Origin of the sequence: Massilia eburnea (assembly GCF_050709955.1) — a bacterium.
GTDB classification, from domain to species: Bacteria; Pseudomonadota; Gammaproteobacteria; order Burkholderiales; family Burkholderiaceae_D; genus Rugamonas; species Rugamonas eburnea_A.
The window spans coordinates 222982-274183 of the sequence record NZ_JBNZFX010000001.1; the positions used below are offsets into that span (position 1 = coordinate 222982).

53 protein-coding genes (1 of these 53 cut by a window edge) are annotated in these 51202 nt (G+C 63.3%); 36 read left to right on the forward strand and 17 right to left on the reverse strand.

All coding sequences use genetic code 11. The features are described 5' to 3' along the window. On the reverse strand, nt 1-1569 hold the 5' portion of the coding sequence (locus ACQ4MM_RS01100; protein ID WP_431475620.1) for a S9 family peptidase. The gene continues 543 nt to the left of window position 1, outside the view; the window shows 1569 of its 2112 coding nt (coding positions 1-1569); the start codon lies at nt 1567-1569; its stop codon lies beyond the left edge, outside the window. Between the two features lie 66 nt (nt 1570-1635). Here ACQ4MM_RS01100 and ACQ4MM_RS01105 point away from each other — a divergent pair, with 66 nt between their 5' ends. After that, nucleotides 1636-2907, forward strand: coding sequence for an MFS transporter (locus ACQ4MM_RS01105; RefSeq protein WP_431475621.1), 1272 nt, complete (start codon nt 1636-1638; stop codon nt 2905-2907). Beyond that, a complete protein-coding gene (locus tag ACQ4MM_RS01110; RefSeq protein ID WP_431475622.1) occupies nt 2904-4163 on the forward strand; it encodes a glycerate kinase type-2 family protein in 1260 nt (419 codons plus the stop codon). Before ACQ4MM_RS01105 ends, ACQ4MM_RS01110 begins: the two co-directional genes overlap by 4 nt. On the opposite strand, the gene ACQ4MM_RS01115 is transcribed toward ACQ4MM_RS01110, so the two are convergent. Continuing rightward, the gene (locus tag ACQ4MM_RS01115) at nt 4156-4785 is read right to left on the reverse strand and encodes a hypothetical protein (RefSeq protein WP_431475623.1); all 630 of its coding nucleotides are present in this window, start codon (nt 4783-4785) and stop codon (nt 4156-4158) included. The genes ACQ4MM_RS01110 and ACQ4MM_RS01115 overlap by 8 nt on opposite strands. Nucleotides 4786-4902: 117 nt before the next feature. Here ACQ4MM_RS01115 and ACQ4MM_RS01120 point away from each other — a divergent pair, with 117 nt between their 5' ends. The 4 genes from ACQ4MM_RS01120 to ACQ4MM_RS01135 are packed head-to-tail and all read left to right on the forward strand — an operon-like array spanning nt 4903 to nt 7014. Next, a complete protein-coding gene (locus tag ACQ4MM_RS01120) occupies nt 4903-5049 on the forward strand; it encodes a hypothetical protein (RefSeq protein ID WP_431475624.1) in 147 nt (48 codons plus the stop codon). A gap of 38 nt (nt 5050-5087) precedes the next feature. Further along, on the forward strand, nt 5088-5330 hold the full coding sequence (locus tag ACQ4MM_RS01125) for a hypothetical protein (RefSeq protein WP_431475625.1): 243 nt from the start codon (nt 5088-5090) through the stop codon (nt 5328-5330). A 15-nt stretch (nt 5331-5345) separates the two neighbouring features. Further along, nucleotides 5346-6194 carry an alpha/beta fold hydrolase gene (locus ACQ4MM_RS01130; protein ID WP_431475626.1) on the forward strand — a complete coding sequence of 283 codons (849 nt, stop codon included), beginning with the start codon at nt 5346-5348 and terminating at the stop codon, nt 6192-6194. A 10-nt stretch (nt 6195-6204) separates the two neighbouring features. Further along, entirely contained in the window at nt 6205-7014 is an 810-nt protein-coding gene (locus tag ACQ4MM_RS01135; RefSeq protein WP_431475627.1) for a helix-turn-helix domain-containing protein, read from the forward strand. On the opposite strand, the gene ACQ4MM_RS01140 is transcribed toward ACQ4MM_RS01135, so the two are convergent. Together ACQ4MM_RS01140 and ACQ4MM_RS01145 are read right to left on the reverse strand one after the other, a co-directional pair. Next, nucleotides 7011-8909, reverse strand: coding sequence for a methyl-accepting chemotaxis protein (locus ACQ4MM_RS01140; RefSeq protein WP_431475628.1), 1899 nt, complete (start codon nt 8907-8909; stop codon nt 7011-7013). The two genes, ACQ4MM_RS01135 and ACQ4MM_RS01140, sit on opposite strands and share 4 nt — an antisense overlap. An 84-nt stretch (nt 8910-8993) precedes the next feature. Then, the gene (locus tag ACQ4MM_RS01145; RefSeq protein ID WP_431475629.1) at nt 8994-9836 is read right to left on the reverse strand and encodes a substrate-binding periplasmic protein; all 843 of its coding nucleotides are present in this window, start codon (nt 9834-9836) and stop codon (nt 8994-8996) included. A 63-nt stretch (nt 9837-9899) separates the two neighbouring features. Here ACQ4MM_RS01145 and dinB point away from each other — a divergent pair, with 63 nt between their 5' ends. The 3 genes from dinB to ACQ4MM_RS01160 are packed head-to-tail and all read left to right on the forward strand — an operon-like array spanning nt 9900 to nt 12729. Continuing rightward, nucleotides 9900-11051, forward strand: coding sequence for a DNA polymerase IV (gene dinB, locus ACQ4MM_RS01150; RefSeq protein WP_431475630.1), 1152 nt, complete (start codon nt 9900-9902; stop codon nt 11049-11051). 54 nt (nt 11052-11105) lie between these two features. Then, complete coding sequence (locus ACQ4MM_RS01155; RefSeq protein ID WP_431475631.1) at nt 11106-11777, forward strand: hypothetical protein; 672 nt, start codon at nt 11106-11108, stop codon at nt 11775-11777. Nucleotides 11778-11832: 55 nt separating this feature from the next. Beyond that, nucleotides 11833-12729, forward strand: a complete 897-nt coding sequence (locus ACQ4MM_RS01160; protein WP_431475632.1) for a recombination-associated protein RdgC — start codon at nt 11833-11835, stop codon at nt 12727-12729. Between the two features lie 52 nt (nt 12730-12781). On the opposite strand, the gene ACQ4MM_RS01165 is transcribed toward ACQ4MM_RS01160, so the two are convergent. Further along, on the reverse strand, nt 12782-13267 hold the full coding sequence (locus ACQ4MM_RS01165; protein WP_431475633.1) for an asparaginase domain-containing protein: 486 nt from the start codon (nt 13265-13267) through the stop codon (nt 12782-12784). Between the two features lie 115 nt (nt 13268-13382). Between ACQ4MM_RS01165 and ACQ4MM_RS01170 the strand changes: the two genes are divergently transcribed. Further along, nucleotides 13383-14162, forward strand: coding sequence for an L-asparaginase (locus tag ACQ4MM_RS01170; protein ID WP_431475634.1), 780 nt, complete (start codon nt 13383-13385; stop codon nt 14160-14162). A 51-nt stretch (nt 14163-14213) separates the two neighbouring features. On the opposite strand, the gene ACQ4MM_RS01175 is transcribed toward ACQ4MM_RS01170, so the two are convergent. Then, nucleotides 14214-15164 (reverse strand): D-2-hydroxyacid dehydrogenase family protein, encoded by a 951-nt coding sequence (locus tag ACQ4MM_RS01175; RefSeq protein ID WP_431475635.1) that lies wholly within the window; start codon nt 15162-15164, stop codon nt 14214-14216. A gap of 346 nt (nt 15165-15510) precedes the next feature. On the opposite strand from ACQ4MM_RS01175, the gene ACQ4MM_RS01180 reads away from it, so the two are divergent. Continuing rightward, nucleotides 15511-17373 (forward strand): phosphoenolpyruvate carboxykinase (GTP), encoded by a 1863-nt coding sequence (locus tag ACQ4MM_RS01180; protein ID WP_431475636.1) that lies wholly within the window; start codon nt 15511-15513, stop codon nt 17371-17373. A gap of 44 nt (nt 17374-17417) precedes the next feature. On the opposite strand, the gene ACQ4MM_RS01185 is transcribed toward ACQ4MM_RS01180, so the two are convergent. Further along, a complete protein-coding gene (locus tag ACQ4MM_RS01185) occupies nt 17418-17897 on the reverse strand; it encodes a hypothetical protein (protein ID WP_431475637.1) in 480 nt (159 codons plus the stop codon). A 97-nt stretch (nt 17898-17994) separates the two neighbouring features. Between ACQ4MM_RS01185 and ACQ4MM_RS01190 the strand changes: the two genes are divergently transcribed. The 7 genes from ACQ4MM_RS01190 to ACQ4MM_RS01220 all read left to right on the forward strand — a co-directional run bounded on the left by ACQ4MM_RS01190 (nt 17995) and on the right by ACQ4MM_RS01220 (nt 24252). Then, nucleotides 17995-18642, forward strand: a complete 648-nt coding sequence (locus tag ACQ4MM_RS01190) for a PAAR domain-containing protein (protein WP_431475638.1) — start codon at nt 17995-17997, stop codon at nt 18640-18642. Further along, nucleotides 18590-19213, forward strand: coding sequence for a hypothetical protein (locus ACQ4MM_RS01195; protein ID WP_431475639.1), 624 nt, complete (start codon nt 18590-18592; stop codon nt 19211-19213). Before ACQ4MM_RS01190 ends, ACQ4MM_RS01195 begins: the two co-directional genes overlap by 53 nt. Next, nucleotides 19149-19745 (forward strand): hypothetical protein, encoded by a 597-nt coding sequence (locus ACQ4MM_RS01200; protein WP_431475640.1) that lies wholly within the window; start codon nt 19149-19151, stop codon nt 19743-19745. Before ACQ4MM_RS01195 ends, ACQ4MM_RS01200 begins: the two co-directional genes overlap by 65 nt. 268 nt (nt 19746-20013) lie before the next feature. After that, the gene (locus tag ACQ4MM_RS01205) at nt 20014-21222 is read left to right on the forward strand and encodes an RtcB family protein (RefSeq protein ID WP_431475641.1); all 1209 of its coding nucleotides are present in this window, start codon (nt 20014-20016) and stop codon (nt 21220-21222) included. 3 nt (nt 21223-21225) lie between these two features. Further along, nucleotides 21226-21372 (forward strand): hypothetical protein, encoded by a 147-nt coding sequence (locus tag ACQ4MM_RS01210; protein ID WP_431475642.1) that lies wholly within the window; start codon nt 21226-21228, stop codon nt 21370-21372. Between the two features lie 4 nt (nt 21373-21376). Beyond that, entirely contained in the window at nt 21377-22450 is a 1074-nt protein-coding gene (locus ACQ4MM_RS01215; RefSeq protein WP_431475643.1) for an AAA family ATPase, read from the forward strand. After that, nucleotides 22447-24252: a vWA domain-containing protein gene (locus ACQ4MM_RS01220; protein ID WP_431475644.1), complete on the forward strand. Its 1806-nt coding sequence runs from the start codon at nt 22447-22449 to the stop codon at nt 24250-24252. Before ACQ4MM_RS01215 ends, ACQ4MM_RS01220 begins: the two co-directional genes overlap by 4 nt. On the opposite strand, the gene ACQ4MM_RS01225 is transcribed toward ACQ4MM_RS01220, so the two are convergent. After that, nucleotides 24253-24978: a DUF6624 domain-containing protein gene (locus tag ACQ4MM_RS01225; protein ID WP_431475645.1), complete on the reverse strand. Its 726-nt coding sequence runs from the start codon at nt 24976-24978 to the stop codon at nt 24253-24255. A gap of 40 nt (nt 24979-25018) precedes the next feature. Between ACQ4MM_RS01225 and ACQ4MM_RS01230 the strand changes: the two genes are divergently transcribed. From ACQ4MM_RS01230 to ACQ4MM_RS01240, 3 genes are all read left to right on the forward strand, one after another. Then, a complete protein-coding gene (locus ACQ4MM_RS01230) occupies nt 25019-25174 on the forward strand; it encodes a hypothetical protein (protein WP_431475646.1) in 156 nt (51 codons plus the stop codon). 266 nt (nt 25175-25440) lie between these two features. Next, nucleotides 25441-25887 (forward strand): GNAT family N-acetyltransferase, encoded by a 447-nt coding sequence (locus ACQ4MM_RS01235; RefSeq protein ID WP_431475647.1) that lies wholly within the window; start codon nt 25441-25443, stop codon nt 25885-25887. 20 nt (nt 25888-25907) lie between these two features. Further along, nucleotides 25908-26396, forward strand: coding sequence for a GNAT family N-acetyltransferase (locus ACQ4MM_RS01240; protein ID WP_431475648.1), 489 nt, complete (start codon nt 25908-25910; stop codon nt 26394-26396). Here ACQ4MM_RS01240 and ACQ4MM_RS01245 read toward each other — a convergent pair. The 4 genes from ACQ4MM_RS01245 to ACQ4MM_RS01260 all read right to left on the reverse strand — a co-directional run bounded on the left by ACQ4MM_RS01245 (nt 26390) and on the right by ACQ4MM_RS01260 (nt 31591). Continuing rightward, nucleotides 26390-26605 (reverse strand): PPC domain-containing protein, encoded by a 216-nt coding sequence (locus ACQ4MM_RS01245; RefSeq protein ID WP_431475649.1) that lies wholly within the window; start codon nt 26603-26605, stop codon nt 26390-26392. The genes ACQ4MM_RS01240 and ACQ4MM_RS01245 overlap by 7 nt on opposite strands. Next, nucleotides 26574-28910 (reverse strand): kelch repeat-containing protein, encoded by a 2337-nt coding sequence (locus tag ACQ4MM_RS01250; protein ID WP_431475650.1) that lies wholly within the window; start codon nt 28908-28910, stop codon nt 26574-26576. Before ACQ4MM_RS01250 ends, ACQ4MM_RS01245 begins: the two co-directional genes overlap by 32 nt. A 166-nt stretch (nt 28911-29076) precedes the next feature. Beyond that, nucleotides 29077-29220 (reverse strand): hypothetical protein, encoded by a 144-nt coding sequence (locus ACQ4MM_RS01255; protein ID WP_431475651.1) that lies wholly within the window; start codon nt 29218-29220, stop codon nt 29077-29079. 1 nt (nt 29221) lies between these two features. Continuing rightward, nucleotides 29222-31591: a kelch repeat-containing protein gene (locus tag ACQ4MM_RS01260; protein WP_431475652.1), complete on the reverse strand. Its 2370-nt coding sequence runs from the start codon at nt 31589-31591 to the stop codon at nt 29222-29224. Nucleotides 31592-31711: 120 nt separating this feature from the next. On the opposite strand from ACQ4MM_RS01260, the gene ACQ4MM_RS01265 reads away from it, so the two are divergent. From ACQ4MM_RS01265 to ACQ4MM_RS01275, 3 genes are all read left to right on the forward strand, one after another. After that, on the forward strand, nt 31712-32329 hold the full coding sequence (locus ACQ4MM_RS01265) for a TetR/AcrR family transcriptional regulator (protein ID WP_431475653.1): 618 nt from the start codon (nt 31712-31714) through the stop codon (nt 32327-32329). Nucleotides 32330-32531: 202 nt separating this feature from the next. Beyond that, nucleotides 32532-33137: a 2-hydroxychromene-2-carboxylate isomerase gene (locus ACQ4MM_RS01270; RefSeq protein ID WP_431475654.1), complete on the forward strand. Its 606-nt coding sequence runs from the start codon at nt 32532-32534 to the stop codon at nt 33135-33137. Nucleotides 33138-33193: 56 nt separating this feature from the next. Beyond that, nucleotides 33194-33934: a hypothetical protein gene (locus ACQ4MM_RS01275; RefSeq protein WP_431475655.1), complete on the forward strand. Its 741-nt coding sequence runs from the start codon at nt 33194-33196 to the stop codon at nt 33932-33934. Here ACQ4MM_RS01275 and ACQ4MM_RS01280 read toward each other — a convergent pair. The 3 genes from ACQ4MM_RS01280 to ACQ4MM_RS01290 form a co-directional block, all read right to left on the reverse strand. Next, nucleotides 33882-34412: a YbaK/EbsC family protein gene (locus ACQ4MM_RS01280; protein ID WP_431475656.1), complete on the reverse strand. Its 531-nt coding sequence runs from the start codon at nt 34410-34412 to the stop codon at nt 33882-33884. The genes ACQ4MM_RS01275 and ACQ4MM_RS01280 overlap by 53 nt on opposite strands. Next, nucleotides 34412-37264, reverse strand: coding sequence for an excinuclease ABC subunit UvrA (uvrA, locus tag ACQ4MM_RS01285; RefSeq protein ID WP_431475657.1), 2853 nt, complete (start codon nt 37262-37264; stop codon nt 34412-34414). Before uvrA ends, ACQ4MM_RS01280 begins: the two co-directional genes overlap by 1 nt. 83 nt (nt 37265-37347) lie before the next feature. After that, the gene (locus tag ACQ4MM_RS01290; RefSeq protein WP_431475658.1) at nt 37348-37986 is read right to left on the reverse strand and encodes a TetR/AcrR family transcriptional regulator; all 639 of its coding nucleotides are present in this window, start codon (nt 37984-37986) and stop codon (nt 37348-37350) included. 112 nt (nt 37987-38098) lie between these two features. Here ACQ4MM_RS01290 and ACQ4MM_RS01295 point away from each other — a divergent pair, with 112 nt between their 5' ends. The 7 genes from ACQ4MM_RS01295 (at nt 38099) to ACQ4MM_RS01325 (ending at nt 44745) form a co-directional block, all read left to right on the forward strand. After that, on the forward strand, nt 38099-39322 hold the full coding sequence (locus ACQ4MM_RS01295) for an arabinose transporter (protein WP_431475659.1): 1224 nt from the start codon (nt 38099-38101) through the stop codon (nt 39320-39322). 105 nt (nt 39323-39427) lie between these two features. Next, nucleotides 39428-39931, forward strand: coding sequence for a single-stranded DNA-binding protein (gene ssb / locus ACQ4MM_RS01300; RefSeq protein WP_431475660.1), 504 nt, complete (start codon nt 39428-39430; stop codon nt 39929-39931). Between the two features lie 310 nt (nt 39932-40241). Further along, entirely contained in the window at nt 40242-40781 is a 540-nt protein-coding gene (locus ACQ4MM_RS01305) for a hypothetical protein (protein WP_431475661.1), read from the forward strand. Between the two features lie 51 nt (nt 40782-40832). Further along, nucleotides 40833-41909 (forward strand): hypothetical protein, encoded by a 1077-nt coding sequence (locus tag ACQ4MM_RS01310; RefSeq protein ID WP_431475662.1) that lies wholly within the window; start codon nt 40833-40835, stop codon nt 41907-41909. A gap of 42 nt (nt 41910-41951) precedes the next feature. Beyond that, nucleotides 41952-42764: an NAD(+) diphosphatase gene (gene nudC, locus ACQ4MM_RS01315; RefSeq protein WP_431475663.1), complete on the forward strand. Its 813-nt coding sequence runs from the start codon at nt 41952-41954 to the stop codon at nt 42762-42764. A gap of 49 nt (nt 42765-42813) precedes the next feature. Continuing rightward, nucleotides 42814-43380, forward strand: a complete 567-nt coding sequence (gene folE / locus ACQ4MM_RS01320) for a GTP cyclohydrolase I FolE (protein WP_028102807.1) — start codon at nt 42814-42816, stop codon at nt 43378-43380. Between the two features lie 3 nt (nt 43381-43383). Further along, nucleotides 43384-44745 (forward strand): thioredoxin family protein, encoded by a 1362-nt coding sequence (locus tag ACQ4MM_RS01325; protein ID WP_431475664.1) that lies wholly within the window; start codon nt 43384-43386, stop codon nt 44743-44745. 97 nt (nt 44746-44842) lie between these two features. Here ACQ4MM_RS01325 and ACQ4MM_RS01330 read toward each other — a convergent pair whose 3' ends face one another. Continuing rightward, complete coding sequence (locus tag ACQ4MM_RS01330) at nt 44843-45736, reverse strand: LysR family transcriptional regulator (protein ID WP_431475665.1); 894 nt, start codon at nt 45734-45736, stop codon at nt 44843-44845. Between the two features lie 101 nt (nt 45737-45837). On the opposite strand from ACQ4MM_RS01330, the gene ACQ4MM_RS01335 reads away from it, so the two are divergent. After that, nucleotides 45838-46839 carry an aldo/keto reductase gene (locus ACQ4MM_RS01335; RefSeq protein ID WP_431475666.1) on the forward strand — a complete coding sequence of 334 codons (1002 nt, stop codon included), beginning with the start codon at nt 45838-45840 and terminating at the stop codon, nt 46837-46839. Here ACQ4MM_RS01335 and ACQ4MM_RS01340 read toward each other — a convergent pair. After that, the gene (locus ACQ4MM_RS01340; RefSeq protein ID WP_431475667.1) at nt 46836-47714 is read right to left on the reverse strand and encodes a LysR family transcriptional regulator; all 879 of its coding nucleotides are present in this window, start codon (nt 47712-47714) and stop codon (nt 46836-46838) included. The genes ACQ4MM_RS01335 and ACQ4MM_RS01340 overlap by 4 nt on opposite strands. Before the next feature lie 108 nt (nt 47715-47822). Between ACQ4MM_RS01340 and ACQ4MM_RS01345 the strand changes: the two genes are divergently transcribed. The 4 genes from ACQ4MM_RS01345 to ACQ4MM_RS01360 form a co-directional block, all read left to right on the forward strand. Continuing rightward, nucleotides 47823-48758: a zinc-dependent alcohol dehydrogenase family protein gene (locus ACQ4MM_RS01345; RefSeq protein WP_431475668.1), complete on the forward strand. Its 936-nt coding sequence runs from the start codon at nt 47823-47825 to the stop codon at nt 48756-48758. 13 nt (nt 48759-48771) lie between these two features. Then, the gene (locus tag ACQ4MM_RS01350) at nt 48772-49209 is read left to right on the forward strand and encodes a hypothetical protein (protein WP_431475669.1); all 438 of its coding nucleotides are present in this window, start codon (nt 48772-48774) and stop codon (nt 49207-49209) included. A gap of 105 nt (nt 49210-49314) precedes the next feature. Beyond that, the gene (locus ACQ4MM_RS01355) at nt 49315-50202 is read left to right on the forward strand and encodes a CHASE3 domain-containing protein (RefSeq protein WP_431475670.1); all 888 of its coding nucleotides are present in this window, start codon (nt 49315-49317) and stop codon (nt 50200-50202) included. After that, nucleotides 50132-51202: sensor histidine kinase (locus ACQ4MM_RS01360; RefSeq protein ID WP_431475671.1), on the forward strand; the 1071-nt coding region annotated here is incomplete at its 3' end. The genes ACQ4MM_RS01355 and ACQ4MM_RS01360, both read left to right, overlap by 71 nt.

Sequence of the window (51202 nt, forward strand, 5' to 3'; positions counted from 1 at the left end):
CTTCATCAGCATGCCGTCGTCATGCCACTTCTCGCCCATGTCATTGCCACCGCGGATATGCGCCGCCGCGTAGATCACGCCGCGTTCCAGCATGCTGAGCCGGGTCAGCGAGAAGTTCGCTTCCTGCGGAATGCCGTACGAGCCGTAGGAGTACAGCACCAGCGGCGCCGAGCCATCGAGCTTCACGCCCTTCTTGTAGGCCACCCACAACGGAACTTTCACGCCATCGCGCGCGGTTGCCCACAGGCGCCTGGTTTCGTACTGGCTGAAGTCGAAGCCGCCCGCCACTTCCTGCTTTTTCAGCACGGTGCGTTCGCCGGTCTTCATGTCGACGTCGATGGTGGCAGGTGGGGCAAGCGGTGACTGGTAGCTGATGCGGAACTTGGTCAGGCCGTATTCCAGGTTGGTGGACGGCATGGACACATACACCTCGTCGTCGAACTTCACGGTCAGCCACTTCTTGCTGCCGAAGTCGTAGATGCGGGTGCGGCCCAGGGCGCGCGATTTCTCGTTCACCGCCAGGAAGCCTTTGAACAAGCTGACGCCTTGCAGCAGGGTGTCCTTGTCATGCGGGATGACCTCGGTCCACTTCTTCGGGTTGGAAAGCGGTGCGCGTACCAGGCGGAAGTTCTTGGCATCCTTGTTGGTGCGGATGTACAGCTGGCCGTCGCGGTGGCTGACGAAGTAGCGGTGCCCCTTGGTGCGGCCCAGCACGGACTTGAAGCTGCCCTTCGGCTGGTCGGCCTGCAGCATGAACACTTCGGTGGTGTCGGTCGCACCGGACGTCAGGTAGATATGCTTGCGATCCAGGCTGCCCGTCACGTCCAGCGAGAACTGCTCCACCGCCTCGTGGTAGAGCTGCTCCGGCTGGCCGTCCAGCGTAAGGCGGAACAGGCGGTCGGCGCGCTTGGTGGTGGCATCTTCCTGCACGACGAACAGGGTCTTGTTGTCGGCAGCCCAGGCTACGCTGGTCACGCGCGGCATGCTGATCGACAGCACCTTGCCGCTGGCCAGCTCCTTCACGTGCAGCGCATATTGACGGAAGCCATTGTCATCAGTGGTGTAGGCCAGCAGCCTGGCGTCCGGGCTAGCGACCATCATCCCCACATGGAAGAATTTCAGGCCTTCGGCCATCGCGTTCTGGTCCAGCATGATTTCTTCCGCAGCCGAGGCATCGTAGCTGCCGTCCTTGGCCGCCAGGCGGCGGCAGTTCAGCGGATACTGCTTGCCCGCTTCCACCCGGCTGTAATAGTAGTAATCACCGCGCCGCGCGGGCACCGACAGGTCGGCCGGCATGGTGCGGTCCTTGAATTCCTTGTACAAGGTATCGGCGAAGGGCTTGATGCCCTCGGTCATGGCGGCGGTATAGCTATTTTCCGCGTTCAGGTATTCAATGACGGCAGGGTTGGACTTTTCCTGCAGCCAGCGGTAATCGTCGGTCACCGCTTCGCCGTGGCGGGTTTCCATCCACTGCGTTTTTTCGGCAATCGGCGGCTGCGGCAGGTCCGCAGCAAAGGCCGGCGCGGCCAACAGGGGCAGCAGCAGGCTGGTAATAAGGCGTTTGCGCACTTCTTCGGCTCCAAGAGGGAAAATGTGCAATGATTCTAGGGTGCCATAGTTGGAAATACAACAAGAATGATCACTACCGAAAAGCTGTATGCACGCGTCAGCAAGCGACTGCTGCCCTTCCTGTTCCTGTGCTACGTGGTGGCATACCTGGACCGGGTGAACGTCGGCTTTGCCAAGCTGCAGATGCAGGCGGACCTGCAGTTTTCCGACACGGTGTACGGCCTGGGCGCCGGTATCTTCTTTGTCGGCTACTTCCTGTGCGAGGTTCCTTCCAACCTGCTGATGCTGCGCGTTGGCGCGCGGCGCTGGATCGCGCGCATCATGGCCAGCTGGGGCCTGCTGTCGGCGGCCATGCTGTTCACCACCAGCCCGACCAGTTTCTACGTGATGCGGTTCCTGCTTGGCGTGGCGGAAGCAGGCTTTTTCCCCGGCGTGATCATGTACCTGACCTACTGGTACCCTGCGCAGCGGCGCGCCCGCATCGTTGCCATCTTCATGAGCGGCGTCGCGGTGGCTGGCGTGGTGGGCGGTCCACTGTCGGGCTGGATCATGTCGCATTTCGGGGGACACGGCGGGTTGGCCGGGTGGCAGTGGCTGTTCCTGCTGGAGGGCTTGCCTGCCGTGGCGCTGGGCGTGCTGACACTGGCCCTGCTGGACGACGGCATCGACGATGCCAACTGGCTGAGCGACGAGGAAAAGGCGCTGCTGAAACACGAGCTGGCGCGCGACGGTGCGCCGCGCGCGCAATGGGGCCTGCGCCACGTCTTCGGCAGCAGCCGGGTGTGGATCCTGGCCCTGGTGTACTTCCTGCTCGTGATGGGCTTGTACGGCGTCGGCTTCTGGCTGCCGCAGCTGATCCGCAATAGCGGCGTGCAGGACGTGTTCGATATCGGCCTGCTGACGGCCATCCCGTATGGCGTCGCCGCGCTGGCAATGATCCTGGTTGCGCGCCACTCGGACCGCACGGGTGAACGACGCTGGCACGTTGCGCTGGCGGCCTTCGCCGGCGCAGCAGCGCTGCTGGCATCGACCCACTATGCCAACAATCCGGTCCTGGCCCTGGCTGCCTTGAGCGTGGCGACCGCGGGCATCCTCAGCACCTTCCCGGTATTCTGGAGCATCCCGACCGCCATGCTGGGCGGCTCCGCAGCGGCGGCGGGTATTGCCATGATCAATTCGCTGGGCAACCTGGCCGGCTTTGTCAGTCCTTACCTGGTGGGCGCGATCAAGGATGCCACGCACAGCACGGCCAACGGCATGCTGCTGGTGGCGGCCAGCCTGGCAGCCGGCGGCGCGCTGGTGCTGCTGTGCGTGGGCAGCAAAGGAGAAATGCTGTGAAGACCGGCCGCGAGCTGCTGTCCGAACTGTTCAACGCCGCCCTGCACGCGGCCGATCCGCTGGAAACCATCGCGGCCCACCTGCCGCCGCCTCCAAAAGGCCGTACCGTGATCATTGGCGCGGGCAAGGCTGCCGCGCGCATGGCGCAGGGTGTGGAGCGGCGCTGGCAAGGTCCTCTCAGTGGCGTGGTGGTGACGCGCTACGGCCATGGCGCACCGACCAGGCAGGTGGAAGTGATCGAGGCCGGCCATCCGGTCCCGGACGACGCCAGCCAGGCTGCCGCGCGCCGCATGCTCTCCGCCGTGCGCGGGCTGGGGCCGGACGATATGGTGCTGTGCCTGATGTCGGGTGGCGGCTCGGCCCTGATGTCGCTGCCGGCTCCCGGCATTACGCTGGAACAGAAGCGCGACATCAACAAGGCCCTGTTGCGCAGCGGTGCGCCGATCGGCGACATCAATATCGTGCGCAAGCACCTGTCGGCCATCAAGGGCGGCCGGCTGGCGCTGGCTTGCGGTGCGGCGCGTGTGGTGACGCTGGTGCTGTCGGACGTCCCGGGCGACGATCCGGCGGTGGTGGCCAGCGGCCCTACGTTGGCCGATGCGTCGACCGCGCAGGATGCGCTGCGCATCCTGCAGCAATACGGCATCGGGATTCCGCCTTCCGTGCGCGCCGTGCTGGAAGACCCGGCGCAGGAAACGCCCAAGCCCGGCGACCCGCGCCTGGCGCCCAACAGCGTGGCCGTGATCGCCTCCGCCAGGCACGCCTTGCAGGCAGCGGCAGATGTCGCCCGCGCCGAGGGCCTGCGCCCGCTCATATTGAGCGACCGGCTGGAAGGAGAGTCGCGCGCCGTGGCCGTATCGCATGCGGCGCTGGCGCAAGGCGTGATCGATCATGGCAGCCCATTGCGGCCGCCATGCGTCATCCTGTCAGGCGGGGAAACCAGCGTCACCGTGCGCGGCACGGGCCGTGGTGGACGCAATGCGGAATACCTGCTGGCGCTGGCGATCGCGCTGCAAGGCGCGCCGGGTGTGCACGCCATCGCCTGCGATACCGACGGCATCGACGGCACCGAGGACAATGCCGGCGCCGTGCTGGGACCGGAAACGCTGCAGCGCGCCGCCGAACTGGGTCTCGACGCCCGGGCCCTGCTCGACAACAACGACGGCTACAGCTTCTTCTCGGCGTTGGGCGACCTGGTGGTCACCGGTCCCACGCGCACCAACGTGAACGACTTCCGGGCGATCCTGCTTATTTGATGGCGGCGGCCATCTTGGCCCACACCGCATCGCCAATGTCCTTGCGGCCGTCCGGTGCGCGGTAGGACAGGAAGAACGTCTCTTTCTTTTTGCCGGTTGCCATGTACATGAAGTAGGCCGGCTGTCCCGTGGTGCCGCTGATCATGGAAATCATCACCGCCGGGTTCTTCGCTTCCTTGAACTCCTGCACCTGGATATTGGTGGCCGCGCCACGCAGTTTGTTCAGCGAGCCCGGATCGTTAATGCCATAGAACACATGATGGGCGGCGTCGTACGTGACGTTGGTGGCGGTGGAGCCGTACAGGTAGCCGTTGCGGGTCGGCAGGTTGGCTGCCGTGGCTGTCGCCGCATCCTCAGGGCGCATCCAGTATGAGTAGCCGATTTTCTTGACCTTGGACTGCTGGAATTCCGCCGGTACCGGCACGTTCAGGGCGATCTGGAACGGCAAGCGTCCCTGCATGAAGTCATTGACCGGCACATCGCGCGTCGGCACCTGCACGGCGGCTGGGGCCGGGGCGGCGGCAGGCTTGGCCGCCTTCGCCGATGCCGATGGCGCTGCGGCCGCAGCGGAAGCGGTGGCAGTCGTGATGGCCAGGCTGGCCGCAAACAAAATCGATTTCAACTGGAACTCCTGTTTTTCATTTTTACTTCCGGGACGGTAATCCTCTCACGGCTTCCCGTTGCGGTGCAATGCTGTTTGTTCAAGCAGGCTGCGACGCAACCTCATAGGGATTCCTGTTTGATTACCTGGGAAGTAATCGTCGCACGGCGCGCATTTGCTGACAATGGCTTCACCAATCAACCAAAGGAGAACACCATGCAGATCGTCGAACAATACCTGGCCGCCTGGAACGAACGCAACGCCGAACAACGTCTTCCCGGGTAGCCGCCGCATTCGCCCCGGACGCCAGCTACAAGGATCCCATGATGCAGGGCACCGGCCATGGCGCGATCGATGCGATGATCGCCGGCGCGCAAGGCCATTTCCCCCGCCATCGCTTCGAACTGGCCGGCACCCCGGACAGTCATAACGAGGTGCTGCGTTTCTCGTGGACGCTGGCCGCGCCGGGCAGCGAACCGGTAGCCAAAGGCACGGACTTCGCCATCGTCGCAGCGGACGGCCGCCTTGGCAGCGTCACCGGGTTCATCGACTACTTCGCGCAGTAAGGAAGGGAGGCAGCCATGACCGCATACAAAATCTCCGGCGCGCGCGTGATCGAACCGAACATCGTGCGCACTGCGGACGGCGTGAACCTGTTCTATCGCGACTGGGGCGACGGCGAGCCGGTGCTGTTTGTCGCAGGCTGGTCAATGGGTGCCGATTCCTGGTGCTACCAGATGCTGGCTCTGGCGCAGCAGGGCATGCGGGTCATTGCATTCGACCGGCGCGGCCATGGCCGCTCCAGCGATCCTGGCCGAGGCTACGACTTCAATACCCTGGCCGGCGACCTGGCTGCCGTGCTGGAAGCGCTCGACCTGGACGAAGTCACCCTGGTGGCGCACTCCATGGGCTGCAACGAGGTGGTGCGCTACCTTTCCCGCCACGGCCAGCGCCGCATCAAGCGCGTCGCCTTGCTGGGCAGCATGACGCCCTGTATCGCCAGGACCGCGGACAACCCGAACGGCATCGATCGCGCGCTGCTTGAATACTTCCGCAACGAGCAGCTGATGAAGGACCTGCCGAAGTGGGTCGACGAAAACCTGCCGCCGTTCGTTACCGAAGATACCTCGCCAGGGATGCGCAACTGGTTGCGCGCCATGCCGCTGCAAGCCTCGCTGCTGGCGCTGTACGAATGCAACCGATCCTTGCAGAGCGAAGACTTTCGTGCGGAGTTGCCAGGCATTGCGCTACCGGTGTTGCTGATTGCAGGGACCAACGACGCCAGCGCTCCGTTTGAGCTGACCGCTGTCGCCACCGCCGCCCTGCTGCCGAATGCGAAGCTTCAAGTGTATGAGGGCGCACCTCATGGTATGTTCCTCACCCACATGGCAAGAGTGAACAGCGATCTGCTGGACTTCGTCCAGTCTTGAGAGGAGCGGTATGGGAGCGTCAGCACCAGGGCAGTATTTCAGCGATTTCGCGGCGGCGATGCGCTATTGGCGCGGTAAGCGCGGTTTCAGCCAGTTGCGGCTGTCGACCGAGAGCGGCATCTCGCAGCGGCATATCAGCTTCCTGGAAAGCGGGCGCTCGCAGCCCAGCCGCGACATGATCCTGAAACTGGGCATCGTGCTCGACATTCCGCTGCGCGAGCGCAACGTGATGCTGCTGGCAGCCGGCTATGCACCGGCCTACCAGGAACGCAAGCTGTCGGATCCCGAGATGAAGGCGGTGAAGCAGGCGCTGGACTTCATGCTGCGCCAGCAGGCGCCGTATCCTGCGCTGGTGGTGGACCGCTTATGGAACCTGGTCATGAGCAATGGCCCGGCCGGCAAGATGATCGAGTGGCTGCTCGATGGTCCGCCGGCCACCGGCAATGTCATCAAGCTGACGCTGGATCCGGATGGCCTGCGCAAATACATCGTCAACTGGGAGGATGTCAGCGTTGACCTGCTGCAGTGGATCCAGCGCGAGGCGATGGGCGATGGTCCGGGCAGCGAGGCCACGATGCTGCTGGAGGAATTGCTGGCGATTCCCGGCATCCGGGCCGCCTCGAAGACGGCCAACCTGGATCGCCGCGCGCTGCCCTTCCTGCCGTTCACGGTGCGAAAAGATGGCGTGGAGCTCAACCTGTTCACCACCATCACCACGCTCGGCACGCCGCATGACGTGACGGTTCATGAGCTGCGCATGGAGGCGTTCTTCCCCGCCGACGAGGCGACGGCGGAGTGGTTCCGCAGGCAGCCGGTTTAAAACTCTTCCCAGTCGTCGCCAGGCGGCGTTGCGCGCGTGGTGGCCGCCGGCTTTGCCGCGCCGGTGCGTGCCCGCGCCGCCGTGGCGGGAGCGGCAGGCGCCTCCACGACTTCCGCCTCCACCACGTCCTGCGCCACCGCGTCCCGTGCCAGCGCCGCATTGCTGGCCGCCGGCGCTGCTCGCCGCGTTGCGGAAGAGGCGCCCCGCCCGGCACTGGCGCTCGCCGTGCCGCGTGCCGCCCGCAATGGCGGCACTGTCGCCCGTACCGGCAGTCTGACCGCAGTGGCGGTACTGGCCGCCGGCGCCGGCGCCCGCGCGGCCGCCCTCTCAGCCAAGTACGCCCCTGCCGAACCTTCCATCCTGAATACCGCCACCGCCTCCACCAGCAGCTCCGACTGCTCCTGCATGCTGCGCGCCGCCGCCGCCGCCTGTTCCACCAGCGCTGCGTTCTGCTGTGTCGCATTATCCATCTCGACGATGGCCGTATTCACCTGCTCGATGCCGGACGACTGCTCCTGGCTGGCCGAGGTAATCTCGTTCATGATGTCCGCCACCTGCTGCACGGAAGCCACGATCTGCCGCATGGTCGCCCCGGCGCGATCCACCAGCGCGCCACCCGCATCGACCTTGGCGATCGAATCGTCGATCAGCTCCTTGATTTCCTTGGCCGCCGCCGCGCTGCGCTGCGCCAGGTTGCGCACCTCCGATGCCACCACCGCGAAACCGCGCCCCTGCTCGCCGGCGCGTGCCGCTTCGACAGCGGCATTCAGCGCCAGGATGTTGGTCTGGAACGCGATGCCGTCGATCACGCTGATGATATCGGCCATGCGCGCCGAACTGGCCTTGATTCCGCCCATGGTATCGACCACTTCGCCCACCACCTGCCCGCCCTCGCCGGCGTGGCTGGCCGCCGACACCACCAGCTGGTTCGCCTGGCGCGCATTGTCGGCATTCTGCCGGACCGTCGACGTCAATTGCTCCATCGACGAAGCGGTTTCCTCCAGGCTGGCGGCCTGCTGTTCGGTGCGGCGCGACAGGTCCAGGTTGCCGGCGGCGATTTCAGCTGCGGCAGTGTTGATGGTGTCGGTGGAAGAGCGCACCGAGCCGACCGTGGTTTTGAGCGAAGCCACCATGTCCTTCAGCGCATGCAGCAAGCGCCCGGTCTCATCTTTGCGGCTGGTGTCGATGTCGGCGGTCAGGTCGCCCTGGGCCACGGTTTCCGCCACCTCCACCGCCTGCAGCAAGGGCCCCGTCACCGAACGGGTGATCAGGTAGCCCGCTGCAATCGACAGCACTGTTGCCAATACCAGCAGGCCTAGCATCAGCATGGTCGCATTGGAGGCGGACTTGCTTGCCTCCTCCCCGTCCTGGGTCATCAGCTTGTTCTGTAGTTCGAGGATGGCATCAAGCTTGCCGAAGTAAGCGTTCTGCAAAGGAATCGCTTGCTTGAACAGGGTTTGAACGGCGCTGTCCTGGTCGCCATCCTTGAACAGTTTAAGCACTTCATCGCGTTTGACGCGGAAGGCTTCGAAGGCCTGCGTTTCATCGGCAAACAGTTTCTTGGCATCTTCCAGCACCAGGATCTTCTGCAGCTTCTCGGCCGCGGCCGCGCCGGCCTTGTCCGCCTCCGCCATGCTGGCCAGGAAGCCATCGCTGCTGATCTTGTCCGGTGCCAGCATGGCATTGCGTAACGCCTGCGCAGAACGGTTGGAGTAGCTGCGCATTTCGTTGGTCAGCTGCACCTTCAGGTAGCGGTCGCTGATCAGGCGGTCGGTCAGGCTCGCGTTGTGGCTCAAACGGCTGATCCCCGTCAGCGACATTGCAAGCTGGATTGCAATTGCCAGCGCAAAACCGATCGCCAGCTTCACACCGATATTCATGTTCGAAAAGCTCATGCCAGCCTCGCCAGAAGTTGTGGTTTTTGTTCGATGATCGCACAGGCATGGTAACGCGGCGCAGCGATCAACGCCACAGCAACGTCAGGGCAGTAGCTGGTAGGCTGAAATGATGGCGCGTCCGTGGTCCGGCACCAGGGCGCGGCCATTCGCCTCACCGACATACTTGCCGTAAATGCGAGCCACGCTGCCGTCGGCCACCATGCCGAGCAAGGCATCGGCGAACACCTTGCGTGCCGCCGGCGCCAGGCCGTCGCGCGACAGATAGGCGCCCGCCAGGACCGGTGCCGATTCCGTCACCGGCATTACGCTGACCAGATCTTGCAGGCCGGTATTTTGCAGGTGGCGCGAGTAAATGGTCATCGGCGCCAGTGTCGCCTCGGCACGCTTGGAGGCCATTTTCCTGAAGGCGATATCAAAGTCGTTCACCACCTCCACCCGGCCCTGCTGGCGCAGGCGTTCGACCTGGCCCAGTACCTCGGAGGTATACAGGATGCCGCGCACCAGGTTCAGGCGCGCACTGCCATGTTCAACGAATTCGGCCAGCGATGTGAAGTTGCCGGGCACGCGGCGCGACAGCACCAGGTCGAAACGTGTCGTGACAAAAGGCACGAACTGGCCAAAGCGGTCGCGCTCGGCGCTGCGGGCAGAGCTGGCGGTCAGGTTAATGCGGCCAGTCGCATACTCGGCCCACAGGCGCGCCCGCGGGTACCAGCTGATGTTGAGAGGACAATTGGTACGGCGCGCCAGCTCCCGCAATACGTCGATGGCGGCGCCGCTGACCCTGTCGTCTTCGCGGAAGGACGCCAAGCCCAGATCGCTGGCGCCGGCATGTAATGGCGCTGGACAAATGGGGGTACCGATTGCCGGGGCGGCGGCCAGGACGAACAGCAGGGGAAGGATGCGCATGCCCAGCAGTATATCCACGCGGCACCTTGCTTAAAATGCTGTATATAATTACAGTATCACAAGCGAACTCGACTATTTGTTATGGACTGGCCCCGCCGCATTGCCCACCTCGACATGGACGCCTTCTACGCGTCCGTGGAGCTGTTGCGCTATCCGGAATTGCGCGGGCTGCCCGTCGTGATCGGCGGCGGCGGGCGGCACCAGCCGCGCGAGCTGCCGGACGGCAGCCGCGAGTTCTCCCGCCTGCGCGATTACGTGGGACGCGGCGTGATCACCACCTCCACCTATGAAGCCCGGGCGCTGGGCGTGTTTTCCGCCATGGGCACCATGAAGGCGGCCGCCCTGGCGCCGGACGCCATCCTGCTGCCGGTGGATTTCGATTCCTACCGCAAGTATTCGCGCCTGTTCAAGGCGGCCGTGGCCAGTATCGCGCCGCAGATCGAAGACCGCGGCATCGACGAAATCTATCTCGACCTGACCGAGGTGGAAGGCGAAACGCGCGAACTGGCCCAGCGCATCAAAGATGCGGTGCGCGCCGCCACCGGGCTGTCGTGTTCGATCGGCGTGGCCCCCAACAAGCTGCTGGCCAAGATCTGTTCCGACCTGGAAAAGCCCAACGGCCTGACCGTGGTGGGCTATGACGATGTGCCGGCACGCATCTGGCCGCTGCAAGTGCGCAAGGTGAACGGCATCGGCCCGAAAGCGGAGAAAAAGCTGGTCGCGCTAGGCATCGATACCGTGGGCCAACTGGCCTCCGCCGACCCTTCCCTGTTACAAGAGCATTTCGGCCTGAACTACGCGGAATGGCTGCAACGCATTTCCCATGGCCGCGACGAGCGCGCCGTTGCCACCCGCAGCGAACCGAAAGGCGTAAGCCGGGAGACCACGTTCTCGCGCGACTTGCACGTCAAGCGCGACCGCGCCGAGCTGTCCGAAATCTTCACCCGCCTGTGCCAGAAAGTGGCGGACGACCTGGCGCGCAAACGCTATGCCGGCCGCACCGTGGGCATCAAGCTGCGCTATGCCGATTTCCGGACGGTGACGCGTGACCTGACCCTGCCTGCGCCCACCGCCGATGCCGCCGCGATCCGCCGCGCCGCCGGCGAGTGCCTGCGCCGGGTGCCCCTGGACGACCGCTTGCGCTTGCTGGGCGTGCGCATGTCGGCCCTGTGCACACTTGATGAGGCTGCCAAAGCCGGGCCGGCGCAGGGTGATCTTTTTACTAATTTGTGATAACTTTCCCGCGCGAGCTGGCAACCTGAGTCCGGCTGCAAACCCGGAATACCTATGCAAGCCAATGCTGATCTCCGCCCGGCGCGGTGCGCCTGGCTGGTGCTGATCGCGCTCGGCCATCTGGCCGTGCTGATGGCCTGGCGTCCCCACGCCCGGCATGCCAGCGAACCCGCCGCTCGCCCCGACGGCGAACTGGTCTTCCTGACGCTGCCGCCTGCCGCTCGTCCTAAGCCAGCCGAACTGCCTCCCCGCCTGCCGCAGCCGCAGCCGCAGCCTGCCCGCCGCGCGCCAGCGCCCATCGCGAATGCGCTCGCCCGTCCCGATGCGCCAGCCGCCGCAAGCGACAGCGCGCCGCAAAGCATCACCCTGCCGGCACCCGCCGCGGGCGAGCCGGCCGATCCGTTTGCACAGCCAGCGCCGTTGGCGGAGACCTTGTTGGAAAAAAACCGCAAGCTGGCCGTTGGTGTCGACCGCCAGCTACGCAAGGAAAGCCTGAACAAATTTGCAACGATCATCCTGCCCGATACCAAGCTGGGGATGGCAATCGCCAAATCGCAAACCAAGGATTGGGCGCTGGAACAGACTTCCAACCTGGGCGATGGCGTGACGATGAAGCGCTACCGCAAGGGCAACCAGGAGTATTGCGAATACACCAACCTGGTCGGCGCACGGGGGCAGGATCCGTTCGGCGACAACAACAAAACAAAGGTCATGACTTGCCCATGAGTAGCCATGTAAAATGTCGTTCCCGTGGCAAAGCTGATCAAGGTCGATAACGTTTATGTGGTTCAAGAATCTCCAGGTTTACCGCCTGCCTGCCCCTTGGGCATTTACTCCAGAACAACTCGAAGAAGCCCTCCAGTCGCAAGCGTTCTCTCCTGCCAGCAGCAATGAGCTGATGCGCCAGGGCTGGGACAAACCGCGTCCAAACGGCGGCCTGGTGCACGTCGTCAACAAGCAGATGCTGATGGTGCTGGGCACCGAGAAAAAGCTGCTGCCATCGACCGTGGTCAACCAGGTTGCCAAGGCGCGCGCCGCCGAACTGGAAGAGCAACAAGGCTTTGCTCCTGGCAAAAAAGCCATGAAAGAACTCAAGGAACGCGTGCACGACGAACTGCTGCCGCGCGCCTTTACCATCCGCAGCAACACCTGGTGCTGGATCGACCCGGTCAATGGCTGGCTGGTGGTTGATGCCGCCAGCCCGGCCAAGGCCGACGACATCATCAAGATGCTGCTGAAAGCCGTCGACCGCATGCCGATCGAAAGCCTGCGCGTGCAGCGTTCCCCGGTCGGCGTGATGACCGCCTGGCTGCAGGACGACGAAGCGCCAGCAGGCTTCACCGTCGACATGGACACCGAACTGCGCGCCACCGGCGAGAGCAAGGCGGCCGTGCGCTACGTGCGCCACACCCTGGAGCCGGAAGACGTACGCCGCCACATCGCGGCCGGCAAGCAGTGCACCCGCCTGGCCATGACCTGGGACAGCAAGATCAGCTTCGTGCTGACCGAAGCGCTGGCCATCAAGAGCGTCAAGCCGCTGGACGTGATGAAGGAAAACGACGCCGTTACCCGTAACGACGACGAACGCTTCGACGGCGACTTCATGCTGATGACCGGCGAGCTGTCCAAGCTGTTGCAGGACGTGGTCGACGCCCTGGGCGGCGAAGCGAAAGCTTAAGTTCCGCTACGCACGCGTGAGCGCCAGCAGGCGCTGGCGCACCTCACATCAATCAAAGCGGCTGGAACACTCCGGCCGCTTTGTTTTTCTGCACGTTATCCCACGCGAAGATCTGGCCGTTCATCGCCACGTACACGCCAGGCGGCAGCACTTGCGCCACACCGCAGGCAAAGCCCATGTTGAAGAACGCATCGGAATTATCGATCTCGTAAGGGATCATGGCGCCGGTGAATACGATGGTCTTGTCCTTGATCGCCGGGCCCAGGACGGCTGCGGTTTGCGGCATGGTATCGGTGCCGTGCACGATCACGATCGCTTTTTCGGAAGCAGCTGCGCAAGCGGCCAGCACGCGCTGGCGGTCGGCGTCGACCATGTCCAGCGAATCGAGCAGCGAAACGACTTCCAGCTCGCAAGGCGTGGTGATGCGGGCACGCTTGATTGCGGCAGGCAGGTGGCTTTCGGCGAAAGCCAGGGTGCCATTCAGCTCGTTATAGTGCTTGTCGAAAGTGCCGCCGGTGGCGATGATGCGCAGGGTCATGATGAATTAAAATGAAATCGATGAATGGCGAGCATGATAGCCGAAAAAGTTTGCCACTTCCGGCTGGAAATCCGCCGAACAGTTGACTACACTGGGTTTTTTGCCCGGCCAGACCATGAAAGCGCTCGCACCAGGAACCGTGATTTTCCACCGCTACCGCGGGTATGGCGTCATCACGGCTGTCAATCTGCTGACCGGCTGGATTTCCGCCCGGTTTGGCAATGAATCGCGCACGCTCGACCTGAATCTCTCCACTGACGAAGTACAGTTTGCCGACGGCGAAGCCATCCTGTTCCGCCGTGCCCCGCCGGACCGCATGCCGCACGCGCGGCTGATGGCGGTGGTGCGCGAGTTGCACAAGGCTGGCTACCAGAAGTTATACCTGTACTCCTGGCCCAAGGCATCCGGACTGCACTGGCGCTGGCACCTGTTCACCGGACCGCGCGACTGGATGCAGCGCTCCTGGCGCGAAGGCTGGTACGGCTCCGGCGCCGACTACATTTTCAATCCCGTGATGGGTTGGGGCGACCAGCCCGGCGCCACGACCGAAGAACTGGTGCACGCGCTGGCCAGGTTCGACCCGCACGGACTGGCGCAAGCGCTCGGCCGCGACGAAGACCACACGAATTGGTTCGCCCAAGTTTGCGACGCCCTGCTCCCCGGCTACATGTACAGCCTCGACATGCAACGACCGCACGGCGTCCCGCTAACGGACATGCCCGCAGTCCCCGTCATCCCGGTGCGCGCCAACCTCCCACCGTACAACGGCCAGCCGATCACCTGGCCCCCCGGCTGGGCCGGCCTCTGGAGCAAAGTCCACGCCATGCCGCCACAGCCCAGCCCGTGTCACACCATGGGGTCACACCCGAACTGTGACACGGACACAGCCGTGTAATGCCCGAGTTCGTGTCACACCCGGGGTGTGACCCCACGGTGTGACACGGGCTCAGCCGTTGATGTGGTTGACCAGGTTCTGGAAGGCGTGGCGGAAGTAGAGCTCGTAGCTGGCTTTTTCGACGTAGCCGAGGTGCGGGGTGCACAGCACGTTCGGCATGCGCAGCAGCGGCGAATTTTCCGGCAGCGGTTCGGTTTCGAAGACGTCCAGCGCTGCATAGCCGGGATGACCGGCTGTTAACGCTTCTTCCAACGCGCCAGCTGCCACCAGCTCGGCGCGGCTGACGTTGACGAACAACGCGTCGCGCTTCATGCGCGCCAGGTCGTCGGCGCTGACGATGCCGCGTGTCGCGTCCGCCAGGCGCAGGTGCAGCGAGAGCACATCCGCTTCGGCGAAGAAGGCTTCGCGCGAAGCGGCTACCTCGTGCCCATCGGCCACCGCCGCAGCGCGGCTGGCCTCGCTACCCCAGACGATCACGCGCATGCCAAACGCCTTCGCATATCCGGCCACCAGCTTGCCGATCTTGCCGTAGCCCCAGATCGCCATCGTGCTGCCCGCCAGCACCAGGCCCAGCGTGTTGTGCTGGTGGCTGATCGAGACCTGCTGCCATTGCCCATCGCGCAGTTTGCCGGCGTACTGGAACAGCTTGCGCCGCGCGGCCATCACCAGTGCCCAGGTCAGCTCGGCCGGCGCGGTCGGCGAACCCACGCCTTCCAGCACCGTAATGCCCAGCTCGCGGCACGCTTCCATATCGACATGGCCGCTCACCTTGCCGGTCTGCGAAATCACTTTCAAGTTAGGGAGCTTGGCCAGCAAGGCGCGGTTGAATGCAGTGCGTTCGCGGATCAAAACCAGGGCTTCGAATGGGGCCAGGCGGGCCACCAGTTGCCCCATGCCGCGCACGGAATTATTGAAGATTTTGACCTCATGGCCATCCAGAAGCTTGAAGCATTCCAGGCCACGAGTTGCATCCTGGTAATCATCGAGAATCGCAATTTTCATGTCAGTTAGCAGATTTTGTGATGAAAATGGTAGGGAAATAACAGGTTTGTGAATATCTTTAATAGCCTACTACTTTAGTCGGGCAATATTCCTACATTTTTGTCGGAAGCGCGGGAACGCAGGTGTACAATCGGCCCAATTCAAGGAGCCCGACCAGGCTCCAGCAGCATATGTTCCAGCGCCTGAGCACACCCCCGCCAGACGCTCGCGCCCTCGAGTAATCGGGCGCATCGACAGAACCGCCGTATTTCGCCGAAGCATTAGATCTTCCGCGCAAGCTAAAAGCTGACGACGATTCCTGCCGTGCCGGGACAAGACAGAATTCTTTATTGGCATTGGAGGTACTATGAATCAGCCCGTTATGGGAGGCGTTGCAACTATGAGCGCACCAGCTTACATCAAACAGCAAAAACTGATCAATTGGGTGGCGGAAGTCGCTGCCTTGACCAAGCCTGCCCGCATCTACTGGTGCGACGGCTCGGCGGAAGAGTACGACCGCCTGTGCGCTGAAATGGTTGCCGCCGGCACCATGAAAAAGCTGAACGCCGAAAAGCGTCCAAACTCCTACCTGGCTTGCTCCGACCCGACCGACGTCGCCCGCGTTGAAGATCGCACCTTCATCTGCTCGCAGACCAAGGAAGCGGCCGGCCCGACCAACAACTGGATGGACCCGCAAGAAATGCGCGGCACCCTGAACGGCCTGTTCGACGGCTGCATGGCTGGCCGTACCATGTACGTGGTGCCGTTCTCGATGGGCCCACTGGGTTCGCCGATCGCCCACATCGGCGTGGAACTGTCCGACTCCCCGTACGTCGCCGTCAATATGCGCACCATGACCCGCATGGGCAAGGCCGTGTACGACGTGCTGGGTACCGATGGCGAGTTCGTGCCTGCCATCCACACCGTCGGCAAGCCGCTGGCTGCCGGCGAAAAAGATGTGCCGTGGCCATGCAACGCCACCAAGTACATCGTGCACTTCCCTGAGACCCGCGAAATCTGGTCCTACGGTTCCGGCTACGGCGGCAACGCGCTGCTGGGCAAGAAGTGCTTCGCGCTGCGTATCGCTTCCACCATGGGCTACAACGACGCCAAGAACGGTGGCGAGGGCTGGCTGGCAGAACACATGCTGATCCTGGGCGTTGAATCGCCGGAAGGCAAGAAGCACTACGTGGCTGCCGCCTTCCCATCGGCTTGCGGTAAGACCAACTTCGCCATGCTGATCCCGCCGAAGACCTTCGACGGCTGGAAAGTCACCACCATCGGCGACGACATCGCCTGGATCAAGCCGGGCAAGGATGGCCGCCTGTACGCGATCAACCCTGAAGCCGGCTACTTCGGCGTGGCTCCTGGCACCAACACCAAGACCAACTCGAACTGCATGTCCTGCCTGAACGAGAACACCATCTTCACCAACGTCGCGCTGACCGACGACGGCGACGTATGGTGGGAAGGCCTGACCAAGGAAGCGCCTGCGCACCTGGTCGACTGGCAAGGCAAGGACTGGACCCCGGCGTCCGGCACCAAGGCTTCGCACCCGAACGCACGCTTCACCGTGTCGGCAGAGCAGAACCCGGTGATCGATCCGGCCTGGAACGATCCAGCGGGCGTGCCTATCTCCGCCTTCATCTTCGGCGGCCGCCGCTCCACCACCGTGCCGCTGGTGACCGAAGCGCGCAACTGGATCGAAGGCGTCTACATGGCTGCGACCATGGGCTCCGAGACCACCGCTGCAGCCGCCGGCCAGCAGGGCGTGGTGCGCCGCGACCCGTTCGCCATGCTGCCGTTCATGGGCTACAACATGAGCGACTACTTCCAGCACTGGCTGGACATGGGCAAGCGCCTGGAAGGCAAGGGCGCCACCCTGCCTAAGATCTTCTGCGTCAACTGGTTCCGCACCGACGAAAACGGCCACTTCGTATGGCCAGGCTTCGGCGACAATATGCGCGTGCTGAAGTGGATGCTGGAACGCGTTGAAGGCAATGGCGGCGGCGTCGAAAACATCTTCGGCACCACTCCACGTTATGGCGACATCTCCTGGGACGGCCTGCCATTCACCGCCGAAGAGTTCGAGACCATCACCTCGATCGACAAGGATGCCTGGCGCGCGGAACTGAAACTGCACGCAGAACTGTTCGAGAAGCTGGCATATCACCTTCCGCAAGAGCTGAAGGACAATATGGCCAAGCTGGAGCAGCGCCTGAACGGCTAAGCTGTTCTCGCTTCGACAAAAAACGCGCCCACGGGCGCGTTTTTCTATTCCCTGGCCGCCGTCGACCATTCCGGACGATTCTCGACCGGAACCTCCGCCTGGTCGAAGCTGTCGACCTCTTTCATGGTCCGCACCTCATACAGCGTTTCGATTCCGGAGAAATGCAGGCCTCCGCAATCGGTGGCGACGTGCGAGCCGTCCTTCCAGAACCAGTATTCCCGGATAATCATCCCGCACTTGCTGGAGCGTGTACGGCCGGCGTGATAGACATGCAGCTCGGTCGGCCACTTCCTGCCATCCGCAGCGAAATACGAAAGTACCAGCCAGGATGCGGACTCGCCATCGGGCGATAGCCGCACGTCATCGGCCCGCCGGTCCGTCGTCAACCTGATGTCCTTGCCGGACGCGGTCACGACATGGACGTTGTTCGATTTGTCGGCATAAGCCTTGGCCAGGCTTCCCGCGCTGGCCGGGGAACTCCCGACGACAAGCGCAATGGCGAACGCAAAGCGGTGATACGGCATCTCCTGCCTCCCAAATATCCAGCCACGTATTGTGCGCGGGCAATTTTCTTGATCAGTTATTATTATCGCAATAATGATGAATATTCGGTGAAATCAAATGGCAGGAGAAATAATCCGTCAGGGCGATACCACAAGCCATAACGGCACGGTGCTGGAAGGTTCGATGCAGGATATCTGCCACGGCAAGCCGATCGCCTATATCGGGCACAAGGTGCATTGCCCGAAGTGCAAAGGGGATTACCCGATTGTCGAAGGGGCGATGACCACCACGTTCTACGGCAAGGGCGTCGCGCTTGCCGGAATGAAGACTTCCTGCGGTGCCACCCTGATCCCGAGCCAGTTTACCGACACCGTTGAATACGGCCAGGGGAAAAGTTCCGCCGCCGCTGCCGGCGCCAGTCCCAAGCCAGCAGCCGTACCGCCGCCGGCCGCAGCTCCCGCTGCGAGCAAGGCGCTTGCGAGCGGTGGAACTGCCCAGGCACAGGCCCCAGTTGAGGACGCGGCCGAGGCCGAGCAGAAGTTCGACATGTTCTTCCATGCCAAGGACGCCAACCAGGCCAGCCTCGCCAATGTCCGCTACCGCATCGTGCTCGACGATGGCCGGGAGTTCATCGGAAAGACCGACAAGAACGGATACACGGAAAAGGTAGTTTCCGATTACGCCCAAAACGCAAAGATAGAGATTCCATACTATGACCACAGCCACACTGACTCCGCAATCGGATCAGACACCTGCAGTTGTTAATGTCGTAAATGAGCTGAGCGGAGCGGTCTGGGTACCGCGCTTTCCGGCCCAGAACACGACGGACCACCTGACTACGGACTTCCAGGCCGCCGTTGACGGCTTCATCGCTGCCCTGGAAGCTGGGGGCGCGGATGTGCGCATTGCGAATACTTTCCGGCCAAAAGAGCGCGCCTACATGATGCATTGGGCGCACAAGATAGCCAGGAATGGCGTTGATCCAGCAACTGTGCCTGCGATGGACGGAGTTCATATCAACTGGGTTCATCCCACGCTGGAGCAGTCGGTGGCTGGTGCAACTGCGATGGTGAACGGCTTCGGCATCCAGGGCCTGGGCATCAACACTCCGCCGGCCCTGAACACGCTTCACGGCACGGGCGAGGCGATCGACATGTCGATTACCTGGACCGGCAACATCACAGTGGCCAATAAGGATGGTTCGACAGTCGAAGTGAATACGGCTCCTCGAACGGGCATGAATACGCAACTTAAAGAGATTGGGGCAACTTATGGCGTTACGAAATTTGTCGGCGGTAATTCAGATAAGCCGCACTGGTCGACAACTGGCCATTGATTCCCTGGTCGCAGGGGCGCTGCTGCTCGGGACTCTTGCGCCGGCATATGCGGAAGCAGCAGCGCCGTCGCTGATTGGCCATTATTCGAACCAGGTATGGGACGACAGCGAGGATCCACATGCGCTATCCGGCTATTCCCTGGATTTGTACCGGCAAGGCAAGGTGGTCTTTGGCAGGATAGCCGTTGCGGTAGGTTCGCCTGAACCGGTCAGCGCGAAGCTGTACGATGTGTCGTTGAACGAAAAGACGAAAGTAATTTCATTCAAGGCGAAGTACTCGGAAGGCAGCCATGCTGGCAAGAACATCCTTCCCGAAAAGCGCGATGCGAAAGTGATCCTGACATTTTCCGGAAAGCTGGATCCGCGCGGCGTGCGCGGGGAATTCGTCCACCGGGACGGCTATCCGCCATTCGCAATAAGCGGCAAAGAAAAATCGTTGCTGCCGAAGCAGGACGACAAGTACGTGCCGTCCAGTTTCGAAGAATGGAACCAGATGTTTGGCGAACCGGATCAGACGCGCCAGGAAAATTGAATATCCCGCAGCGACAAAAAATCTGCTTGACATCGCGTTCAATGCGGGTGCAGAATCGCGTCCACTGATTTTTTATTAACCCGAATTTTCGAAAGGACGACCATGCCACGTACGGCTATCCACAATCTGCAAATGAGATAGCCCCGCAGCGCGAGCGCTCGGGGCAGGCAATCTAGCCACCCGAGCCGGTCGTTCTTCCAACACGAACCCCGGCCAGGAAACTCGCCGGGGTTTTTGTTTCTACAGCCCCGGCATAACGAAAGACGTTATGCCAATCAAGCAAAGCCTGCACAAAGGCCTGGTGCCTGTGCACATCTATACGGATGACATTGATCATTCGGCCATCCAGCAACTGCTGAATATTGCGCACCTGCCCATCGTGCATCCGCACGTGGCAGCCATGCCCGACGTTCACGCCGGCATCGGCGCAACTGTCGGCAGCGTGATCCCGACGCGCGGCGCCATCATCCCTGCCGCTGTCGGCGTTGACATCGGCTGCGGCATGAACGCCGTGCGCACCACGCTGACCGCGAGCCAGTTGCCGGATAACCTGGCGCGCGTGCGCAGCGCGATCGAAACGCTGGTGCCGGTCGGTTTCGAACAGCATGCCTTCGACAAGGTGCGCGGCTCCGCCCACGCCCGCGTCGGGCGTCCGCTGAACGACCGCCTGGACCGCATCGTGGCGCGCCACAAGGGCATCATGAAGATGCAGCACAAGTTCGCGCAGACCTGGATCTGCCAGATTGGCACCCTGGGCGGCGGCAATCACTTCATCGAACTGTGTATCGATGAAGAGCAACGCGTGTGGATCATGCTGCACTCGGGCTCGCGCGGCATCGGTAATGTCATCGGTCGCTACTTCATCTCCGCTGCGCGCAAGGAGATGATGCTGCACAAGGTGAACCTGCCGGACCGCGACCTGTCCTACTTCAGCGAAGGTTCGGAACTGTTCGACGACTATGTGGAAGCAGTGGACTGGGCCCAGGACTACGCCATGTTGAACCGGCGCGAAATGATGCGTCGTGTGGTGGCGGCACTGGAGCCGCATGTCCCGCCGTTCAAGCTCGATGGCGAGGCGATCAACTGTCACCACAACTACGTGGCGCAGGAATCGCACTTCGGCCACAAGCTGTACGTCACCCGCAAGGGCGCCATCTCGGCGCGCGAAGGCGAGCTGGGGATCATCCCCGGCAGCATGGGGGCCCGCAGCTACATCGTGCGCGGCAAGGGCAACGAGGAATCGTTCTGCTCCTGCTCGCACGGCGCCGGACGACGCATGAGCCGCAGCGAGGCGAAACGCAAATTCAACCGTTTCGACCTGGCAGAACAGACGCAAGGCATTGAATGCCGCAAGGATGGCGGTGTGGTGGATGAAATCCCCGCCGCCTACAAAGACATTGACCAGGTCATGGCGCATCAGTCCGACCTGGTCGAAATCGTGCACACGCTGAAGCAAGTCGTGTGCGTGAAAGGATAAGCAATGAAGGTAACCATCAAACTGCCAAAGCCGCGCAACCCGCTGGCCGTGCTGGCACGCCAGCGCAAGGCCGGCGGCCACCAGCGCATCGAACAATCGCGGCGCGCGCTGAAGCAGCAACTGCGCCGCCAGTTGAGCCGGGAGGAGTGAGCCGATGCAATCAGCAATCATGTTGAACCAGCAGCAGGCGATCGACTTCCTGCTGCACGTCGCGGTGACGCGCCCGGTATTCATGTGGGGCCCGCCGGGCATCGGCAAGAGCGCCCTGGTGCGCCGCTTTGCCGAGGCGGTGGGCATGGAGTGCGTCTCTCTGCTTGGCAGCCAGCTTGCACCGGAAGACCTGCTGGGCATCCCGCAGATCGACGGCAAGTGCTCGCGCTTTTTCCCGCCTGCGAACATCGTGCGCGATGCGCCGTTCGTGCTGTTCCTGGACGAGCTGAATGCGTCGTCACATGAAATCCAGAAGGCGTTTTACTCGCTGATCCTGGACCAGCGCATCGGCGAATACAGCCTGCCGAAAGGAACCATCGTGATCGGCGCGGGCAACCGCGCCAAGGATGCCGCCATCGTCAAGCCGATGCCTTCCGCGTTGGTGAACCGCATGGCGCACATCCACCTGCGCTCCGACCATCGCCAATGGCTGGAGTGGGCCAAGGGCGAGGGCGGCATCCACCCATGGGTGCTGGAATATATCCAGTTGCGCCCCGACCACTTGTGGAGCGAGCCGCCAAAGCACGAGGAGCCGTTCTCGACGCCGCGCAGCTGGCATATGCTGTCCGATGCGCTGCATTCTTTCGGCGAAGATACGGGCGAGGATATGCTGGATGCACTGGCCTACGGTTTGCTGTCGCCCAACCATGCCGGCAACTTCAAGGGCTTCCTCAAGCAGCTGCGGCACAAGCACGGCCTGCATGCCATCATCAAGGGCGAGCAGCATTGGCCCGATGCACCGGGGGACCGTGACGTGCTGTACTTCCTCGCGCAGTCCTTCCGCGCCCACTTGATGAAGGAATTGCCGGAGGAAGAATCGGCCGTGCGCAGTGCGCATCATGCCTTGTCGATCCGCGCCAAGGATATGCTGCGCGACCTGGCGCGCATCAGCGTCGAAATCGCGCAATCGCTTCTGGGGGAGGATTCGCAAGGACGCCGCCTGCCTGCGTGGTTCCTGGTCGAAGTGGCGCGCGACCTGCCACGCCTGGCCGGCCGCAGCCAGAAGGAAACCGCATGAGCAAGGACAGGAAGCCCGACCCAGCGGCGACGGCGCGGCAAGCCGGCATTGCCCAGGTGCTGGCGCACCCCGTGCTGGGCGCTGTCGCAGGGCAGGTCGACTTCCGCGCCGATCCGACGCATCAGGTGGTTCCTGCCAAGGGTTGGCTCGCCCTGTCGCCGGGCGGCACGGTGTGGCTGCATCCGAAACGGCGCGCGCGGCCGGAGGAATGGGCGCGCGTCGTCGGCATCGTCCTGTCCTGCCTCGGGCTTGGACTGGTGCGGCGCCGCGAGCCGGCGGGCCTGTGGGAAGTGGCGGCGCTGGTGACGGCATCGCGCTTCTGCGCTGAGCTCAAGCTTGGTGAATTGCCGGAAGAATGGCGTCTGCCGGAATGCCTGGACGCCAGCGTGGAAACCTTGCTGCAGCGCTTTTGCAGCGACGGCTGTCCCGCACCGCTGCTGGCATGGCACGCCGATATCACCGGCGGCGCATTGCTGTTCGTGGCGCTCGATGAGAAGCCGGTGGCATGGCGGCGCCAGACGCCCAGGCCTTGGCACGAAATGCTGGCGGACGGTATCGCACGCGGCGTTGGCCGGGCGCTGGCCATTGCCGGTGGCGCGCCTGTGGAGCAGGCAGCCAAGCCGCAAAGCCGCGAGCACCGCGCGCGGCGGCGCATGATGGATCGCTACCCCTTGCTGGGCGCGTTGGCGGCCAGCTTCGACCTGGAAAACGACATCCGCATCTGCCAGCAGTACGATATCCGTGTCGCCGCTATCGATGTCGGCGCGCGCCGCATCTGGATCAATCCGGCGGCAGGCCTGAACGACGATGAAACGCTGTTCGTGCTGGCCCATGAATTGCTGCATGCCGGACTGAATCACGCTTCGCGCCGGCGCGGGCGCGATCCCGTGCTGTGGAACGTTGCCTGCGATTTCGCCATTAATAGCTGGCTGCTCGAAATGCAGGTCGGCTCGCCGCCCGCCATCGGCATGCTGTACGACGCCGACCTTGCCGGGCAATCAGCCGATGAAATCTACGACGGCCTGGCGCGCGATATGCGCCGTGCACGCAAGCTGGCGACGCTGCGCGGCGCCGGCCAGCCTGACTTGGTGGGCGAGGATAGCGGCGCGCAGTTCACCGACGCGGAGGAGTATTGCCGCCGCGCGCTGGCACAAGGCATGGACCGCTGGGAACACGATGGCTGCCGGGGTACCGTGCCGGCCGGCCTGCTGGAAGAAATCCGCAGCCTGGCGCAGCCGCCCATTCCCTGGGATGCGCGGCTGGCGCACTGGTTCGATGAACGCTTCCCACCGCTGGAAATGCTGCGCAGCTATGCGCGGCCTTCGCGCCGGCAGGGCGCGACGCCGGACATCCCGCGGCCCTTGCTGTGCAAGCCTCCGGAGGAGGAGCGCAAGAGCCGCGTCTTCGGTGTGCTGCTCGACACTTCGGGGTCGATGGAGCCCGCCATGCTGGGCAAGGCGCTGGGCGCCATCGCCAGTTATGCGATGGCGCGCGACGTTATCGCCGTGCGCCTGGTGTGCTGCGACGCCGCAGCGTATGACTGCGGCTGGGTCGAACCGGAGAACCTGCTGGACCGTTTCACCCTGCGCGGCCGTGGTGGAACCGTCCTGCAGCCGGGCTTCGACCACTTGCGCGACCTGGCGCATAAAGGCGAGATGCCGGCGCACGGCCCGGTGCTGGTGGTAACCGATGGCTGGTGCGAGGACAGGCTCGAAACCCGCATGGACCACGCCTACCTGCTGGCCGATGGGCGCCGTTTGCCGTTTACCCCGCGCGGAGAGGTCTTCTACATTACGGAATAGCTATTGGCCCGAGGTGGCGGGCATCGGCGGCAGCCCCATCATCTTGCGACGGATATTGAGTGCATTTTCGTCCTCGATCACGGCCGGCTTGCTGCCTGCGAGCTGGGTGCCGTAGCGCTGCGGCAGGCCCTTGGCGACGCGCAGCCGGTCTTCAGCCTGCGCCAGTTGCGAGCCTGGCACGTCGTTCCCGGCCTGGGCCTCGCGCAGAGCGGGCAGCAATGCTTCGAGGTCTTTCTCGGGCATGCGCATCAGGACAGTGAAAGCATTCTGCGACAGCTCGGGCCCGGCGAAGCGGGCGCCCGGCCAGCCATGCGAAGCAACAATGGTCTTCAGCCGCGCCAGCTCCTTGCGGTCGCGCGCCGCATCGCGCTTGCCGGGAGCGCCCATGGCTTCCAACGCTCGAATCGCGGCCAGCTCACGGGTATCGAGCACCTTGCGCTTGATGATGATTTCGTCGCCGACGATGGTGGTGGCAGGGCCGCCATTGCCGCCGCTGCGGATGGTCACCCGCACATTGCCGTGCGCATGTGTGGTGCCGCGGTTATCCTGCTCGACCTGGTTTGCTTCCACCTGCACGGTATGCGCCTGGCCGATCGGCAGCATGATGCGCGCGACCTCTTTGCCCGCCGCCAGCGTCTGTACGCTGATACGGCTTGGCTCAGCGGCGCCGGCCAGGCCATGCCAGGCCAGCAGCAGCGGCAGCGCAAGCTTGTAAACGCTCATCATGGACTTACGGTAGCAAACCTGGGGCAATAGGGGAGCACGGATGGTTGCGCGATACTACTTCGATGTCGCTCACCACAAGCGCCTGCTGGGCAATACGATCGCGGTTCCGCAGCTTTATGAGCGCTACGCCAACACGGTTAAGCTCAGTGAAAAGATCATCAAGCGCATCGATGTCCTGTACAAGAACGCTGAGTGAATATTTATACAAAGTTTTTCTTGACACTACATTCGCGTAGAGAGCAGAATCAGCGCTCGTTAGTTTCATAACCCAGATTAAGAAAGGACAGCCATGCGTAATCTCGCTATCAACTGCATTAAGCACACCAGATAGCCCTGATGCGCGTGCGCTCGGGGCTGCTGGCAAATTGCCACCCCCGAGCCGGACGTCCCACGACAAAACCCCGGTAAGGATACTTGCCGGGGTTTTTGTTTTTTGGCCCCGGCGCAAGGAGGAAAGGAATCATGGAGATCCAACTCAAAGCTGTCACCCGACAGAACTTCGACGACATCACCGACTTGCGGCTGCTGGACTACCAGCGCGACTACATCGCCAGCAACGCCTATTCGATCGCACAAGCCAGCTTCTATCCGGAGATGCAGCCGCGCGCAATCTACGCCGGCGGCGAGCTGGTTGGCTTCCTGATGTACGTCGACCTGCAGCTGGAAGGCCAGCCGGGCGAGTTCGCCGTGTGGCGCCTGATGGTGGACATTCTCCACCAAGGCAAAGGCTACGGCCGCAAGGCACTGCTGATGGCGCTGGCCGAGATCCGCGCACGCGGCGGTGTGCGCAAGATCTGGATCAGCTACCTGCCGGACAACACCAGGGCCAAAGATATGTACGCCAGCATGGGCTTCGTCGAGACCGACGTCGACGAGGATGGCGAAATGAACGCAGTACTAGAGCTGTAACGAAGAAGAAGGAGTCATGAATGAGACCATACCAACGCTTCCTGAGGAAATGGATCACCACCAACCTGCACGTGGTCACCAAGGAGAATTTCGCCAACATCGCCGAGCTGGAACTGCATGACCACCAGCAGGACCATGCCTCGGACACCATGTATGCGATTGCGGAAGCCAGCTTCCACCCCAACTACCATTGCCGCGCCATCGCCGACAAGGACGGCGTGGTGGGCTTCCTGATGTATGCCGCTCCCGGCGCCGAGGATGACGCAGGTGATTACGCGATCTATCACCTGATGGTGGACCGCCGCTACCAGGGCCGGGGCCATGGCCGTCGTGCCATCGACCTGGCGCTGGCCGAGATCCAGAAACATGGGGATGTAGAGCGCATCTGGACCAGCTACCGTCCCGATAACGCCGTGGCGAAGGATCTCTACGCCGCCTGCAGTTTCATCGAGGCGGGCGTAGAGGAAGACGGCGAGATGTACGCCGTCTGGAGTCCTGATCCTTACTGAGTGAAGGTCAGGGTGTAGGCGCCGGAGCGGCCCGAGTAGTAGCTGGTCGCCTCGATGGTGTAGTTGCCCCATGCGCCCGCCGGCAGCGTATAGCTGATGCGCGAGTTGGTGCCGCCACCGCCGTCGTCGTTGGAGCTGACCACATTGCCGGAACCGTCGCGCAGGTAGAGATAGGCATCAAAGCTCGACGAAGCCAGCGTGATGGTCACCACGCGGCCTGGCAGCACACCGAAGGTATAGCGGTCGGTGTAGTAACCGGTGCCGCGCGCGCCCGCCGGGCAGGTCGACGACTGCAGGTTGCCGCTTGCCGCTTCCCCCGCTGATGATCGACTTGCTGCAGGTGGTCGGCTGGGTGGTGCCCTGTTGGTTCAGGCTCAATGGCAAGGTCAGGCCGCTGCCGCTGAGGGTTGCGGTGGCATTGCGTGTGGTACCGGAATTGGCGCCTACCGCGTAGGTGATGCTGCCGTTCCCGGTGCCGCTGGTGGCACTGGTGATGCTCATCCAGCTTGGCACGCCGGCCAGGCTCCAGTTGCAGCTTGCCGGCGCCATCACCGTGAAGTTGCCGCTGCTGCCGGCAGCCGGGAAATTGGTGCTGGCAGGCGTCACGCTCCAGGTGGCGCAAGCGGAACCGGTCTGGCTCAGTTTTGCCATGCCGACCGCGTCGGAGTTGGACGCCAACATGTAGTCGCTGCGATCGGCGCCGGTATTCGGCGCGATGTTGAGGCTGAAGCTACCGTTGCCGGTACCCGAGGCCCCGGACGTGACGCTGACCCAGGTGACCGGCACCGCCAACGCCCACTTGCAGGTTGGCGCAGCGGTAATGGTGCCTGTCGTGCTGCCGCCTGCAGCGGTAAACGAGGCGCTGCTCAAGCTGATGACCGGAGCGGTCGGGCACAGCTTGCGGGCATCCTGGGTGAAGGTGAACGTGGTGGCGTATCCCATCGAGGTCACCTGGCCGGAGCCGCTGCGCGAGGCAGTGGTATCCGGGTTGGCGGCTACCGAGTAAGCAATGCTGCCGTTGCCACTGCCGCTGGTGGCGCCGGTGGCGGTGACGAAGCTTGGCATCGAGGCGACGCTCCACGGGCAGCTGGCGGCTGCGAATACGCTGAGCGAACCGCTGCCGCCGGAGCCGCTGACTGTCGTGGTGGTCGGCGATACCACCGGCGCCGATGGGCAGTTGGCGGAAGCCACCTGCGTGACGGTGACGGGCTCATTCCCCAGCAGGAACGAGGCACTGCGTGAGGCGCCGGTCAGGTTGGCCGTGGTGTTGAACGTCACGCTGGCCGTACCACCGGCCGGCATCTGCTGCGGGTTGGCGCCGGCAACGGTCAGCCAGTCGGGCAGGTTGGCTGCTTCGAAGCGGCAGCCAGGGGCCGCGTTCAGGTTGAAGCTGACAGTACCGGCATCGCCGCCTGTGGTTTGGGTACGGACCGGCACGGTGGTGAGCTGTCCGGCGCAGGCCTGGTCCCAGATTGCGGCATAGGTCGTCGCGTCGTTCTGGGCGGAGCCGCCGGCGATCAGCACATTGCCATCCGGTAGACGCGACAAGGTGCTTTCGCGTGCGGTGCTGCGCTGCGGGCCGGACATGTTCCAGGTCCCGCTGGCAGCCTGGTAACGCATCAGCTGGCGGTTGTAGTCCGCGGTGAAGATGATATCGCCGCCTGGCAGCACGCTGGCGTTGGTTGGCTCGAATGCCGTCGGCATGTTGGCGGCAGCCGTGAAGGTCCCCGTAGCCGGATCGTACACCTCGGTCGTGTTGTGCGACCACTCGCGACGGCCGCCCGCAACCAGGACCTTGCCATCCGCCAGCACCACGGGCTGGATGGTTTGGCGCTGTTCGTTCATCTGGCCGGTGGCGGTCCACTGGTTCGTGACGGGATCCCACAGTTCGGCATTGCGGCTGTAGGTATTGTTCGCGAAACCGCCCATCTTCAGGACCCGGCCATCAGGCAGGAGGACCAGTCCCGAACCGTTCGGACGTTCCAGCATGTAGCCAGTCTTGGTGAATAGTCCGGTGGCGGGATCATAGATGTCCGCCTGGTATGCGCTGGCGTTCGTCTTGTCCGTGATCATCACGCGGCCGTCCGCCAACAGCAGTCCCGCGGTGTCATAGCGCGCAAAGTTCAGATTACCGGTGGCAGTCCACTGGCCGGTCGCCGGGTCGTAAATTTCGGCGGTATTGGTATAGGTGCTGGCCGGCGACATGCCGCCCGCAACCAGGATACGTCCATCCTGCAGCGTGACTGCTGCGTGCTGCCGGCGCGCGGTCAGCATCGGAGCCGCCGGGGTGAATTGACCGGTGGCCGGATCGTAGATCTCGGTGCTGGCGGTGATTGGATTGCCGGGCCTGGATGTGCCTCCGCTCAGCAGTATGCGGCCGTCAGGCAGTGCGTTTGCCTTGTGCAGCATGCGCGGCATGTTCATGTTGCCGGTCGAGACCTGGGCCTGAGCGGACAGGGTGGCACAGGCCAGCAAGGTGGCGGCCGCCAAATTGCGCAATGGTGTTGGGTACAAAACTTTTCTCCTCAGAATATTTCCGATGTACAACTCTATATGTATTTGTGAAATAGTCAATCAAAAAGAACAACGAAAGATTTAGTTTTGATATTCGGCCCGGCCGGGCCGTGGAAGCCGCGCAGAGCCAGGCGGCGGGGATGCCCGCCGCCTGCCGACCCTCTTCTTACTGGGTGAAAGACAGCACGTAGGCGCCGGTCCGGCCGGCAACGGAACTGGTCGCTTCGATGGTGTAGGTGCCCGAAGACGGCAGCGTGTAGTTGATGCGAGCGTTGAAGCCGCCGGCACCGTCATCATCGGAGCGCAGCACATTACCCCCCGGCGTCGCGCAGGTAGAGGTAAGTATTGAAGCTGCTCGAAGTCATCGTGATGGTCGCAACCTTTCCGGCGGTGCCGGTGAAGCTATAGCGGTCGGTGTAGTAGCTGGCGCCGCGTGCGCCTGCCGGACAGCTCGAAGACTGCAGGAAGCCGTTGGCCGGTACTCCGCTGTCGATCAGTGTTTCGCAGCCGGCAGGCGCGGGCACTCCTTCCTGGTTCATCCTGATCGACAGGATCGGACCCGAGCCGCTCATCGAGAGCATTGCATTGCGCGCATACCCGGTGTTTGGCGCGATCGCATAGCTGATGGCGCCATTGCCGCTGCCATTGTTGGCGCTGGTAAGGGTGAGCCAGCCTGGCAAGCCTGCAAGGCGCCAGCTGCAACTTGCGGGGGCCGTGATGGTAAAGCTGCCAGTTGCGCCGCCGACGGGCGAGTTGAGGACAGCGGGGCTGATGCTCCAGTTCACGCAAGGGTTCGCCGACTGGCTCAGGTAGAAGCTCGAAGAGAAGCCTGGGCCGGTGAGCTGGCCATTGCCGCTGCGGAATGCACCGGGATTGGCGGTGGCAGTAATCGAAAACACGCCGCTGCCGGTGCCGGCACCGCCTGCGGTGAGCCGGGCAAACGGCGGCAGCGTGCCGACAGTCCAAGGGCAGCCTGGAGCGGCGCTGACCGTGCCGGTGATCGTGCCGCCGGCAGATGGGAACGAGCTGCTGCTCAGGTTGAGCTTTGGCGTGGACGGGCACTGTGCGGGGCCATCCTGGGTGATGGTGAAGCTGCTGGATTGGCCGAGGGCAGTGACCAGGCCGGAGCCGCTGCGCGACATGCTGTTCGGGCTGTTCGAAGGGACGGACCAGTTGAAGCTGCCATTGCCTTTGCCGCCGGACGCGGAGGTGATGGAGGCGAAGCTTGGCAGGTCGCTGATATTCCAGGAGCAGGTGGCCGGCGCCGTGACATAGGCCGTACCCGTGCCGCCCAGGTAGCCGACCTTGATGCTGGCAGGCGACACGTAGGGCATGCTTGGGCAGCTGGTCGAGGCTTCTTGCGTCAGCTCCGCGCGCCAGTTGGCCAGGAAGAAGGCAGCGGTGCGCTCGGCGCCGCTCATATTGGCGCCAGCCGTAAGGCCGACAGCAGATGTCCCTTTTTCCGCGACGACAAGCAGGCTTGCCGGAGCCGGCGTCAGCCAGCCCGGCGCATTGGCCACCTCAAAACGGCAACCAGGGGCGCCGCTCACGGAAATGCTGGCCGAGCCGCCATCCGCGTCTACTTTTCCGGAGGTGACGTCCAGCGTGAGTTCCTGCCCGGCGCAAGCCTGGTCGAGCACTGCCGCATAGCTGGCCGCGTCGTTCTGCTCGGCGCCACCTGCCAGCAGCAGGCTGCCGTCGGGCAGGCGCGTTGCAATGCTTTCACGCGCAGCGCCACGTCTTGGGCCGGCGAGGTTCCAGTTGCCGCTGGCCGGCTGGTATTGCAGCAGATGGCGCGCATTCGGGTCGGTGAAAACGATATTCCCGTTACCGAGAACGGTACTGCTGTCTGGCGCGAAGGCGATCGGCATGACGTTGCCAGGGCTGAATTCGCCGGTGGCGGGATCGAAAATTTCGGAGGTGTCGAGCTGCATCGAATTGCGGCCGCCCGCGACCAGTACTTTACCGTCGGGCAGCAGCACTGGCTGAATATCCTGGCGTTCCGCCGCCATCTGTCCCGTGGCGGTCCACTCGTTGGTGGCCGGGTCCCAGATTTCCGCATTGCGGCTGAACTTGCCGTCCCACGTATAGCCACCGATCTTCAGCACGCGGCCGTCCGCCAGCACTACCATGCCGTGACCGCTGGTGGTCTCGACCATGTTGCCGGACTTGCTGAAGCTGCCTTTGGCCGGATCGAAAATCTCGGCATGGTGCCCCGTCGTGTCACGGGCAGCGACCATGACGCGCCCATCTGGCAGCAGGCGCGCCATGGTGCGGGCGTAGGCCGTGTTCATCTGCGCGGTCGCCGTCCACTTTCCGGCGACGGGATCGAAAACCTCCGCGAAGCTGGAGACGCTGCTGTTGGTGGTCATGCCGCCTGCCGCCAGAACGCGGCCATCTTTCAGCGTGACCGTAGCGTGTTCGCGTTTGGCGACCAGCATCGGCGGCATCGGCATGAAGACGCCGGTGGATGGATCATAGATCTCGGTACTCGCAAGCGAGGTTGCGGACGCGCTGGCTGCTCCACCCGTGAGCAGGATCCGGCCATCGGCCAGTGCGCTGGCCTGATGGAACATGCGCGGGGTAGTCATGGCGCCGGTCGTGACCTGGGCTTGCACGCCCATGCTGGTGCAGGCCAGGAGCGAGGCTGCGGCAATCTGGCGCAGGCGGAGTTGTTGCATGATTTCTCCCATAGATGAAATTTCCAGTCCGCAACTTTAATCATGTTTGCAAAATAGTCAACTTAAAATACCAAGCAAATAACGCTTGTTATTTCGCACAGGTGTGCTAAAGTTCGAGCCATGGACACCCTGACCGCAAAAAGCGAAGCGACCTTTGCCACCATCCTCGACGCCGCCATGGAAATGGCTGCGGTGGAAGGTATCGGCAAGCTGTCGCTGGGCGAGATCGCCAAGCGCACCGGCATCAGCAAGAGCGGGGTGTTTTCGCGTGTTGGCTCGCTGGAGCAATTGCAATGCGCGGTGCTGGACGAGTACGACCGCCGCTTTGCGGCGGAAGTATTCATGCCAACGCTGACGCTGCCGCGCGGCTTGCCCCGGCTGCAAGCCCAGGTAGCGGCCTGGTTCCAGCGCGCGGCCGACGAGGCGCTGCGCACGTCCTGCCTGTACACGGCGGGCGCTTTTGAGTTTGACGATTACCAAGGCAGCGCGGTGCGCGACCGCCTGGCACAGGGGGCGCTGGCATGGCGCGCTTCGCTGCGCAAAACCATCCTGCAGGCGATGGAAGCCGGCCAGCTCAGGCCGGACACAGATCCCGAGCAACTGGTGTTCGAGATTTACAGCTTGGTAGTGGGCCTGCTGCACGATGCCCGCTTCCTGCGTGACGAGCAGTCGCCGCGCCATGCGCAGCGTGCGTACAACCGCCTGATTTCGACGTACAAGAGTTTCAACGATTTGTGATTTGGGTTGCCGCGGGTCCGCCTGCGGCCTTTTTTTAAGCAAGCTTCGCACGGGTGTGCGAAATTGGAGAGAGAAAATGCGATTCCTACTTTTGCTGGTGCCGGTCGGCATCTACTTCGTGAGCCATAGCAGCCTGTGGGGCATCCTGCGCGGACTGCCGAAGAACAATAGCGATTTCGGCGAAAACTACTAAGGAGCGGCCATGGTCCTCGACTTCTACTTTGATTTCGCCTCGGGCTATTCCTACTTTGCCGCGCGCCGCATCGAATGGCTGGCGGCTGCCAATGGCGCGACCGTGCGCTGGCATCCGGTGCTGCTGCCGGCGCTGACCCAGGTGACCGGGGTGCTGCCGTCGCCCGTGGTGCCGGTCAAATGGAAGTACGTGACGCGCGATATGCAGCGCACCGCACAGGAGGAGGCGATTCCTTTCAATCCCTCCAGCGCCTTCCCGCAGATGCTGATTGCGCCGGGTCGCGCCATGCTGTGGGTGCGCGTCAACCACGGCGACGATGCGGCAGTGTCGTTTGCGCGTACCTGCTTCCAGGCCTATTACGCCGACGGCGTGGATATTGCGGACAAGGCGGTGCTGCTGGGGATCGCGGAGAGCCAGGGCATCGATGGCTCGGACTTCCTGGCGGGCCTGGAAGATCCTGCGATCAAGACGCAATTCAAGCAGGGCAACGAGGATGCACTGGCCAAGGGTGTGTTCGGCGTGCCCTTTGTGCTGGCGGACGGCGAGCCGTTCTGGGGATATGACCGCTTCCCGCACCTGGAGCGCTGGCTGGCTGCGGCGCGCCGCGCGGCCTAGTGACAGGCGGCAGCGCATTGTCTATCCTTGCATGTATCGTTTGTAAAAGGATAGACATGAACCTGAAGCGCGTCGCGGGCACGGCTGTACTGGCGATGATTGCGCTGCCGGCCTTGGCGGAAACGCAGGCCTGCAGCGAACAGGAGCTTGATATGGCTGCCGCTTTCTTGAAGGAGAACGGCAAGCGCAAGGCCAGCGAAGACGACCAGGGGGCCATCGCCACCGCCTGCAAGCCTTGGCCGGGAAAGGAGCCGTACACCATCGGCGTCTTCGTCTACGAAGGTGGGACGCCAGACGGCAAGCGGCTGCTTGTTGCGCTGTTTGACCGGGCGCAGGCCAAGGTAATTGCCAGCAATTGGACTGTGGCCGAAGAAGACGCCATCATGCGATACGTCGACGGCATCCGGATCGATACGGCGCGCTATCAGCTGCAGCCAGGCTTGCGCGCATTCGGCGTCGATATCAACACGTATTCGCCGCGTTATGCGGAAGGCGGCTACGGCCCGATGCGTACCTTGTATGTGCGCGAAGGCGCCGCGATCAGGCCGGTGCTTTCGGATATGCCTGTCTCGCGCTGGAGCTACCTGGGCGAAATGCAGTGGGAGACTGGAAACGACCAGGAACCCGCGCCTGAGCCGGAAATCGAACGTTTCGACTACACCATCAGCATCGCTGCGACGCGCACCAAGGGCTTTGCGGACCTTCTCGTCATGCGTAACTCAAACCAGAAGGATGCGAAGCCCACTACTCAGCTGCTGCGTTATGACGGCAAGCAGTATCCGCTGCCGCAGGAGTAGGGTCCGGCGGCCCGGCAGGCGCCAGCGCGACATCAACCCACTGCGCGCCGGTGAGCGTCGCCATGCGCTCAGGGCAGATACGTACCGCGGCATTGATTGCGCCGCCGGCCGGAATCACTTCCGCGTACTCGCGCAGCGAAACGTCGCAGTAGACCGGAATCGGTGCCGGCAGCCCGAAGGGGCAGACGCCGCCGACCGGGTGCCCGGTCAGCGCTTCCACTTCATCCGCGCCCAGCATGCGCGCGCTTGCACCGAAGTGGGATTTGAACTTCTTGTTATCCAGCCGCGCATCGCCGCGCGTCACCACGAGAACGATGCCTTCCTTCATGCGCAGGGACAGCGTCTTGGCAATCTGGCCCGGTTCGACGCCATGCGCGGCCGCAGCCAGTGCCACGGTCGCGGTGCTTTCCGCCAGCTCGATGACTTCAAGATCTGGCGCGTGCTGCGCCAGGAAGTGTTTGACGGAATGCAGGCTCATTACTTCTTCTTCAGCAGCGGGCCGAGGTACTTGCCGGTCACGCTGGCCGGATTGGCCGCCACTTCTTCCGGCGTGCCGCTGGCAATGATCTGGCCGCCGCCGGCGCCGCCTTCAGGACCGAGGTCGACGATCCAGTCGGCAGTCTTGATCACGTCGAGGTTGTGCTCGATGATGACCAGGGTATTGCCGTGGTCGCGCAGGCGGTGGATCACCTTCATCAGCAGGTCGATATCGTGGAAGTGCAGGCCGGTGGTCGGCTCGTCCAGGATATACAGCGTGCGGCCCGTGTCGCGCTTGGACAGTTCCAGCGACAGCTTGACGCGCTGCGCCTCGCCGCCGGACAGCGTGGTGGCGCTCTGTCCCAGCTTGATGTAGCCCAGGCCCACGTCGAGCAGTGTTTGCAGCTTGCGCGCGATGACCGGCACGGCCTTGAAGAACTCGTGTGCGTCTTCCACCGTCATGTCCAGCACTTCGGTGATGCTCTTGCCTTTGTAGTGGACTTCCAGCGTCTCGCGGTTATAGCGCTTGCCGTGGCAGACGTCGCAAGGCACGTAGACGTCCGGCAGGAAGTGCATTTCGACCTTGATCACGCCATCGCCCTGGCAGGCTTCGCAGCGGCCGCCCTTGACGTTGAAGGAGAAGCGGCCGGCAGAATAGCCGCGCTCTTTCGCCACCGGCACGGTGGCGAACAGGTCGCGGATCGGCGTGAACAGGCCGGTGTAGGTGGCCGGGTTCGAGCGCGGGGTGCGGCCGATCGGCGCCTGGTCGACCGAGATCACCTTGTCGAAGTGTTCCAGGCCGCTGATCGAATCGTGCGGTGCCGGTTCGGTCTGGGAGCCGAACAGGTGGCGCGACAGGGCCGGGTACAGGGTGTCGTTGACCAGGGTCGATTTGCCGGAACCGGAAACGCCGGTCACGCAAGTCATCAGGCCGACCGGCAGGCTGAGCGAAACTTTTTTCAGGTTGTTGCCGGTGGCGCCGGTGATGGTCAGCTGGCGCTGCGGGTCGGACTTGTGGCGCTTCTTCGGCACTTCAATTTTCAGCTTGCCGCTCAGGTATTGCGCGGTCAGCGATTCCTTCGACTTCAGGATGTCCTTCAGCGAGCCGGAAGCGATCACGTCGCCGCCATGCACGCCGGCGCCCTTGCCCATGTCGACCACGTAGTCGGCGGTGCGGATCGCGTCTTCATCGTGTTCCACCACCAGCACCGAATTGCCGATATCGCGCAGGTGTTTCAGGGTGTCGATCAAGCGGTCGTTGTCGCGCTGGTGCAGGCCGATGGATGGCTCATCCAGCACGTACATCACGCCCGTCAGGCCGGAGCCGATCTGCGAAGCGAGGCGGATACGCTGTGCCTCGCCGCCGGACAGGGTGTCGGCACTGCGGTCCAGCGACAGGTAGTCCAGGCCCACGTTGTTCAGGAAGGTCAGGCGCGACACGATTTCCTTGATCACGCGGTCGGCGATGTCCTTCTTCGCACCCTTCAATTTCAGCTGCTCGAAGAAGGACAAGGTGTCGCGCAGCGGCTTCTCGGCGATCTGGTAGATCGCGCGTTCCTGCTTGCCGGTGCCGATCTTCACATGGCGCGCTTCCACGCGCAGGCGCGCGCCTTCGCACCTCGGGCACTTCTTCTCGTTGATGAACTTCGCCAGTTCTTCCTTGACCGCCATCGAATCGGTTTCGCGGTAGCGGCGCTGCAGGTTGTTGACGATGCCTTCGAAGGTGTGTTCCTTGACCACGGCCTTGCCGCGCTCATTCATGTAGGTGAACGGGATGGCGGTCTTGCCGGAACCGTGCAGCACCACGTCCTGTGCTTTCGCAGGCAGTTGTTCAAACGGCGTATCGAGTTCGAAATCGTAGTACGCGGCCAGCGCTGCCAGCATCGAGTAGTAGAACTGGTTGCGGCGGTCCCAGCCCTTCACTGCGCCGGAAGCCAGCGACAGGTTGGGGAAAGCAACGATGCGGCGCGGGTCGAAGAACTCGATATGGCCCAGGCCATCGCACTCGGGGCAGGCGCCCATCGGGTTATTGAAGGAGAACAGGCGCGGCTCCAGCTCCTGCAGCGAGTAGCCGCAGGTGGTGCAGGCGAACTTGTTGGAGTAAACGTGCTCTGCGCCGGTATCCATTTCGTAGGCGACGGCGCGGCCGTCGGCCAGGCGCAGCGCGGTTTCAAAGGATTCGGCCAGGCGCTGCTTGATCTCGGCATTCACCTTCACGCGGTCGATCACCACGTCGATGGTGTGCTTCTCGGTTTTCTTCAGCTTCGGCAGGTCGTCCACTTCATAGATCTTGGCGTCGTGGGTGCCGCTCTGCACGCGGAAGCGCACGAAGCCCTGGGCCTGCATGGCCTCGAACAGGTCGGCGTGTTCGCCTTTGCGGTTGGCCACGACCGGCGCCATGATCATCAGCTTGGTGCCTTCGGGCATGGCCAGCACCGCGTCCACCATCTGCGATACCGACTGCGCTGCCAGCGCGTGGTCCGGGTGGTTGATGCAGTAAGGGGTGCCGACGCGCGCGTACAGCAGGCGCAGGTAGTCGTGGATCTCGGTCACGGTGCCCACGGTCGAACGCGGATTGTGGGAAGTGGCCTTCTGCTCGATGGAGATCGCCGGCGACAGGCCTTCGATCATGTCCACGTCCGGCTTTTCCATCAGCTGCAGGAACTGGCGCGCGTAGGCCGACAGCGATTCGACGTAGCGGCGCTGGCCTTCTGCGTACAGGGTGTCGAACGCCAGCGACGACTTGCCGGAGCCGGACAAGCCGGTGATCACGATCAGCTTGTTGCGTGGCAGGTCGAGGTTGATGTTTTTCAGATTGTGCGTGCGCGCACCGCGGATGCGGATCTCTTCCATGCGTGGATACCTTTCGGGGTCAGCCCGATACTATAGCGTCGAATGAATTCTTGCGCCGCGCCCTCGATACACCAAGCCCAGCGTCAAATACTGTACATATTACCAGTATTTGAACGGTACGTCAGGTAACCCATGACAGCGCTGGTGATGGACGCCTTAATGTCGGCCATTTCGAAGCCCGGCGCCTCGATCACGGCTGCGTGCACCATCGATTCCATTATTTGCAGGACAACCCAGGTGGCCAGGTCCAAGTTGGGCGGCGCGATGTCGTCCCGCCATTCTTCCAGCAGCGCGCGCACACGCTTGAAGATGCCCTGGTCGGCTTCATTTTCCGACTGCGGCGCGTCGAAATAAGGGAATTGCAGTTCCAGCATCTTGTGCAGGTCCGGCTCCAGCAGGTGGGCGGCCAGCAGCGCCTGTACCAGCGCGCCGATATGCCCGGCCAGCGTCGGTTCGAAGGGCCTGGCCAGCACTTCTTCCACGGTTTGCTGCACCTGTTCGGCGTGGCGCTGGTGCAGCGCCGCGATCAGCGCATCCTTGTTCTTGAAGTACTGGTAGAGCGAGCCGATGCTGATGCCGGCCTTTGCCGCGATCAGGTTGGTATTGGTTCCGGCGTAGCCATGCTCGGAAAAAATGCGAGCCGTCGCCTCCAGGATCACGTCCACGGTGGCGCGCGAACGCTCCTGGCGCGGGGCTTTGCGGGGTTGCGGGATGTCGACCATGGGCAGTTTTGAATGCGAGTTTTCGCGGGATGTTGTTGATTTTAAAATTTTGGCTGTATGTGAGCAAATGCTCGCATTCCAGGAATTCATTGTCAACCTTGAAAGTTCTTCTATGAGCCCGCCTAAAGATTTTGCTTCTCCCGCCACGGCTGCCGCCCCGCAGGCCGCCAATGTGGTGCCCCGGATTTTTCCCATCGTGCTGGCGGTGTTTGCCAGTTTTCTCGCGATCGGCATTGCACTGCCCGCGCTGCCGCTGCACGTGCACGATCGCCTCGGCCTGAGCACCCTGATGGTTGGCGTGGTCGCCGGTGCCCAGTTCGTTGCCGCGCTGCTGACCCGGGCCTGGGCCGGTGGGCTGTGCGACACTCGCGGTTCCAAACGCGCCGTGATGACCGGCTTCGTGCTGGCAGTTGCCTCCGCGCTGGCTTACCTGGCGTCTCTTTCCATGGTCGCGCAGCCGGAAGCATCGGTCGCGATGCTGATCGCTGGCCGCATCCTGCTGGGCGGCGCCGAAAGCCTGATCGTGACCGGCGCCCTGAGTTGGGTCGTCGGCCTGGTCGGCCCGCAGAACGCCGGCAAGGTCATGGCCTGGGTCGGCATCGCAATGTACGGCGCCTACGCCGCCGGCGCACCGGCCGGGATGGCGCTGTACCAGCAGGCCGGCTTCCAGGGCATCGCGTTCGCCGGCATGCTGGCGCCGGTGCTGGCGTTGCTGGTGCTGGCCGGTATCAAGGCCCTGCCGCCGGCCAGCGCGCGCCGCATCCCGTTCTACAAGGTGCTGGGCGCGGTCTGGTGGCCAGGCATGGGGCTGGCGTTTTCCAGCGTCGGCTTCGGCGTCATCACCGCTTTTATCTCGCTGCTGTTCACGGCCAAGGAGTGGGGCAGCCCGTCGCTGGCGTTCACCGCTTTCGGCGCGGCCTTCATTGGCGCCCGCCTGCTGTTCGGCCACCTGCCGGACAAGATCGGCGGCGCGCGCGTGGCCCTGGTGTGCGTGCTGATCGAAGCAGCCGGCCAGCTTTGTATCTGGCAGGCGTCGGCGCCATCGCTGGTATACATCGGGGCCGCGCTGACCGGCTTTGGCTACTCGCTGGCCTTTCCCGGATTCGGCGTGGAAGCGGTCAAGCGCACCCCGCCGCAAAGCCGCGGCGCCGCCATGGGCGCCTATGTCGCCTTCCTCGATATTTCGCTCGGGCTGACCGGCCCGCTGGCCGGTGCGCTGGCTGGCCAGCACGGCGTCAGCGCAGTCTACCTGGCCGGTTGCGGTGCCGTTTCCTGCGCCTTGGTGATCGCCCTGCGCCTGCTGAAGCCGCCACGGGCTAACCTGACAACAAATTGAGCTGTGTCAGCTCCTGCTATATTTGAGCGAATATTAATTTAGGGTAAACTCCGTGGTTTTGGGGCCGTCGGAAACAGCCCCCGTTCCCCTTCAGGAGTTTCATAAATGGCATCTGTCAACAAAGTGATCATCGTCGGCAATCTGGGTCGCGATCCGGAAATCCGCTACATGCCTAGCGGTGACGCGATTGCCAACATCGCCGTAGCTACCTCGTACCGTTCGAAAGACCGCAACACCGGCGAACAGAAAGAGCTGACCGAGTGGCACCGTATTTCCTTCTTCGGCCGCCTGGCTGAAATCGTCGGCCAATACCTGAAAAAAGGTTCTTCCGTCTACGTGGAAGGCCGCTTGCAGACCCGTAAGTACACCGACAAAGACGGCGTCGAAAAATACGCAACCGACATCATCGCTGAAACCATGCAGATGCTGGGCGGCCGTGGCGATACCGGCGGCATGGGCGCTGGCATGGGCGGTGGCGACGACATGGGCTACGACGCACCAGCTCCACGCCAGGCTCCACGTCCACAGGCAGCTCCGGCACCGGCACCACGCCCGGCACCGCGTCCAGCGCCTAACTTCTCCGACATGGACGACGACATCCCGTTCTAACAGCTTGCTGCAGTCCTGGGTTTAAAAGTCCCTGCAACTGATCCAAGTGGCAGGGACTTTTTGTTCTTAAGGCCTCTTTATCTCATATTGGAACCGCCTTGATGAGAAAGATTGCAATACCACTGTTTTTACTAGTCGTCGTGGTTTACGCCGGCTTCGCGTTGTGGGTGATTCCAGCTGACGGCTTCAGCAAGCTTGGTGTCAGTGAGCGGGGGCAGATAGGGGATACCTTTGGCGCTCTGAACGCCTTGTTTCTCAAGCCTGGGATTTGCCGGCATCCCTGCTTACGCTCTACCTTCAGAAAAAGGACATGGCAATCCAGGCGACGAAAGACGACGAAGAAGTGGCCGAGCGTCGTTCCTTATTCAATCTTGAGGCCAGTATCCAGGCATATAGCCAAGCCCTGGGCCTTCTACGTGACGGCAATAACCAGCGTGCGACATGGATCCGCGCGGCCAGGATTCTCAAGCATGGAAAGGTCCTGGCGGATGCTGTATCGGTTGACGCGCATAAGCGAGCTCTCGAGCTGCGATTGCTAGACTACCGGTCGGAGTTCCGGGACATCCTTGAGCATAAGCCCGCCGAATTCTTCTACGGTGTCGATTCCCGTTATTACGAGCTTGGATTGGACCGCGTGGCGGAGCTGGCTTCGTTGGCGAATGCTAACGAAGCGTGCCATGGAATTACTGCGACGAGATGGCTCGACGAAAAATCAGTCTATGCGGTCCTGGAAGCGTCGCAATGGCCGGACGATTATCAAGATCCCTTGCGCGATGAGCTGCCCGGCGAAGGAGAAATGGAGGAGAAGACTTACTTCGCACAGGGCCCTTGCAAAGTACATGGAACATAGGCAGCAGTGGCATTCGATCGCTGGCACTTTGCGTCCCCGGACCCAAACCCAATGAGACGAGAACAAGAGCCGATCCAGCGTCAGGTGGCACTGGCCAGTTATGGCAGCAGCTTCCTGCGCAAGGACCTCGCGCTCGAGGACTGGTACCAGCACGGGGTCTTCTTTGGTGCGCGGCTGCAGTTCAGGGACCGGGCCAGCAACGCCTTGCTGGCGGATGATTTCACCCTGTGGCTGGCCATCCTGGCGCAAGGCGGGGCAATGCGGCTGTCGCTGCATCCGGCGGAGGTGCTCGGCATCGACGCGCCGCCGGCACTTGACCGCAGCCGGCAAGTGGTAGCGGTTCACTACCCCGACCGCTACCAGCTCTGGGCGGTCGGCGAAGAGCGGCCCGCGTGGGATGGCGGTGACCAGTACATTCCCAACGCGGCCACCTATGCCGGCGACGTCGATTGTTACCTGTGCCTGGACGAGCGACAGGGTCAGCTCGATGTGCCGCATACGGACTGGCAGAAGCTGGCCAAAGCAATCGCTACGGACCTGGATCGGCCAGTGCCGTCGGGTTCCGTGCCGGCTGGGCCCTTCTATGCCTATACCGGTGAGAGCGCGCCATGGGCGAAGATGCCGCTGTTCGTGGCCACCGGCGCCGATTCGCTGGCGCACCGGGTGCTGGCGACGCTGGAGCGCGAGCAGGGAACGTTCGACAATGACACCAATCCCAAGAACGACAGCAGCTATTTCCAGCACCTGGATGAAGAGGGCGCGGCAGCCGTCGTTCACTGGGGCCAACGGCTCGATAGCTGGATCGCTGAAGTGTTGCTGCGCGCAGCAAATATCGATCACGGAATAACTGGGCGTCAGGATCAAGCTGCGTTTGTTCGCCTCCAGCCACCACCGCCTGCGCCGCAAGCTGCGCCGGTCGCAGTTTCGGACGCGCCGAACCAACAGGTACCGGTCACTGAAGGCGCCCCGCCCGCCAAAAACAAGTGGACGAACCGCATCGGCATGACCGTCGGAATCGCGGTGCTCAGCCTCTTTATCCTGGCCCTTGCCAAGGTGATCTCCTTTTTCCCCTGGCTCGCCCCCTTGATCGCCCTGCCGTGGGCGCTCTACATGCACTACAAGGACTAGGCTGATATCATCGTGCTGTTGCCAGGACTATATTGAAAAGCCATGCTACAGACCCCTGCCGGTTTCCTGCCCCTGATCCAATCCGCCACCGCTGCCGATATCCAGACGCTGGTGTTCCACAAAGACCGCTTGCTGTTGCGGGACGAGAGCCTGGCGTTGCCGCCGCATGCGGAGCTACTTGCCGCCGGCCTGGAACTGGCTGGCGCGATGCCGCTCGGTACCTGGGAAGGCCGCTACTGGCAGGTTGCGCAGGCGCCGCATGATACGTCGCCCCTGCCGGGCCACGCCTACGTCGGCCTGCGCACCTTGTTCGGCACAGTCGACGATGGTTTGCTCGGCGTAGCAGGGCGCGCCTTCCAGATTGCCGAATGGGCGCGCACCCACCGCTTCTGCGGCGCCTGCGGTTCGCCGATGCTGCTGGCGCCCGGCGAGCGCGCCATGCGCTGCACTGCCTGCAGCCATCTCGCTTACCCGCGCATTTCGCCCGCCATGATGGTGCTGATCAAGAAAGGCAAGCAGCGCCTGCTGGCCGCGCACGCCAATTCGCCGTACAAGCGTTACACCGCGCTGGCCGGCTTCCTGGAAGCCGGCGAATCGGTGGAGGAGGCGGTGCATCGGGAGGTGTTTGAAGAAGTCGGCCTGCGCGTGCACAACCTCAAATACTTCGGCAGCCAGTCCTGGCCCTTCCCGCATTCGCTGATGATCGCCTTCACCGCCGAGTACCTGGACGGCGAGATCGTGACCGACCCCAACGAAATCAGCGACGCGCGCTGGTTCGGCCCGGAAGACGAGTGGCCGGCGCTGACCCATACGGTTTCCATCGCCAGTGAGCTGCTGGCAGCGAACCGACCCTGAACGCTGTATACTGGTGGATTAGATTTCACATTTCACGGTTCCTGCAATCATGACTAAAGAAGTATTCACCGAAGACGATTGGCGCCGCCTGCTGGAGCACCTGGGCGAAGACCCGAATCGTCCGGGCCTGATCGAAACCCCGCACCGCGTCCACAAGGCGTGGAAGCACTGGGTATCCGGCTATGGCCAGGACCCCGCTGAAGTGCTGAAGGCCTTTGAAGATGGCGCCGAGCAGTACAACGAACTGATCGTCGTAAAGAACATTCCGGTGTACAGCCATTGCGAGCATCACCTGGCGCCGTTCTTCGGCAAGGCCACCGTGGGCTATGTACCAAATGGCAAGATTGTCGGCCTGTCCAAGCTGACCCGCCTGGTGGACGTGTTCTCCAAGCGCTTGCAGGTGCAGGAACGCATGACCATGCAGATCGCCGAAGCGCTGATGACTGTGCTGGAGCCGAAAGCCGTGGGCGTGGTGGTCAAGTGCCGCCACCTGTGCATGGAATCGCGCGGCATCCGCACCGCCGGCGAAGAGACCGTGACCTCCGCCATGCTGGGCGAACTGCAGCCTAACCTGGCGATGCGCACCGAATTCCTGGCACTGGCTCGCGAGTCCTGATCCATGGCTGACGCGATCGAGTGGTTCGAGGGCGGTTTCGATGCCGCACTGGAGGCAGCCCGCGCTGCCGGTCGTCCGCTGTTCCTGTACTGGGCCGCCGCATGGTGCCCGCCGTGCAACCGGGTCAAGTACGAGATCTTCGGGCGCGAAGAATTCCCCGCCAAGCTGCAAAGCATGGTGGCGATGCAGCTCGATGGCGACAGCCCGAACGCGCAGGCGATGGCCGCGCGCCTGAAGCTGCGCAGCTATCCAACCATGGTGATGTACCGCCCGGATGGCAGCGAGATCACCCGCCTGCCGTGCGAACTCGATGGCGAACTGTTTGGCGAAGCCTTGATGGCGGCGCGCTTTGCCGGCCATACGGCGGGCGAGTCGATGGCCGCGGCACTGGATGGCACGCGTGCCCTGTCGCCGTCCGAATGGACGCTGCTGGCGAACTACTCCTGGGATACCGACGAAGGCGTGCTGCTGCAAGGCCGCGACCTGGGCGTGACCTTGACCACCCTGTCGCAACTGGCTGCCGCCTCGGTGACTGGTGAGGCGCCGGCTGCTGCGCGCCAGGTGGAAGATGCTGCCACCCGCCTGCGCCTGCACGCGATGGTGGCGCAGGCTGGCCGCGTGGTGGATGCGGCATCGCCTGAGTTCCTGTTGAAGGTATTGGGCGATGCGCGCGTGGCGCGCGTCAATATGGACATCTTCGGCAATAGCGGCCACCAGCTGGTGCGCGCTGCGCCGGCGCGTCACGCTGAACTGGCGACTGCCATGGCGCAGGCTGCGCATGTGTGGGCTGAGGATATGTGGTTGTCGGCGCCGGACCGTTTGACTGCGGTGCGTTTGCAGGTGCGCATGTCGCGCATGGGCTATGCGGCGGAAGGCTTGCCGCAGCTTGTGCGTACCCGTGTGCAGCAGGCGCTGGCGCTGGTGGAAGACAAGTACGGACGGCATACGCTGGTCAACACGGCAGTCAGTGCGTTGAATGATGCGGGGCTGCATGCGGAGGCTGAGGCCTTGCTGCAGGCGACGCTGACGGAGTCGCATGCGCCGTATTACTTCAAGCTGAGCCTCGCTTCCGCGGCCAAGCGCCGCGGGGATTTGCCGGGGATGCTGGATTGGTATGAGAAGGCGTGGCGTTCGGCTGTGGGGCCGGCTACGCGGATCCAGTGGGGGGCGACTTACCTGTCGGCGCTGATCGATACCACGCCTGGTGATGGCGCGCGTATCGAGGTGGCGGCGGCGGGGCTGGCACAGGATTTTGCCAATGCGCCGGATGGGTTCAAGCAGCGCAATTTGACGCAGGCGCAGAAGTTGTTGGCGAAGCTGCCTGCGGGGCTGGCGTTGGCAGGCGTTATTCGCGCGGGCGTTTAAAACCGGTAAACCAGGGTCAGACCCATAGGGTCAGACCCGACCGGCGGCCGTCGCGTATCGGGTCAGACCCTTGGGTCTGATCCAGATCTACCGGTTTTCAGCCCAGCCGCAACACCTCCGCCAGCCAATCCACAAACACCCGCACCCGCGGCGACAGATGCCGGTTGTGCGAATAAATAATCGACACCGGCATCGGCGCCGGCCGCCACTGCGGCAGCACCTCCACCAACTCCCCCCGCTCCAGCAACGCCTCGATCCCCGGCAGCGGAATCTGCGCCAGGCCGATCCCCGCCAGGCAAGCGCCCAGGTAAGCCTCCGAACTCCCCACCGACACCTTGCTGCGCACCGACAGCGTCTTCAACTCGCCATCCGCCACATACTCCCAGGGCAAATCGCGCCCGGTCTGGCTGGAGAAGTAATTGACCGCCCAGTGCTCCCGCAAATCCTCCAGCGTCTGCGGCGTGCCATGCGCCGCCAGGTAGGAAGGCGACGCCACGTTTACCTGCACCATCGCCCCCAGCGGCTTGGCCACCAGGGTCGAATCCCGCAGCACCCCCGCCCGCACCGCGCAATCAATCCCTTCCCCCACCAGGTCCGCCATGCGGTCGTTAGCCCCAACGCGAATCTTGATGTCCGGGTAGCGGGTGAAGAAATCCGGCAGCGCGGGAATCACGCTCAAGCGCGCGATGCGCTCCGGCAGGTCGACCCGTATCATCCCGGAAGGCTTGCGCCCATCGGACAGGAACAGGGCATTGATGTCTTCCAGCTCATTCAGCAGTGCACGGCAGCGCTCAACGTAAAGCTGCCCTTCAACCGTCAGGCTGACCTTGCGCGTGGTGCGCTGGAGCAGCCGCACCCCGAGCTGCTGCTCGATGGCCTGGACGGCGTTGGTGACGGTAGGGCGGGGCAGGTCGAGCTGTTCGGCGGCCTGGGTGAAGCTCTTGCTGTCGGCCACCGCCAGGAAGACATGCATGGCCTTGAACTGGTCCATTGTTAACTATCACCGAATAAAGAAGTAATAACTGCTGTATTTATTGTTGAATTCGATAATAGCACAATGGTCTCCATCGAAACCCCACCTGGAGATCACACATGGAAACCCGCAAACTTGGCAGCACCGGCTCGCAAACCTCCCAGCTCGGCCTGGGCCTGATGGGAATGTCCGACCTGTACGGCCCGGCCGACCGCGCCGAAAGCCTGGCCACCATCCACGCCGCGCTGGATGCCGGCGTCACCCTGCTCGACACCGGCGACTTCTACGGCATGGGCCACAATGAAATGCTGCTGGGCGAAGCGCTGCAGGGCCGCGACCGCGAGCAAGTGCAGGTCAGCGTCAAGTTCGGCGCCCTGCGCGATGCGGACGGCGGCTTTATCGGCTACGATGCGCGCCCGCAGGCGGTGGCCAACTTCCTGGCCTATTCGCTGCGCCGCCTGGGTACCGACTACATCGACATCTACCGCCCGTCGCGCCTTGATCCGGCGACGCCGATCGAGGATACCGTCGGCGCCATCGCGGAACAGGTACGCAAGGGCCATGTGCGCCACATCGGCCTGTCCGAAGTGAATGCCGACACCCTGCGCCGCGCCCATGCCGTGCATCCGATCACCGACGTGCAGATCGAGTACTCGATGATCTCGCGCGGCATCGAAAACGGCTTGCTGCAAACGGCGCGTGAACTGGGCGTTGGCATTACGGCATATGGCGTGCTGTCGCGCGGCTTGATCAGCGGGCACTGGACGGCGCAGCGCGAAGGCGAGCAGGATTACCGCGGCCTGCATAGCCCGCGCTTCCAGGGCGAGAACCTGAAGCACAACCTGGAACTGGTGGAGCGCATGCGGGCAATGGCGCAGGCCAAAGGCATCAGCGTGGCGCAACTGGCGATTGCCTGGGTGATGGAGCAAGGCACCGACATTGTGCCCTTGGTCGGCGCCCGCACCCGTAGCCGGCTGCAGGAAGCGCTGGGCGCGCTCGACGCGGTGCTGCTGCAATCCGACCTGGACGCGCTGGAACTGATCGTGCCGCAAGGCGCCGCAGCTGGTGGCCGCTACAACGACCACCAGCTATCGCATCTCGACAGCGAGAAGGCAGCCTAAGCGAAAACCTCGCCAAGGAAGTCGATGAAAGCCTGCACCTTGGCTGCGCGCTGGTGCCGCTGCTGGTACAGGGCGGTCAGCGTGGGCCCCGCTGCCTGGTATTCCGCGAGCAATGGAACCAGCGCGCCGCTGCGCAGTTCCTGCTCCACCGATAGCGACAGGAACTGGCCGATACCGGCACCGGCCTTGCAGGCTTCGACCAGCGAATCCACGTGGTCGAATGCGACGCGCGACGGCGGCGTGAATACCGCGCCATCCGCAAACTGCCACTCGCGCAGGCGGCCGGCACGGGGCAGGATGAAGTGCAGGCAAGCGAAACCCGCCAGTTCTTCAGGTACAGCGGGCGCGCCATGGCGCGCGACGAAGCCGGGCGACGCGCAGCAGACGAAGCGCGTTGGCAGCAACGGCCGCGCCACCAGCCTTGCGTCGCCGATATCACCCAGCCGCAGCACAACGTCGTAACCCTCTTCCACCAGATCCACCATCCGGTCGCTGGCGCTGGCCTGCAGTGTGATGCCCGGATGCCGGGCCAGGAAGCGCGGCAGGGCCGGCGCGACATATAGCCGCGAAACCAGGCCAGGCATATTGACGCGCAGGGTGCCGCGCGCTTCCTGCGTTGCCTGCTGCAGGTTTGCCTCCAGGTCCTGCATTGCGGCCAGCAGGCGCAGGGCCTGTTCATAACATTCGCGTCCCTCGCCAGTCAGCGACATGCTGCGCGTGGTGCGATGCATCAGCTTCACCTGGAAATGGGATTCCAGCGCATTCACCTGGGCGGTGACCGAGGACGTCGAGATTCCCAGCTTTTCCGCCGCGCGCGAAAAAGCGCCCGTTTCCACGACTGCGCAGAAGACCCGCAGGGCATCGAGTTTATCCATGCTTCCATTATCCACAATTCGTGGATTCTGTTTGCAGCCTGGCCCTGTTTTTCCCGCGGCTTGTGCTGCCTACACTGGAATTCATTGAAACCCACAGGAGTTCTAGATATGAAAGCCATGATTCTCGAAGCCGCCGGCAAGCCAATGATCCTCGGCGATATTCCCCAGCCCGCAGCGGCGCCAGGGCAGGTGCTGGTGCGCATCCACGCCAGCGGCGTCAACCCGCTGGACCTCAAGATCGCCGCAGGCCAGGCCGCGCATGCGCGCATGCCGCTGCCCGCAGTGCTGGGCATTGATATGGCTGGCGTGGTGGAGGCCGTGGGGCCGGGAGTTAGCGGCTTCGCGCCCGGTGACGCAGTGTTTGGCATGACGGGCGGCGTCGGTGGCGTGCAGGGCTCTCTGGCGGAATACGCGGCGGTCGATGCCAGCTTGCTGGCGCTGGCGCCGCGCAGCATCAGCCTGCGCGAAGCTGCGGCGCTGCCCTTGGTCTTCATCACCGCCTGGGAGGGGCTGGTGGACCGGGCCCGCGTGAAGGCAGGCGATTCAGTGCTGGTGCAGGGTGGTGCCGGCGGCGTTGGACGCATGGCCGTGCAGCTGGCGCTGGCGCATGGAGCGCTGGTCTCGGCTACCGGCCGGACCTCCCAGCGTGAACTGATCGAAGCCATGGGCGCCCGCTTCATCGAGCAGGCGGATGGGGAAGAATTCGATATCGTGTATGACACGGTAGGCGGCGCAGTGCTGGATGCATCGTTCCGCGCAGCGCGCCAGTATGGCGGGCACGTGGTCAGCAGCCTTGGCTGGGGGACCCATGCGCTGGCGCCCTTGTCCTTCCGCGCGGCGACCTATTCGGGCGTATTTACCTTGCTGCCGCTGTTGTCCGGCAAAGGCCGGGCCGCACATGGCGCCATCCTGCGCGAAGCGGCGCGGCTGGTTGATGCGGGCAAGCTGAAGGTGCACGTGAATCCGCGGCGCTTCCCGCTCGCGGAGGCGAACCAGGCGCACGCCGCGCCGGGCGGCGGCAAGGTGGTGGTAGATATCGGCTGATACCTATTGCGGCTTGGGCGCCCCCGTCCGCCGGGGTAGCCTCCGCATCGAAGCGCATCTTCGACTTCTTGCTCTCCGCGGCATAGGTTCCCAGCTTGGTCCCGGTGGCGGCGGTATTGCCGCCTTCGGCGACCAGGGTGCAGCCCTGGGTCTCGACCTGCCACACATATTTCCCGGCGCGCAGGCTCCAGACGTTATCGCCGCTGGCAAACAATTCGAACTCCAAGCCTTCCAGCGGCATCTCGCCCAGGGAAATCGCGCGCTGGCATTCCGGCAGGCGCGCCGCCATCAGCGTGTACTGCGCGTCTTCTTTCCAGAAAAATTCCTGCTGCCGCCGCACGGTCAGCGTGTGTTCGCGCGTGCCGTCCGCGTAGAAAGTTGCGGAATCATTAACGCAGCCAGCCAGCAAAAACAGCGGCACGACAGTCAGGATTTTGCGCATGGGCGATAGGGCGTGTTTGGTTTGAAAGCAATTATAGTCCCCGCGCACGATTGCCGCGCAAGCTCCGCCGTAGGGGTACACTGGAATCTTCCCGATGACAGTTCGACAATTCCCATGCAAAGAAGTTCGACCATCGATGACCAGGGTTTTCGCCGAATCCTGAACCGCAACGTAAGGGTACCGCTGCTTGGCGGGATTGTTGCTGCCGGCATTTTCGTGGTGCTGTTCGCCTACCTGATGAGCACCTGGAGCGACGTAGAAACCACCGAGCGCGCGATCGGCAATGCGCAGGAATTGCGCAAGCTGGCGGTCGACATGGAAACCGGCATGCGCGGCTTCCTGCTGACGGGGGATGAGGCCTATCTCACGCCCTATGTCGCGGCACGTCCGCGCTTTGAAACGGCGACCGATTTCCTGTCCAATATCGTGTCCGACGACTCGACCCAGGTGGAACGCCTGCAGCACATTCGCGCCCAGCACCAGGCATGGCTGCGCGCCGCGGACCAGATCATCGCCGCCCGCCGCCAGCAGGGCGACTACCTTGGCATGGTGCGCTCGGGAATGGGCAAGGTGCCGTTCGACGAGTTGCGCGAACAATTCCGTGCCTTCATCGAGCATGAAGAGCGGCAGAGGGCGACGCGCGGCGAGGCAGTGCGCGTGGTCGGATTCTGGACCGTAGCGATCTTCCTTGCGGTGAGCCTGGCGGTCAGCAGCGTGCTGGCCTGGCTTGGGCGGCGCGACCTGCTGCGGCTGTCGACGGTCTATCGCGACGCACTGCAGGAGCAGCACACGCATGCCTACCAGTTGCAGCACCAGGCCTGGCTGCGCGAAGGCCAGGGCCAGCTCGCCGAGCAGGGCATCGGGCAGCTGGCGTTGCCGCAGCTGTCCGCGGCCCTGCTGGAATTCCTGGCGCGCTACCTGGGACGTGGCGGTGGCCGCGTTCTACGTGGTCAAGCCCGACGGCTCGCTGGAGCGAATGGCGGCGTATGGCTTCAGCCATGAAGACCAGACCAGGGGCCAGCAGCTGCTGCCCGGCGAAGGACTGGTGGGACAGGCGGCGCGCACGCGACGAGCGGTGCACCTGGGACAGCTGCCGGAGGGCTATATCAAGGTGACGTCGTCGCTCGGCGACGGCATGCCGCAGCAACTGGTGCTGCTGCCGGTGCACAGCGACGGCCGCGTGAACGGGGTGATGGAGCTGGGCTTCATGCGCGAAGCAGGGCGGCGTGAACTGGACTTCCTCGAACTGGTGGCGGGCAATATCGGCATGGCGATCGACGCGACAATCGCGCGCCAGCGCCTGGCAGAAGTGCTGGCGGAAACCCAGTCGCTGAATGAGGAAATGCAGGTGCAGCAGGAAGAGCTGCGCACCGCCAACGAAGAGCTGGAAGAGCAATCGCGCGTGCTGGAGCGTTCCCAGGCCAGCCTGGAAACGCAGAAGGTGGAGCTGGAACAAAGCAACGAAAAGCTGGCCTTGCAGGCGGAATTGCTGGACCAGCGCAACGCCGCGCTAGCGGCGGCACGGGTCGATATCGAAGCCAGGGCCCGCGACCTGGAACGGGCCAGCGACTACAAGTCGCAATTCCTGGCCAATATGTCGCACGAGCTGCGTACGCCCTTGAACAGTTCCCTGATCCTGGCCAAGCTGCTGGCCGATAACGCGCAAGGCAACCTGAATGCGGAACAGGTGCGGTTTGCGCTCACGATCTACAACGCCGGCAACGACCTGCTGGCGCTGATCAACGATATTCTCGATATCTCCAAAGTGGAAGCGGGCAAGCTTGAATTGGCGCCGGAGGATGTGGCGCTGCAGATGATGATCGATAACCTGCATGCGGTCTTCGCGCCGTTGGCGCAGGAGAAGCAGCTCCAGTTCGTGGTCGACTTGCTGCCTGGCTTGCCGGCCACGATCTATACCGACCGGCAGCGGCTGGAGCAGATCCTCAAGAACCTGTTGTCGAATGCGGTCAAGTTTACCGATCGCGGCAAAGTCATCTTGCGC

Excerpts from the sequence above, each read along its gene's own strand:
- ACQ4MM_RS01105 (WP_431475621.1), top strand. The coding sequence starts at position 1,636 with ATGATCACTACCGAAAAGCTGTATGCACGCGTCAGCAAGCGACTGCTG.
- ACQ4MM_RS01125 (WP_431475625.1), top strand. The coding sequence starts at position 5,088 with ATGATGCAGGGCACCGGCCATGGCGCGATCGATGCGATGATCGCCGGC.
- ACQ4MM_RS01130 (WP_431475626.1), top strand. The coding sequence starts at position 5,346 with ATGACCGCATACAAAATCTCCGGCGCGCGCGTGATCGAACCGAACATC.
- ACQ4MM_RS01135 (WP_431475627.1), top strand. The coding sequence starts at position 6,205 with ATGGGAGCGTCAGCACCAGGGCAGTATTTCAGCGATTTCGCGGCGGCG.
- ACQ4MM_RS01140 (WP_431475628.1), bottom strand. The coding sequence starts at position 8,909 with ATGAGCTTTTCGAACATGAATATCGGTGTGAAGCTGGCGATCGGTTTT.
- dinB (WP_431475630.1), top strand. The coding sequence starts at position 9,900 with ATGGACTGGCCCCGCCGCATTGCCCACCTCGACATGGACGCCTTCTAC.
- ACQ4MM_RS01155 (WP_431475631.1), top strand. The coding sequence starts at position 11,106 with ATGCAAGCCAATGCTGATCTCCGCCCGGCGCGGTGCGCCTGGCTGGTG.
- ACQ4MM_RS01160 (WP_431475632.1), top strand. The coding sequence starts at position 11,833 with ATGTGGTTCAAGAATCTCCAGGTTTACCGCCTGCCTGCCCCTTGGGCA.
- ACQ4MM_RS01165 (WP_431475633.1), bottom strand. The coding sequence starts at position 13,267 with ATGACCCTGCGCATCATCGCCACCGGCGGCACTTTCGACAAGCACTAT.
- ACQ4MM_RS01170 (WP_431475634.1), top strand. The coding sequence starts at position 13,383 with ATGAAAGCGCTCGCACCAGGAACCGTGATTTTCCACCGCTACCGCGGG.
- ACQ4MM_RS01175 (WP_431475635.1), bottom strand. The coding sequence starts at position 15,164 with ATGAAAATTGCGATTCTCGATGATTACCAGGATGCAACTCGTGGCCTG.
- ACQ4MM_RS01180 (WP_431475636.1), top strand. The coding sequence starts at position 15,511 with ATGAATCAGCCCGTTATGGGAGGCGTTGCAACTATGAGCGCACCAGCT.
- ACQ4MM_RS01185 (WP_431475637.1), bottom strand. The coding sequence starts at position 17,897 with ATGCCGTATCACCGCTTTGCGTTCGCCATTGCGCTTGTCGTCGGGAGT.
- ACQ4MM_RS01190 (WP_431475638.1), top strand. The coding sequence starts at position 17,995 with ATGGCAGGAGAAATAATCCGTCAGGGCGATACCACAAGCCATAACGGC.
- ACQ4MM_RS01195 (WP_431475639.1), top strand. The coding sequence starts at position 18,590 with ATGACCACAGCCACACTGACTCCGCAATCGGATCAGACACCTGCAGTT.
- ACQ4MM_RS01200 (WP_431475640.1), top strand. The coding sequence starts at position 19,149 with ATGGCGTTACGAAATTTGTCGGCGGTAATTCAGATAAGCCGCACTGGT.
- ACQ4MM_RS01205 (WP_431475641.1), top strand. The coding sequence starts at position 20,014 with ATGCCAATCAAGCAAAGCCTGCACAAAGGCCTGGTGCCTGTGCACATC.
- ACQ4MM_RS01210 (WP_431475642.1), top strand. The coding sequence starts at position 21,226 with ATGAAGGTAACCATCAAACTGCCAAAGCCGCGCAACCCGCTGGCCGTG.
- ACQ4MM_RS01215 (WP_431475643.1), top strand. The coding sequence starts at position 21,377 with ATGCAATCAGCAATCATGTTGAACCAGCAGCAGGCGATCGACTTCCTG.
- ACQ4MM_RS01220 (WP_431475644.1), top strand. The coding sequence starts at position 22,447 with ATGAGCAAGGACAGGAAGCCCGACCCAGCGGCGACGGCGCGGCAAGCC.
- ACQ4MM_RS01225 (WP_431475645.1), bottom strand. The coding sequence starts at position 24,978 with ATGATGAGCGTTTACAAGCTTGCGCTGCCGCTGCTGCTGGCCTGGCAT.
- ACQ4MM_RS01230 (WP_431475646.1), top strand. The coding sequence starts at position 25,019 with ATGGTTGCGCGATACTACTTCGATGTCGCTCACCACAAGCGCCTGCTG.
- ACQ4MM_RS01235 (WP_431475647.1), top strand. The coding sequence starts at position 25,441 with ATGGAGATCCAACTCAAAGCTGTCACCCGACAGAACTTCGACGACATC.
- ACQ4MM_RS01240 (WP_431475648.1), top strand. The coding sequence starts at position 25,908 with ATGAGACCATACCAACGCTTCCTGAGGAAATGGATCACCACCAACCTG.
- ACQ4MM_RS01260 (WP_431475652.1), bottom strand. The coding sequence starts at position 31,591 with ATGCAACAACTCCGCCTGCGCCAGATTGCCGCAGCCTCGCTCCTGGCC.
- ACQ4MM_RS01265 (WP_431475653.1), top strand. The coding sequence starts at position 31,712 with ATGGACACCCTGACCGCAAAAAGCGAAGCGACCTTTGCCACCATCCTC.
- ACQ4MM_RS01270 (WP_431475654.1), top strand. The coding sequence starts at position 32,532 with ATGGTCCTCGACTTCTACTTTGATTTCGCCTCGGGCTATTCCTACTTT.
- ACQ4MM_RS01275 (WP_431475655.1), top strand. The coding sequence starts at position 33,194 with ATGAACCTGAAGCGCGTCGCGGGCACGGCTGTACTGGCGATGATTGCG.
- ACQ4MM_RS01280 (WP_431475656.1), bottom strand. The coding sequence starts at position 34,412 with ATGAGCCTGCATTCCGTCAAACACTTCCTGGCGCAGCACGCGCCAGAT.
- uvrA (WP_431475657.1), bottom strand. The coding sequence starts at position 37,264 with ATGGAAGAGATCCGCATCCGCGGTGCGCGCACGCACAATCTGAAAAAC.
- ACQ4MM_RS01290 (WP_431475658.1), bottom strand. The coding sequence starts at position 37,986 with ATGGTCGACATCCCGCAACCCCGCAAAGCCCCGCGCCAGGAGCGTTCG.
- ACQ4MM_RS01295 (WP_431475659.1), top strand. The coding sequence starts at position 38,099 with ATGAGCCCGCCTAAAGATTTTGCTTCTCCCGCCACGGCTGCCGCCCCG.
- ssb (WP_431475660.1), top strand. The coding sequence starts at position 39,428 with ATGGCATCTGTCAACAAAGTGATCATCGTCGGCAATCTGGGTCGCGAT.
- ACQ4MM_RS01305 (WP_431475661.1), top strand. The coding sequence starts at position 40,242 with ATGGCAATCCAGGCGACGAAAGACGACGAAGAAGTGGCCGAGCGTCGT.
- ACQ4MM_RS01310 (WP_431475662.1), top strand. The coding sequence starts at position 40,833 with ATGAGACGAGAACAAGAGCCGATCCAGCGTCAGGTGGCACTGGCCAGT.
- nudC (WP_431475663.1), top strand. The coding sequence starts at position 41,952 with ATGCTACAGACCCCTGCCGGTTTCCTGCCCCTGATCCAATCCGCCACC.
- folE (WP_028102807.1), top strand. The coding sequence starts at position 42,814 with ATGACTAAAGAAGTATTCACCGAAGACGATTGGCGCCGCCTGCTGGAG.
- ACQ4MM_RS01325 (WP_431475664.1), top strand. The coding sequence starts at position 43,384 with ATGGCTGACGCGATCGAGTGGTTCGAGGGCGGTTTCGATGCCGCACTG.
- ACQ4MM_RS01330 (WP_431475665.1), bottom strand. The coding sequence starts at position 45,736 with ATGGACCAGTTCAAGGCCATGCATGTCTTCCTGGCGGTGGCCGACAGC.
- ACQ4MM_RS01335 (WP_431475666.1), top strand. The coding sequence starts at position 45,838 with ATGGAAACCCGCAAACTTGGCAGCACCGGCTCGCAAACCTCCCAGCTC.
- ACQ4MM_RS01340 (WP_431475667.1), bottom strand. The coding sequence starts at position 47,714 with ATGGATAAACTCGATGCCCTGCGGGTCTTCTGCGCAGTCGTGGAAACG.
- ACQ4MM_RS01345 (WP_431475668.1), top strand. The coding sequence starts at position 47,823 with ATGAAAGCCATGATTCTCGAAGCCGCCGGCAAGCCAATGATCCTCGGC.
- ACQ4MM_RS01355 (WP_431475670.1), top strand. The coding sequence starts at position 49,315 with ATGCAAAGAAGTTCGACCATCGATGACCAGGGTTTTCGCCGAATCCTG.